The organism is Shewanella sp. 0m-8 (assembly GCF_052977265.1).
The window spans coordinates 1-57,671 of sequence record NZ_JBRIMB010000017.1; the positions used below are offsets into that span (position 1 = coordinate 1).

A 57,671-nucleotide genomic window follows, 5' to 3' on the forward strand; every position below is an offset into this window, starting at 1 on the left:
CCCCAGAACAGTAAAACCAAGGCCTCAACGGTATGCCAAAAATAAAAATGCCGTTCACCTTAAGTGAACGGCATTACCTCATTATGAGACGTTTTATATGACTAACTTGATATGAAAGCTTATATGAAGAGCTCAGTGGGTTTAGCGCTTAACCTAGGACTAAATAGTCTAATATCAGTGCAGTAAACAACACAAAACCCGCCCAGTTATTATTTAAAAAGGCAGTAAAGCAAGGTCCACGTTCGCGGCCATAAATCAATTTTTGTTGATAAACACCAAAACCAATGAAGGCCAAAATACCTAGGCCGTAAATCTCACCCCGGCCAGCAAGCATGCCCGCAATAATAAAGCAGCTTAGTGCCGCAAACTGAAACGCTGCAATAATCTGCCTGTCGTAGCGGCCAAATAGAATCGCTGTAGACTTAATACCAACCTTCAAATCATCATCGCGGTCCACCATGGCGTACATGGTGTCATACGCCACAGTCCAGCACCAGTTAGCAGCAAATAGCCACCACGCTTCAATCGGTACCGCGCCAGTTTGGGCTGCATAGGCCATAGGAATAGACCAGCTCCACACTGTGCCGAGGAACATTTGCGGCATATTAGTGTAGCGTTTGGTAAAGGGGTAAATAATGGTAAGAATAATACCGACAATAGAAAGTTTGACCACCAGAGGATTGAGCATTAGCACTAAAGCGAAAGCAAGCAGTGCCATGACGACAAACAAGAGTAGCGCCTCTTTACTTGAGACTTCACCGCTCGCGAGCGGTCTGGCTTTAGTGCGCTCCACATGCGAGTCAAGATCCCTATCGGCATAGTCGTTGATGATACAGCCGCAGGCTCGCATCACCACCACGCCGATAACAAAAATAATAAAGACCTTAAGATCGGGCAAGCCACCAGCGGCAAACGTTAAGGCCATCAAACAGGGCCACAATAACAACAAGGTACCAATGGGACGGTCCATACGCGCGAGTCGCATATAAACGTCTAGTTTATCCCTTACATTCATGATTAGGCTCTCCTACAACGTCTTCGGCCTTAGTTTTGTAACCGCATTATGACTGAGCTGTAACAGTATTCAACCAGTATTGAGATAAATAAAATCAGTGCCGGTTTTATCGGCTAAAAATAAGGCTGAGCTTCACGCTCAGCCTTAGATTCAATGGTCGTTAATCGCGTAATATCCAAGCTGCTATCTATAACTGCTTAGCTGTATTACACCTTCTCTAAACGGGCGTAAGCGATCACTAACCACTTGCTGCCCACGTCGAAAAAGTTAACCTGAATACGTGCCTGCGCACCACTACCTTCATAATTGGTCACTGTGCCTTCACCAAATTTCGGGTGCATAACACGTTGACCTATCTTAAAACCTGAATCATTGAAGCTATCGTCTTGCTTGCTAAAGCGAGTGCTCACTGCAGGCGCTGACACTTGAGTGCGCATGCGGATCTCTTGCACATATTGCTCTGGGATCTCTTTAACAAAACGCGACGGTCTCGCAAAGCTTTCACGGCCATAGATACGTCTAGACTCAGCATAAGTGATATACAGCTTTTGCATGGCGCGGGTCATACCCACATAACAAAGGCGGCGCTCTTCATCGAGACGATCCCCCTCATCAATCGCCATTTGGCTTGGGAATAAACCTTCTTCAACCCCTGCCATAAATACCATTGGGAACTCAAGACCTTTGGCCGAGTGCAATGTCATCAATTGCACCGCATCGGTAAACTCGTCCGCCTGGCCTTCACCGGCTTCTAATGCCGCATGCGACAAGAAAGCATTAAGCTCACCCATATCTTCAATTTCTTCAGGCATCACAAAGCTGCGTGCAGCCGTGACCAATTCTTCTAAGTTCTCAACACGAGCGCGCGCCTTTTCACTCTTCTCCGCTTCATACATCGCCTTAAGACCCGATGTTTGAATAACATGGTCTGTCATGCGGTGCAAAGATTGCTCGTCGGTGTCCATTCGCATGGCGATAATCAAATCCATAAAGCCACGCACTGCATTCGCGGCGCGCCCAGCAAGGACTTTCTCTTCTAGTAAGCGAACACTCGCTTCCCACAAGGTCATCTCTTGTTGGCGTGCAGTCGTGCGAATAATGTCTAAGGTACGGTCGCCAATACCACGGGTTGGGGTATTCACCACACGTTCAAAGGCGGCATCATCATTTTTATTGTTGATAAGCCTTAAGTAACCCATGGCGTCTTTAATTTCTTGACGCTCGAAGAAGCGCAGGCCGCCATAAATACGATAGGCGATACCTTTGTGTAGCAAAGCTTCTTCCAATACACGTGACTGAGCGTTTGAACGATATAAAATGGCGCAATCTTCAAGCTTGCCGCCTTCATCTTGCCAGTCAGTAATGCGACCAACGATAAAGCGCGCTTCATCCATTTCATTAAACGCACAATACAGCCCTATCGGCTCGCCGTCTTTGTCGTCGGTCCACAGTTTTTTGCCCATGCGGTCTGGGTTATTGGCAATCAGCTCATTCGAAGCATTAAGGATATTGCCGCTTGAACGGTAATTTTGCTCTAATCGAATGGTTTGCGCTGCAGGGAAATCAGCTAAGAACTTATGTAAATTTTCAACCTGAGCGCCACGCCAGCCGTAAATAGACTGGTCATCATCACCAACGATCATCACGTTGGCAGTTGAACCTGCAAGCACGCGGATCCACGCATATTGAATGGCGTTGGTATCTTGGAACTCGTCCACCAATATGTGCTTAAATCTATCTTGGTAATGATCCAAAATATGCGGTTTGTTGAGCCATAACTCATGCGCTCTTAGCAGGATTTCAGCGAAATCTACCAGGCCAGCACGGTCACATGAGTCTTGATAGATTTGGTAGATCTTCAGTAAGTTTTGCTCAATCGGAAAACCGCCAGCATCGATATGCGATGGGCGTAGACCTAAGTCTTTCTTACCATTGATATAACCTTGAGCTTGTCTTGGCGGATACTGCTTCTCATCCAAGTTAAGGCTTTTTAGGATACGTTTGATTAGACGCAGTTGATCGTCTGAATCTAAGATCTGGAAGCTCTCAGGAAGATTAGCATCTTTATAATGGGTACGTAGCAATCTATGGGCTAAGCCGTGAAAGGTGCCGATCCACATACGGCCCACATTGCCACCAGCGACTTTTTCAACTCGCTCGCGCATCTCTTTCGCCGCTTTATTGGTAAAAGTTACCGCTAAAATGGCATAAGGGCTTTGCTGTTCAACCTGCATCAACCAGGCAATTCTATGGGTTAACACCCGCGTTTTGCCACTACCTGCACCCGCCAAAACTAGCATGCTAGATTGCGGTGCACCAACAGCTTCGCGCTGCTTGTCGTTTAGGCCGTCGAGTAAAGATGATACTTCCATTATTGCCTCCAAAAAATCAGGCGAGAAGTATAACAGAACCTAGGAACTCGGGGATAGAATTAGCGCGATTGCACTGGGTTAAAATCGAAGAGGGAATAGAGTTACCGAAGCGAAAATCCACCTCGGTAATGGGTCGGCCTAAGGTTAAGCTTTTTCAGCAGCAACCACTGAAATTTCAACTAACAGCGCTTCGCGCGCCATTTTAGCTTCAACACAGGCGCGTGCGGGTGCATGCCCTGCTGGAACCCATGCATCCCAAACTGCGTTCATTTGGGCAAAATACTGCATATCTTTAATATAGATAGTGGCAGATAAAATATGCTCTCTGTCGCTGCCCGCTTGCTCAAGTAAACTATCGACTTTTTCTAGCATGGTACGAGTCTGCTCCTCAATGCCCTGCTCAGCATCCTTAGCCACCTGGCCACATAAATAGATGGTACCGTTATGCTTTACGATACGGCTCATACGGGCTGCGGTTTCAATTCTTTCAATCGTCATTGTTAACTCTGTTACTCAATTAATTGGGTTATTAGCGTAATTCTAAATAATATCTCATTGATTAGCATCTGATTTATCTATGAAAAATTGTCAATACATCAGCGGGTATTTTGTTAGCATTGAGCTAATCTACCATTTATTGATTTAAGTCCTATACTTAGTTCAAAAAAGTAATCAACGGATTTGATTGCTGATTGTTTAAAGGACTAAATATGGTTTATCCAAAAACCCAGTTTTTCTTACTCTACCAAGACCATTGTGTCTTTTACTCTACTTTTTTAGAGCATCTTCGCTATACGACAGCCTTGTTAACTCATTTTCAATTGCAATTAAATCCTCAAAGCTGCTTGAGGATCTAAGGTATGCAACCAAATACAAAGCGCTCAATCATCTCTAAGAACCTATGCCTAGTCATGGTTATTTTCAACGCCAGCATAGGGTTATTTTGGTTATTAGATCTCTCTAGCCAACACTCAACATTATCAATGATGCTGCCGCTATTTTTACTGGCTAATATTATCGTTCTGAGCCTGCTGAGCTGGCAGTTACATCACCACTCGACTCGCCTCAATCAACGAGTAAAAGCCAGAGAAAACAACCATGTGCAAAGACACAAAACATCGCAGCCCACTCGCACTCGCAATGTGCCACTGGGTAACATAGAAGACAGCCTTAAACACGCCAATGAAAGCTTAACTGCGGCAGTGATTCAAACTCAAGCGATTGAGTCACGCCAAGCAGAGACTCAACTCTTCTCAACGATTTTAGATGCTATAGATGTTGCGATTTATGCCGTTGACAGCAAAGGTCAATGCATTTTTGCCAACCCACAATGTGCACGACTATTAGGCTATAACCACCCTGACCTCCTATTCAATTCAAATATCCAACAACTACTTTATCAACAAGATAACGCACAGGATTTTGAACTATCAATACAAGATCTTGAAGCTATCAAAAAAGATATTTTTTGGAAGGCTGATGGTACTCACTTCCCCGTCGAGTACAACTACAACCACTGACGCTACATAATCAAACCAATGGTGCCATCATCTCTTTTTATGACAATAGTGAACGCAAGAAAGCGGAAGAACTGATCCGTCGCCAGGCCCATTATGATGCCTTAACCGATCTGCCTAACCGCTTCTTGGCGTTAAAACGTCTTGAACAGTTAGTGAATGCCAGTGAAAGAAGCGGCAAAATGCTCGCTGTCATCTTCCTTGATTTGGATGATTTCAAAAAAATTAACGATTCACTGGGTCATGAAGCAGGAGATCAATTACTCATCACAGCCTCTAAGCGTCTATTAAAAACCACCAGAGCCGAAGATACTGTAGGCCGCTTAGGTGGCGATGAGTTTATTATTTTACTCGACGGCCTTTCGAGCGCGAACGATGCCCAACCTCTGGCGGAAAACCTCATCAGTGGTTTTAGAAAGCCATTTTATATCGACAATCGTCAACTCATTCTCACCGCGAGTATCGGTATCGCCATCTACCCTAACGATGGTGAAACCCCTTCTGAACTATTACGAAATGCCGATTCAGCCATGTACCATACTAAGAGTATTGGCCGTAACACTTACTCTTACTTCACCCATGCAATGAACAAGGAGGTCTCTCGCCGTCTGGCTATCGAAGAACAGATCCACGGTGCCTTAGAGCGTGGTGAGCTTAGAGTTCATTATCAGATCCAACTCGACATTAGAGATGGCAGCATTATGGGGGCAGAGGCACTGTTACGTTGGAGCAATCCGGCGTTGGGTAACGTATCTCCTGCGGAGTTTATTCCGATTGCCGAGCAAACCGGCATGATTGAGCCTATGGGGGAGTTTGCTCTACAGCAAGCATTAGAGACTGCACAAATTTGGCAGAAAAAATTTAATGACAAGTTTAGGGTCGCAATAAACCTTTCGCCTCGTCAATTTAGGAATCCAAAGCTGGTACAAACCATTATTGATAACGTTAATCAGTTCGGCATGAAACCTGAGGATCTTGAGTTGGAGATCACTGAGGGCGTACTACTCAGCGGTCATGCTTATACGCTAGGTGCATTAATGGAGTTAAGCCAAGCCGGTTTTTGTATCTCAATGGATGATTTTGGTACCGGCTACTCTTCTCTTAGTTATTTAAAAACTTACCCATTTACCATACTGAAAATCGATCGTAGCTTTATTAATGATATGAATAAAGACGATAAGAGTAATGACCTTATTATCGCCACGATTGAAATGGCTCACGCTTTAGGCATTAGAGTGATTGCTGAGGGAGTAGAGACTCAGGAGCAACTCGACGAGTTAAGCTTTATGATGTGCGATTACGCTCAAGGCTTCTTGATCAGTAAGCCTGTACCGCTAAAAGAGCTATTAAAAATTGGCTTTCGCTACAAAAAAGTACATCAAAAAAACGCATTAAAAAATGAATCTGAAACCTTAAAAGTTATTTAACTGAACCGAAAAAATGACTAATCTTTACACCTAGAATTTGCAGCTGTTTACCGCTAATCACAATAGCTTTATAGACAAAAAAGCATAAAAAAATACTAGACCCATTTCTGAATCTAGTATTTTTATTAAGTATCAATATGTTACTTTTTGCTTTCTTCTAAACCAATACTATTCATCCAGTGATCAAAGTCCATCATATTACCCGGTAAAATGACCTTACTCTGACCAGTACTGACTCCATCAAGCTGCTTTAAGTATTGCGCACCTAACTGCATACGCACCACATTCTTACCACCAGGCGCTGCAATTACCATTGCCATACGCTCAATCGACTCCGCTGTTGCACGTGCAATGGTTAAGATCTCTTCGCCCTTACCTTCTGCCTCGTTAATACGGCGCTGCATCTCACCTTCTGAGTGATTAATGGTTTCCGTTTTAATACCTTCAGAGCGGTTGATCTTACTCTGCTTATCACCTTCACTCTTGGCCAATAATGCACGACGCTCACGCTCAGCATTTACCTGCATCTCCATCGCATTTTTAACCGTTTCTGGTGGCGTGATATTTTTAATTTCATAACGATGCACTCGTATGCCCCACATGGCACCAGCTTGATCTAGCACTTCAACCACTTTTGCACTAATCACGTCACGCTCTTCAAAAGTGCGGTCTAAATCTAGGGTTCCAATCACGCTGCGCGTCGTCGTTTGCGCCAATTGAATCGCCGCATATCGGTAATCTGTCACACCATAACTGGCTTTAACGGGGTCAACGACCGAGATATAGATAACACCATCGACTTCCACATTCACTTCATCACAAGAAAAGCACTCTTGCGGTGGTACATCAATCGTCTCTTCTTTTAGATCGTGTATGTAAGATACTTTGTCGACAAAGGGGATTAAGGCGTGAAAGCCCGCATCTAAGGTGGAATGATATTTACCTAAACGCTCAACAATATAAGCTGATTTTGTTGGTACTAAACGGATCGATTGAAATAACTTAATCACAAAAATAGCAAAGATTAAGCCCCAAATAGCCATAACAATTAAATCGGTATCAATTCCTGCAATCATTAGCGTGCTCCTTTTACTGAATTGGCAGCCACGGCACTAGTGACCTGTTCCATGCCTTCGAAAAAACCTTCAATCTTAGCCAGCTCTGCCGGGACCACCGACACATCAGCTTCAGCTAAAATCTTACCGACTTGGGCAATAAACTGCTCTTTTAGCTGCATATTCATCGCTTCATTACCGCCATCTTTAGCAAGAGCCGCAGACACAAGTTCCATACCTTCCGCTTTTGCTCTGGCAACAATCGCGATCTCTTGTGCGGTACCTTTTGCTTCATTAATCCGGCGCTGTTTTTCCCCCTCAGACAAGTTAATCGCCTGTTGGCGCTCACCTTCAGATAAATTAATCATCGCTGCCTTTTCGGCATTTGCTAAGGTGATTTCAGCGCGCTTACTGCGCTCTGCTTCCATCTGTTTTTCTAAAGTATGAATAACTTTACGAGATGGAGTGATATTCTTAATTTCATAACGCAGCACCTTGATCCCCCAAGGATCTGAGGCCTTATCGATCTCACGTACAATCGATTCATTAAGGCTATCTCTCTCCGAGAATGTCTGACTAAGGCTCAACTTACCTATCTCTGATCGCATGGTCGTTTGGGCAAGGTTCACCGCAGCGCGGCGATAATCTTCAATACCGTAGCTGGCAAGCTTACCGTCCATCACTTTGAGGTAGACTAAGCCATCGACTTCTAACTGAGTATTATCTTTTGAAATACAACTTTGTGGCGGCACATCAAGTACTTGCTCACGGATTTCATGTTTATAAGCCACCCGGTCAAAAAACGGGATCAAGAAATGAAATCCTGGCTGCAGCACTGTACGAAACTTTCCTAAACGCTCAATCACATTGACCTCACGCATAGGCACAATTAACAGCAACTTATAGAGGATAAAAAAAACAAATAGAACAAAGAGTGTAAATGCAAACATAAATAGATTCCTTCCTTAAAGCGATTACTTTTCTTTTACGAAGTGCTCATTGTCAGCCTCTATAGGCTCAACCACTAACGCAATATTATCTCGACAGATAATCCTAACCTGTGAGCCGGCGGCAATCTCGCTACCATCTCCCAAAGCTGACCATTCGCTGCCCTGAAATTCAATCCGCCCCATTTGTTGAGCCGGACCAATTGTTTGTTTGACGATAGCGAGCTGATTATAAATTTCCAACTCTTCGTCTGTGTTGTCAATGTGAGCGTCTCCGCCAACCAACTTCTGTGTGATCTGGCGAAATGCCAGTAAGAGAACCATAGATGCGATAAACCAAAGCGTTAAACTTTGTACTATACCTTCGACTAAACCTATAGCCAAAGCACTTGCTACAACCAAACAAGCCGCGCCTAAAAGAATCACAATACCACCTGGTAAAATGATCTCTGCCAGCATAAGAATAATGCCGATACATGCCCAGATAAAGATGGGATTTGAAAACTCCATATTTCCCCCTGAAATGAAAGAGTCAAGCAATGACTATATCAGTTGCGCATCATTTGTGCGACATAATATGTCAGTATTCAGTATTCCATAAATGTAACTAAAGCTGTCAGCCCTCAGCTATCGCAACCCTATCACGGCCTTTATCAAGAGTAAAAAGTTGTCCGGCAGTTATAGCGCGTTTGTTTTAATACACAATAATGACACGATTTAAAAACTACTAATTAGCATTTATTCAAGGCATTATCGTGAGACGATGACCATAAGCTCGAAAAATAATGACAAACCATTTGAACATTGTTCGCACAACCCCTATATTCCCCGCCAATGAAACACATGTTTAGTTTATTTCAAATTAGCTGCACCCTAGATCTCATAAAAATAAGAAGGTTTTACGATGAACAACAAACTACTTTGTTTAGCTTTATTGGTTAGCCCTACGGCGATGGCTGATAATATGGTTAACTGGTGGGACGCCAGCGTCACTGCGCTTTATGGCGAAAATTATGATTTAGCGCCATCTGAGAAGCAAACGACCCTCACATTTGAAACCGCTGGTGATTGGAAATACGGTGACTGGTTTGCCTTCCAAGATGTGACTTACTTTAATGGCTCTAATGCCAATAAAGACAACACCACCTATGGTGAGATCTCGACTCGTTTTAGTGCCGGCAAGATATTAGGCAAAACAGTTGGTTTCGGTCCAGTTACCGATCTATCACTGGCGCTAACGCTTGAAGAAGGCGAAGGCCCAGTTAAGAGCTTCTTATACGGTGTGGGTATGGATATCAAGATCCCTTACTTCAACTACTTTCAACTTAACACCTACCGTCGACACGCTATGAGTAGTGACAACATCAGTGACGGTTGGCAGTTATCACCCGCTTTTAGAATGGACTTCCCTGTTGGTAACTCCAACATCGTATTTGACGGTTTCTTTGACTGGGTATTTGCTGCTGACGAAGGTGCTTACGAGACAAACTTTCACTTCAATCCGCAACTAAAATATGACTTAGGCGCTGTTGTATTAGGCGAGCATAAGCAGAACAAGCTATTTGTGGGTATCGAATACGATTACTGGAAAAACAAGTACGGTGTCGATGGTATCGTTCAAAATACATTTTCAGTGATTGCTAAGTATCACTTCTAATCTTTGCTATTAATGCGACGGTTTAGAACACAAAAAAAGGCGCATATAGCGCCTTTTTTATTGCATGTGTGTCAACTTATGCAAGCAACTTCTTCGCTGCTGCAACCACGATTGATACCGCGCTTACTTCGGTTTTCTTCATTGTCGCTTCATCAGGGATCTCTTGCTGAGTACGGTTAACAATCACCCCAGCAACACATGCCGCACGCCAACCTTGTGATGCACACATGGTAAATAGCGTTGAAGACTCCATTTCATAGTTTAATACACCCAAGTCTTGCCACTCTTGCATAGAGCCCTTGAACTGGCGAGTGACGCGACCCGAAACAGTGTCGTAACGTTCTTGACCTGGATAGAAGGTATCTGACGATGCAGTAATACCAATATGAGGCTCAAGACCCGCTTCACGACTCGCTGCAACCATAGCGGTTGTACATTCGAAGTTTGCTACCGCAGGGTATTCCATTGGCGCAAAATGTAAGCTTGCACCATCTAAACGTACTGATGCTTGAGTCACAATCACATCACCCACATTTACATGCGGCTGAATTGCACCTGTGGTACCCACACGTAGGAAAGTACGCACACCAAGTTGAGCCAATTCTTCTACTGCAATAGAAGTTGATGGACCACCAATACCAGTAGAACACACCACTACTGCCTTACCATCGATATATGCCAGGTAGCTGGTATATTCACGGTGGCTCGCTAAAAATGTCGCATTCTCCATCAACTCTGCAATACGCTTAACACGCTCTGGATCGCCTGGCACGATCGCTAAACTAGCACCATCTAACATCTCTTTAGTCAGGCCTAAATGAAATACATCAGACATCGTGAAAACCCCTTTCATTTTTGAATTTATAAATCTTATTAATTCGACTTTAACCTAGTCTTGACGCCAAAAAGGTTAAGTAGATCACACTTTACCCGCCAAGAGTAAATGATATGTCGTAATCTAGTTACTAAATCAATCAAAGAATAGAGCTAGAATATAGCAGCTCTCACCTATTCTGCCAGTGATAGGACAGCGCAAATGACGTGCGAATAATGCAGGCATATCAAGTGGATGTTATATGAAATAAAGCAATATTAGCAACAACTTAGATAGTTAGCACCGTCTCAACATTACTGATTAAACGACCGTTTTTTTCACTATAACTATCTTGTATTACAGTGGGATTATCGACTAAAAACAGTTGTAGATTTAGATAAACAAATCAATCGTTCATTACTTGATCAATGTCACATTTAACGACTAAAAATCGCGCTAGTTTAAAGTTGAACCAAACGAAAAATCGCCATAAAACCAGCAAGAAGGACGCCTGCATGTTTCCAGAATACAGAGAACTTATCAGTCAGTTAAAAACATCTGACGCGCATTTTCAGAAGAAGTTTAACAAGCACAACCAGCTCGATGAGGAAATAAAGAACCTGGAGCAGCACAGTGCAAGCGACTACACCCCTGAAGTGCATGAGCTCAAACTACAGAAGTTACATTTAAAAGAAGAGATCTACGATATCTTGAAGGAACGTTCGGCTTAACCGAAATACAAACATTAAAAAGGGCGCTTAGCGCCCTTTTTTACATCAAATGCGTAGGCGACTACTTCAACCCAGCCTGCAGTGCTTCAGTTGTCTCATAAAATGTAATATTAGTGATCTGATTATTAGTCAACTCTATCAGGGTCGCTTGGTCTTTTATCGCTGGCAATGGCTTGGTTTGCTCACCTTCATTGTCTAGCGCCACTCTATAAGGAAATTTCTTAAACTGAGGTAGAGCAACAAAACGAGCGATCAGTGACGGCATGCCACTAATATCTGCCACATAAACTAATGCAGTATCTTTGACTAGCTCAGGTTCAGCTTCCAATGCTTCTTGAATTAAGGTGCCGCCATCCATACTACGACTGAACAATACACGCGTTGTTGTGCTATCAACTTGATATTGAGCCTCGTGTTGATCTTGTAACTTGATGTCTGTGATTTGATCACCAACTTTATACTCATTGGCCCAAACTGACGTGGCTAACATGCTACATAAAACGAAAATAACAGCTCTCATAATTGAACTCGGCAAATTAGAATTAGCAGAAAGAGTAACCTATTCTATACAGAGCAACAGTAAACTTAACAGCAAAGCATGATCCTCTTCACGCAAAGCCTACTGACATTCAAAACCAAATGTTTCTCTGGCTATACATGTATAAATTATAAGTTACAAAACAGTTTTATTTCAGTGAGTTAATTATTTCGCAAAATTGGTATAAGCTAATCAAAAAATAAGTTGTCATAAAGGATAGTTAACATGAATGAGCAAGGCCTAGATCAAGAGATCGCGCAGTTGCAAAATGCTTACTCTGCAATTACTGAATTTCTGGTGCAATATAGCTTCAGTATTCTTGGTGCCATCATTATCTTTTTAATCGGGATCTGGATCGCCGCTAAAACAGCTAACCTTGTTACGCGCATTTTTGAAAAGCACGATATTGATATCACTCTCAGCAATTTTGCCAGTAACTTTGTCCGCATCTTAGTCATCGCCATGGTCGGTATTATTGCCTTAGGCAAACTAGGGATAAGCGTAACCCCTATGGTCGCCGCAATAGGCGCCGCATCTCTTGGTGCAGGTCTTGCGCTACAGGGCATGCTTTCAAATTATGCAGCTGGTATCACCATTATTGTCACCCGGCCTTTTATTGTCGGTAACACCATCGAAATTAAAGGGGTCGGTGGACTTGTTAAAGATATCCATTTAGGCATGACAGTGCTAACCAATGAAGAAGGTGAAGAGATTAATATCCCCAATAAACATATTGTCGGTGAGATCTTACATAACTCTTTTGCAAATAAGCTGGTCGAAACAAAGTTCAATATCAGTTATCAATCTGATCCTGAGCAGGTCATTGCTCTGCTTGCTAAGGTATTAAGCGACAGCTCCAAGGTCTATCAGGGTGATAAGGCGCAAATCGGCGTTAATGACTTTAATAGTATTGGTATCGAGATAGGCATTCGCTATTGGGTACCAACCCAAAGCTATTACCAGGACAAATACCAAACCAATGCCGCTCTCTTTAAAGCCCTCAAGCAAGCCAATATAGAGATCCCCTGCCCAGTTAGACAAATTCATATTCAAGAACCCTAAGCTAAACTTCAGCATAGCGGCTCCCCCTGAGCCGCTATGTATTGGTATTTTTCATCATCTAATCTACTTATAACAAAAGCCAGCCACAAACCATTTTTAGGCTATTAAGAGTCATATCAGCCACAAGTCATAAGTAAAACAAATAATCGTTATTCGTTTTGCTGTATCGCTCTGATTTAACGAATACTGCAGAATGCCGCCATTGAAAGATGCACAGATAAAGTATATTAAAATTCAATGGAGACAATATGATGAACAAAACAGTGCTCGCATTAGCATTATTAAGTACATGCGGATATGCCAACGCGGCAGACGTGGATAATACTTGGTACATTGGCGCTGGCGCAGGCCAAAGCAACTATGAGTCAGTAGACGCGATAAGCCATCTAGGCGACGACAGCGACTTAGCCTGGAATGCCCTAGTCGGTTATCAACTAAACAAATACCTGGCCTTTGAAGCTGGCTGGCAAGATCTGGGGACTGATGATGACACTCACCAATGGGGTGGTTTAGACGGTAGCCAATCGATAGATGTTGATGGCTTTACTTTAGGCCTTGTTGGTACATTGCCACTGTCTGAAAAATGGTTCTTAACCGGTGAAGCGGGTGCTTTCCAGTATCATTTATCTCACCAAATAAACGCTAACCAATACGTTAGCGCAACCGATACGGCTCCTTACTTTGGCGCTGGCGTGGGCTATAACATCACAGACTCATTGGCGATTTCAGCTAAATACCGTCGTTTCGCTAACATTGATGAAACGGCATGGAACACGGCAAACATGGATGCGCAAACTGTTGGCCTACAGTTAACTTACCGCTTTGGTGTTAAGCCTGCTGCAACAACCGCAGCGATCTTACCCGCTGTTATCGAAAAGCAAACTAAGCCAATGCCTAGACCTGAGCCAGTACCAGCACCTGAATATGAAGTCGTCACAGAACAAAGCAGTGTCGCGGTGCTATTTGGTTTCGACTCAGCAGAACTCAATAGCGAAGCGAAGGCAAAATTGGATGACGTGATCCAGCTTTCTAAGCAAACCGTTCAAGATGTTATTTTACTCAATGGCCAATCTGATAACCAAGGTAATAGCCAATACAATCTTAAGCTGTCAGAAAAGCGTGTACAGCAGGTAGAAGCATACTTAACTTCTCACGGTGTTGATGTAGAGCGTATTGATACTGATGCCATCGGTGATCAAGATGCCCATGCTGATTCACGTAAAGGTCGTGCATTAGAGCGCCGCGTTATTGTAACGTTAACCAGCCAAGAAACCGTTATTGTCTCTTAAGTCATCCGTTAGAAATCGTATCATTAATATGGACCCGACTGAGCAAGGACTGCGACATGGTACTCAAGGATCCCTTTAGGCTGATAAGGCGAAGGGGCGTAAGGCTCACGTTAACCAAGGCGGTTAATGTGCATGCTTACCAAGGACACTACTGGACAAATTACGCTTATTTAAGGGTAAACATGGACAGACATGAGCCAAGGATGGCTTTGATGGTCTCCAAATTGATTCATGTCATCATCGCCTATTCAAGCTGAGATTTATCATTTATAGTCAGATTGTTAATAGGGACTAGGTAACATAATGCTTACTCAGCTTAATCTTGAACGTCTTAAAAATTGCGACCTCAATTTATTACTTGCCCTTGCTGTCTTGCTAAAAGAGGCTCATGTTTCTAATGCCGCTAAACATCTAGGCCTTTCCCAGTCAGCGATGAGTCAAATACTCAAACGCTTACGATTAATGTTTGCCGACCCATTACTGCTAAAGAGCAACAATGGCATGACACTAACCAACAAAGCGCAAGCCATTGCTTTGGAGTTAACCCCCTTACTAGACAAAACAGCTCGATTATTAGAAGCCGAACATTTCAACCCCAAAACGGCTCAAGGGCGCATCCGATTCATTATGAACGATATTACCGCCCAGCTGATTATTGCGCCATTAATTGAGCTCATGAGTGAACAGGCTCCCGGTATTGAACTAGAATATATTTCTCAAAATGCCAACGGATTTCAACTACTCAGACGTGGGCAAGCTGATGTCGTTATTGGCTTTTACGATAATGTCTCCACTCCAATTGTTAGCACTGCAATAGGTCGAGCACCTTGGCAAATGGTCACCCACAAAACGACCAATCAGAAAAACCTTCACTCAGACAAAGATGCAATTAAGCTATTACGCTATCAATTTCAAGAGCATAACCAATTACACTCCATTGAAGCGCTAGAGGACCTAAATGCACTCGATGCCGCTTATACCTTAACGACAAATTCATTAAGTGCCCTGCTTTATGCCCTACAAACAAATAATACCGTCACCTTACTGCCGCATTTTGCTATGAGAATTTTGCCTGAAGATGAGACTAAAAATTTCGACTGGTTAGGTTCACCGATTAATCTTGAGCTAAAAGTCTGCTGGGATCGCCATCAAAGAGCCCCTGAATTACAACAATGGTTTAGACGTCAGATCATCGCACTATGCCATAAACATCTACTTGTAGAAAAAGCCTTATGAACCCAACAGATTTAAAAATTATTCAGCAATGCGACTTAAACTTATTACTCAGTTTAGCCATTTTGATTGAAGAGCAAAGCGTCTCTAAAAGTGCTGAAAGGCTAGATATATCTCAGCCAGCGATGAGTCAAAATTTAAAAAAACTTCGCGCCGTTTTTGATGACCCACTATTTGTAAAACAGGGACAAGGCATTAAGGCTACCAGTAAAGCATTACGCCTCTATAGTTCACTCACAGAATGGCTGCAACTGAGTGAGCGGCTCATCTCTCAGAGCGCGTTCGATCCAATGAAAAGTCATGGGGTGATCCGTATTGCGTTTATGGACGACCTCACCCAGACAATGATCCCGATACTGCTAGATAAAATACTCATGTCAGCGCCTAATGTAGAGCTCGAATTTGTCCATAAACCCAAGGATGTTTTTTCCTTGCTAGAGTCCGGTGAGATTGATATCGCAGCAGCGGGCACAGATACGCCTCCAGCCAATATCCATGGGCGCCATATCAGTAGTGATAATTACTGTGCCGCCTATAGTCGACATCATCCTTTAGCTAAAATTAAGCAACCGACATTAGCGCAAATTTTTGCATATGATACCGCCGAGTATTCAGCTTCAAACTCAGTTGAAGCTGAGATAACTCAACTGGCATTACATAACCAGTTGCAGCGTAAAATCACCCTTATTAGTGGCTCGTTTCAAGTATTGCTACAAGGCTTGCTAGCAGGAAAACATGTCGGTTTTGTATCGCAGCGAACGCTGGCATCAGAAAAGTGGCAATCGAGATTAGAAGCGGTAGTGCTTAAAGAGCTGCCTCAACTAGACAGCACCCTTTACTGGCATGCCAGAGTTCACAAAGACCCGTTAATCCAGTGGTTTAAAGACCAGTGCTTAGATGTCGCGAACACATTAAAACAGCAAAGCAACATAAACTAGGTTGGCAATACCAAGAGTATTAAATCCTTACAGCCCTCTTTGCCACTCTTGCCGTAACTGAATTCGCTCAGGAGTATTCATTGCGGCCGCAACTTGCTCCACCAATGCCTCTTTATCTTTGCCCAGCACACCTTTTAACACCAGGTAATTAGAAGCATGGTCTGACCGAAATACGGTCTTCTCTAGCTCAAGATGGCTCAATAGCGTATGCATCTCCTCAAACAATTGAGACTGGTTGGGTAACCGAAACTCGCCATCAAAAGCCGCGTCCATCCTCTGTGTGCCTAAAGGCAATGTCACCACTAAGGTCGACAGATATTCTGGTTGTGCTGCGTTCATCAACTTGGCCGAATTCTCGGCGTGCTGCCTTGATAATTCAACACCACCTAAGCCATTTAAAATCATCACTGACGCTTTGATCCCCGCGGCTTTAATTTTCTGTAATGCCGCTAAGGAAGATGCAAAGGTTTCACCTTTATTGATCCTAGCCAGCACTTCATCATCACCACTCTCGCAGCCAATATAAAGCAAACTTAACCCAAGCTCTCTTAACCGTTGCAACTGTTCAGGGGTCTTATTATTGATATTACGAGGCAAACAGTAGCTGCTTATTCGAGTCACATTCGGGAGATATTGTTTTATCAACAAACAGATGCTTTCGAGGCGTGCGAAGGGCAGCGTCATCGCATCACCATCGGCTAAGAAAACCCGAGAGATATGTGCTGATGAGTTAGCTACGGCAATAAGATCTTGCTCTATCTTGTCAGCCTTTTGCGCCCTAAAACGCTTCTGCGGCTCAGTGTACATATCGCAAAAACTACATTGATTCCAACTACAGCCATTGGTCACCTGTAAGATCAGCGACTTCCATTCTGATGGTGGACGAAATACAGGTTCAATATAGCTAAGCACTGCTAACTCCTTAATACGTTTGTTGTATAGATTTAAAAAGTTGACCAATTTTCACTAAAAAAAACAACTATTTTCTGAATAACCCCATGCCTAACTGCTTAAAAAACGGTTATATTAGACAGCCGTTGTATAATTAATATCTAGTGATATAAACACGCTAACTTATAGAGAGATATTATGCTAATTGCATTACATTCTAAAGAAAAGCGAGGGACTGCACTTGCTCATGATACTCATTGGGATACCATGAGCGCAGAGCAAAAGATTGCTCTGTATGATCTACATAAATTTGGCTTCAGGTTACTTTTTGTCCGTCATCTGTCTGCTGGGCCACTCGCGTTTATTATGCAAAACAAAACGCTTGCAGTGATCAATAAAAATGGTGATGTCGACTACAAGCCAGAAGTAACGCTAAGAGCTTAAACCTGCTGCTCAATGATCAATAAAAAAGCGCACCTATGTGCGCTTTTCTGCATTTGAAATTAGTGTTTAAGCGTTAACAACATATCCAAATGTGGGATCCCATCTTCTAAATACATCTCAGAGACCGGCTCAAAACCTAAGTGTTGGTAAAAGCCTTTTAAGTGCTCTTGGCCGCCAAGCTGAATATTATGCTCAGGCCACTTCTTGCTCGAAATCGCAATCGCTTTTTGCATCAATGTATGCGCAATACCACCACCACGAGCAGCCTCAGCCACAATCACTCGACCAATACTCGCATCTGGATAACTCACGCCAGGCGCGAGCACTCGAGCATAGGCTTGAATAATGCCTTGCTCATTAACTCCTAAAAGATGCTGAGTCTGACTCAGGCGATCTTTATTATCGAGTTCAGGATAAGGGCAGTTTTGCTCTACCACAAATACGTCAACTCTGAGTTTTAACAAATCATACAATTCATTCAATGAAAGCTCAGAAAAAGATAAAGATTTCCAAAGCATAGGAAGCACTCCTAAACAACGCAATAGAGCAGCAGTCTAGCACTTCATCAGGATAAAAACAGAAATTAAAAAGGGCTCTGTATAAGAGCCCAAAAAAGATATGGGTTAGCTAATTGCAGGGAGCGCTAACCCTTACTTTTTATTCTTTGCGGTCAAATACGTGGTATTTTTCAATACCGTATGAACGACCTTCAGCATGGCAAGTTGCACAAGACTCTGACGTACCTTGGCTGTACCAGTCACCCTTAGTATCTACCGGAATATTGATTTCACCACCATTTGCCTTCATATGGTTCAGCGCCTGATCACTATCATGACAAGCATAGCAATTTGCCGTTACTGGACTTGATGCGACACCGGAAGTACCGCCGTTGAACGCTTTAGACAACATGTACTGGTTTGGCACCGCGTTAAGATCAATCCCCTCGGCATGACACGCCACACAGTTTTCAGCATTTAGCTTAGTGGCTGAGTTTGGCTCACCCGTTATCGCAGAGCTACCTTCGCCCCAATGCATACTGTGGACCATAGGACCAAAGCCTGGTGCTGAATTCTTAGAGCTACGGTCTTGACCATTGTTATGACACGCCACACAACCTAAGCCACCGTCGGCATAGCTGCCGTTTTTATGGTAGTTAGTTTCGTTGTTATGACAAGTGCTACAGCTATCAATCGTAACGCTATGGCGACGCTCATATAACGTACCCGACATCATGTCAGAATAACCATGAAGTGTGACGCCATCATAACTAGCATCTGAGCCAAAGTTAAAGGTGATACGTGAGCTGGCCATTAATTCAGGGAATGTTGCATCCAAGCTAGCAAAACAGATCGACGCAGTCCCGTTAGCATCGTACGTTGTAGTGCTCGTTCTCGCTGCGCGGCCAACAATTGATGCATTATCATAGCCGTGTAAATAAGCCCCTAAATAAGAGACAGTGCCATCAGCCTGCAACGTTTCTAGATTTAGCTGTTCTTCACCTTTAAATAAAGCGATATCAGTACAATAGCCACCATCAGCAGCCATATAAGGCGCTGAAACTGTTGCAGCATGCTCATCACGTACCAGAGCTTTTTCCGCAACTTTCTTATGGAATAAACGCACATCATCAGACTCACTAAAGCCACTATACGTCATCGCAACGGCCGCCGTGCCGACACCAGCAGCATCGTGACAGTCGGTACAAGTACTCATGCTATTAACCTTAGTTATAGGCTCAGCATGACAGGTATAACAATTGGCTGGTTCGAAATCTTTTTCAAATTTCTGGTGATTGATATGACCAATCTTTTGCATTGAGTTACGCGCATAACCACCGTCATCACGCACCACATTGCCGTGGCACACCATACAACCCGCGACTAAGTCAGTTTCACCGTCAGTGTTAATTGCGGTGTAGCTTGGATGCTTTAAGTTAGATGCGGCGTAATCGACGTGACAACCATGACAGGTTGCCGTTGATGTGGTGTGTAGGCCTTCTGACTTATCAACCACGATATAATTTGACTTAGCAATATTCTCACCGCCACCAACAGCGATACGAATGATGCCTTCTGTACCAGCGTTGACTGCTGGCATAGGCGCTAAAAACTCATAACGGCCATCTTCAGTCATGGTCAAGCTCGCACCTTCGGTAGCCTCATTAGCGCTGCCACCTACGATTGTCCCCTCAAAATCGGGGCGACTCCGTGCGATGCCTTTATCGGTCAAAGCCGCCACTTCAGCGCTCACTTTTTCAAGCCCACTTACCAGTAAGCCTTCTTCGTTGGTCACTTCAAACTCAAAGCGTACAGCGCCCTCTTCAAGCGTATAGCCAAGCATTGCAACATTAGTGGCTTCAGTAACCTCGACAACCGGTGGTAGAGGACTGGTGCCATCTTCACCATCATTACCGTCTTTACCATCGCTACAGGCAGCTAGACCGAAAGCGGTGGCAACGATTAACGCCACACTGCATTTATTAAATTTTTTCATCATCACTCCATAATTTTTATTAAGTCGTGATCTTTTACTCCCCCGCAAATACCTTATTAGTAGTAACAGCTTATTTTTGTGACTAATTTCTCAACAACCTATTTATTACGAGGTAGAGTTCACATAAATAAACACACATAAATAATACGCTAATTATTTAATGTTCAATTAATTACACCACAACAAGCACTTAAAAACAAAACACAGTTAAAACAATAACTAACAAATCAAAATCGGTATAAAACTTGATGAAAAAATAACAGGCAGAAGTAATGGATTTAATAATTAATTAATCGAGTGGCATACTGTAAAGCAACGTTCAAATAATAATGATAAACATTTAAAATAATAGATTGTCAGTTTAAGTTAAATAACCGATTAACATCGCGCAATACAAACGCAATTAAAATAAAAATACAATGCAAGCACAATACAAAAACTTAAACACAACCCTGACAACAGCTGTAATCGAAGCCTCACATTAACTGGGCATATTTACCGGCATCAATAACACTCAAAAGGGAGGGGGACAGTGAGAAAAAAATGAACAGACCGCATACTAGCCATGTTCATAAAGTAACGTATAAACGCACTTACCGCCCCACGAATGAGTGCCCGAAAGAACAAAGCAAACAACAGGAAACACTAGGCCGGTGGTCTTTAGTACTCTTAGTTACTGCTATTAAACAAAATTAATCGCTGCGTTTAGCATTTTTAAAGGCCTGCGGCTGATTTATTTCGATAAAGCTGCTAACATTGCTGGCAATTTTTTAAGCTTAGTGAGAAAGATCAAGATGGGCAGAGCATACCAAAACAAGAAAGAATCCATGGCGAAAACCGCTGGGCAAAAAACCAGAATCTATTCTCGATACGGGAAAGAGCTGTACGTTTGCGCCAAGAATGGTGGTTTCGATCCTGACGGCAACCTTGCGCTTCGCACCATGATTGCCAAAGCAAAGAAAGACCAAGTACCTGCACACGTTATTGAGCGTGCTATTGAAAAAGCCCGTGGCGGCGGTGGTGAAGATTATGAAACTGCACGCTATGAAGGTTTTGGTCCTGGCGGTTGCATGGTTATTGCCGACTGCTTAACTGATAACGTTAAGCGTACTTTCACTGAAGTTCGCCAAGCATTCGTTAAAAATGATGCTAAGCTCGGCGGCCCTGGTACTGTTGGTCATATGTTCGATCATCAAGCGGTATTCGTATTCGCCGGTGATGACGAAGATGCCATCCTTGAAATGCTAATGATGGCTGACGTTGATGTATCTGACGTAGAGTTAGAAGATGGCATGATCAGCGTATACGCGCCGCATACAGAATTCTTCAAAGTGAAAACAGCATTAGCTGCTGAGCTACCAGAAGACACTGACTATGTTATGGAAGAAATTACTTTCTTACCACAGACAATGACTGCTATTACTGATGCAGAAGAGATTGAGCAGTTCGAAAAGTTCCTTGCTGCCCTTGAAGATTGTGATGACGTACAGAACGTCTACCACAATGCAGAATTACCGAACTAGTTCAGGTTAGCTAAATACGCTTCAATGCTCACTCGCTAATGATGATTGACATAAAATAAGCAAAAGAAAAGGCACTCTATGAGTGCCTTTTTTATTGCCAGAATCAACGCTGACTGCTTACTTCTTACTTCTTAAGCAAAAAGCGTAACATCACGCCTTGCTGGCTGATATCTAACACTTCATAGCCGTGGTTCTTGGCGTCGTTAGGAATATTGTTGATTGACTGCGAGCAGTCGGTAATCACTTCTAACACTTCACCCGACTTGAGTGACGCCATAGCTTCAAGAGTAGCAACGGCTGGGTAAGGACAAGGCTCACCATAAATTTCTAAATTGTAATCAGGTACGATAGATGCTGGCATAATATGCTCCTCAGCAAAGGGGCGGCTCAAGTCAGCTTGCGCCGCATATAAAGTAAATCAATTCATTCCTTGAGAGTTGATAGCTAATAGTTACTCGCTCTCAATAACGACAGGTAACTGCTGCCCTACCAACTCCTATCAAGGCTTGTTAGCTTTGAATCGTTGGTGCTACTGGCACTGCTGCTACTGGCGCAGAGGCTAGCTCTGCAAGCTTTGCTGCAACGGCTTGTTGCTGACGCTTTTGCTTTTTAAAGAAGTGTTGTTCCCACATTAAAATCAGCACAAACGACAAGCCCAAAAGCAAGTAAGTCACACCTAAGCCACCTAATGGACCAAATACATCGAGCAGGTTCACTTTATCCCAACTCGTTGCTAACGGAGCCGCTAAGCTATCCCAGTAATAAGCCAGAATCGTTGCGCCAATAATATTACCAATACCGACCCACCAAAAGTGCACTTGGCCTTCAAGTGCTCGGTACATCCAACCGGTTTCACAACCGCCCGCGATCACAATACCAATACCAAACAGCAAGCCACCAATGACCGCATTCGGGCCGGCCCATAATGTTTTAGGTGTCATGCCTAGCTGCACGTAGCTATAGATGCCAATAACACTCACCGCCATGCCTAAAATAATCGCCTTAGCCATATGAGTACGACCGGTGATCCACATGTCTCTAAATGCTGAGGTAAAGCAGATCTGCGCACGCTCAATCAATAGACCAAACATCATGCCCATAAACATGGCAATACTAAGCTTAGTCGAGCTTTGCATCACATAAAGCGACAAGCCAATCATGGCCGCAAATACCAGCCAACCTAGGCGAAAACGGTTTTGTACTTGATTCGGATTTGGCTTAGCAATTTTCTTCAAACTGCCCGACTTTAGCCTGGCGGTTGATCGGAAAAACGGTAGCAAAGTGATCTTAGCGCCAATATAGGTGCCCGCAGCAGCCGCAAAAGCAAAGATCCAGGCATGCAAAGTAAACTGCGGAATACCCGTAAAGAAGGCAGCCAAATTACAGCCCATCGCCAAACGCGCACCAAAGCCTGCGATCATACCGCCCACTAATGCCTGCGCAATACGCTTTTTAGAGCTAGGCATACGCAGCTTTAGGTTATTTGCCCACAGCACCGCAGCCATACAACCGCCAAACATACCAATAATCATCACACCGCCAACGCGATCAAGTGGTGTGCCTTGTAAGCCGATGATTTGAAAGTATTGCCATGACTCTGGCTCAGCACCAAACCACTGCAATATATGCCCACCCCAGCGAGTAAACTCACCGGTAACCGCCCAAAGTGAGCCTGTTAGGCCAAAAAAGTAAGTCGACAATATACCCGCTGCAATAACGGCGGCAAAAGGCGACCAGAATTTAATAAAAAACTGATTTTTAAACGTTAACCACATATTTAAAATTTACCAACTAACATGAAGATGAAATAAAACACTTAATTTAAGCACTTGATCCAAAAGCTTAAATTAAGCACTTAAAATCAGCCTTAAATCCTTTATCTAACTAATAAAACCAAGTTATTAATTAAGCAACTAAATTTAAGGCTAAAATTTGAAACACGCACTGAACACTAAACGCTGAGTAAAAAGCTTAACTAGATCACAGCTAAGTTATTATTTTCAACATTACTTAGTGTTTTATCACATAAATACAACCTTTCAGGATGGGTATATATTGTCACTCTATTTTCACGACAAAACCCAACCAAAGTAATATTCGATCTGTTTGCGATATCAATCGCTAACGAAGTTGCTGAAGAAATTGCAAATATAATACTAATATTTGCAATAGCTGCTTTTTGCACCATTTCAAAACTGGCTCGACTGGTTAATAACAACGCCGAATGACGAGTCAGAGGATCACAGCTGATATGACCGATTAATTTATCTAGCGCGACATGACGCCCCACATCTTCGAAGCAGCACATAATATCACCTTCTGCCGACAAGGTGGCAGCAGCATGTGTGGCACCGGTCAAATTAAATGCATTTTGATGCTTATGCAGATTAGATAATGCCAATTTTAAGCTGTTTAGGTTGAATTTTTCAGTGCCTGTGACTTTTACGGTCGGTTTCACCGTTTGTTCTATCTGCTCGACACCGCAAAGGCCGCACCCTGTGCGGCCGGCAAGACTGCGGCGATGCTGTTTTAACTGCATAAAGCAGCGCTGAGAAACCTCAATATGCACCAACACCCCAGTGGCAATGGCTTCAATCTCAATCGAACGGATATCACGTACGCTTTCAATAATTGATTCTGACAAGCTAAAGCCAATGGCGAACTCTTTTAATGCCGTTGGACAGGCCATCATTACGACATGAGAAATACCATTATAAATCAGCGCGACTCTGACCTCTTTCGCTACCGTTTCGATTAATGACTGCTCTCTATCATTACGAAAACATGTTACTGCTGTCTGCTCGGTAATATTATTTAAGCCACACACAAGTTCCGTCATATATCTGTTCCATTTCTTCTGCTAAATAATGTCCCATCTAGCGATCTGAATATCGATAAATGGATAGAGGTAAATAGGACTCACACTTAGTCAATATATAAGTCGATTAATATCGTTTAAAATTTATAGCCCCACCGTCACAGCACTCTATGTGCCTGGTAAATAATGTCCCACTCATCATGTTAAATATCGATAAATGCAATGTAGACTCACAATTAATAAAGTTAGCCTGCCACTGATATTGTCTAGCTAAAAACAATTACTTATTATTCTCCGCAAGTGATACGGAAGAACGTCGTTTCCGGTGAAACGTCTGGATTTCAAATCCAGGTGGGGCTGCCAGCAGTCCCGGGTAGGTTCAACTCCTATGTTCTTCCGCCAAATCACTTGCGATAAAAATACTGCTATCGCGTATCACTCTCGAATTATCTTTCTTCTTGCGCCACGTTAATCCACTACGGTCATAAAACTCTAAAAGCTGAATACTGGCTTTGCGGCCTAATTTGATAATCGAATTGAAATCGGCAGTTTTTAGCTCACCAGCCATATCGATCTGTTTGCGGATCACATCGGCATAGAAATACAGACTTTCGGTGAGCATAAAGCGGTCTTTAATAATCGCCGACAGATACCCTAACTGGATGAGCTTACGGCACAGCGTGCGAACGACAGTCAGCTCAAGATTTAACGCTTGAGCTAAGTCTGATGACCATAACGGGCTGTTGGCACTAAGCAGTTGCTGCTTTATCTGCGACCACAGCTGCTGATCAGCATCCGACAGTGCTAGGTTATGCCGTGGCAGATGCAATAAGCCGCGCGTGCTTTGTAGTTGCTTTTGTTCTCTGAGGCTATCGGTTAGTTTCAACAATACAGGCAGTGGATATTGGTTATGAGTCATGCGCTGTAGGCGATTAATACTCAAACCTAATAGCTCAGGCGATTGCTGATGATAATTAGCGATAAGTGCCAGTAGTTGCGCTTCAATCTGCTGAAGCAATCCGCTCGATAACAGATAACCACCGAGACTAATCACCTGCTCATCAGCCAAACAAGGTGTTTGTTCAGTCAACTGATTCGCCCACATAAAAGCGGACTTTGCTACGCAGTGGTGGTTTATTTGCACCTGCAAACTCGCCGTTAGCGAGCCGCACAGCTTAAGGCTTTCTAAATAAGCTAAACGCTCAACGCTACGCTTGGCAAGGGTTGGCGGGTTAATATCTAACACCCGCAGCGCACCTAAGGTGGTTTTAGCGGCGCTGTCGCGCACTATAATGCGATCTTGCTCGACACAACCTAGTGGCTGCTCACATTGCAGCTCAACCAAGGCACTGCCGTCTGCCAGGTTTTGCAGTAAGCCTAAGCGCGCGGTAGTGTGGCGATTACCAAGATGCACTTGCACGCTTTGCCAGTGCTTAAATGGCAAGCAAGACTCAAATACGCCACAAATCACTTTTGGCGCTTCATTAGCAGCAACACTAGGTGCTAACGCGGTAAGCCAGTCGCCGCGCTCTGCGCCGCGGTGTTGATCTACGCCGGTAAGGTTCAGTGCTACTCGCTGACAATGCTGCGCGCTATCGCTCACCAGCCCTTGGCTATGTAAGGTTCTCACTTTTACCGGCTTTCGCTGGCCAGATAAATACAGGCTTTGCCCCTGGCTAACTTGGCCACTAATCACAGTACCGGTGACCACAAGACCTGCACCTTTTACGCTAAAGGCTCTGTCGATTGCCATACGAAAACAGGCTTGCTCTCGAGTCTGTTTTAGCTTTGCCATTTGTATTTCAGCAAGCTGGGTAATCGCATCGCTTAAATCACTAATACCAAAGCCAGTTTGCGCCGATACTACATAGATATCACTTTGTCTTTGATGTGTTGCCAGTAGCTCACTGACCTCAAGCTTGACCATCTCGGCCCGTTCACTATCAACTTTATCCTGCTTGGTGAGTACCACGATTAAGTGTTCAAGATTAAGCAGTTGTAAAATGGCTAAATGCTCGTGAGTTTGTGGCATCACCCCATCATCACAAGCGATGATCAGCAGCGCATGCTTAGCGCAGCTCACTCCGGCGAGCATGGTATTGATAAACTTGCTGTGGCCCGGCACATCAACAAACGCCAGGCGCTCACCACCTGCGAGATCCATAAAGGCATAACCCAGTTCGATAGTCATGCCGCGCTGTTTTTCTTCTGGTAAGCGGTCGGCATCAGTGCCAGTTAGCGCTTGAATGAGGCTAGTTTTGCCGTGATCCACATGACCTGCAGTAACAATAATCATGACGCTGTCTCCACGCTAGCTGCAGACGTTTGACTAGGCTCTTGCGCTGCGGCGAGCTCTCGCTCACCGACGATCTTTTGCTCAAAGCTGAGTAGGCTTGTTGTCAGGACGTCAATAAGCTGGCTGTCACTATCAGTGCCACGCAAATCTAGCCACAATTGATTGGCCGTAATACGACCGATAATAGGGGTACTTGTGGCTTTAAATAGCTTATCCAGTTGCAACACACTTAGTGTGCTGTATTTTTTTGCTGTCGCAGGATTAACAGAGAAACACAGTGCGATGGACTCCAGTAGAACGTCTGGCTGCGAACCGCTGCCCACTTGGGTTTGGCAAGATTTGATTGTCACATCAAACAAGCTGATATTGACGTTACCAGCTAACTGCTGCTGAAGCTTTTGTGCAAGCCGTTCAAGTTCAACCAAAGGACGAGACAGTTTTCTAAAGATAGGTAACTGGGTATCTAGCGCTTCGGGATTGCGGTACTGCATCAAGGTCGCCTCGAGTGCAGCCAAGGTCATTTTATCGCAGCGCAGTGCACGCTTTAATGGATGCGCTTGCAGCTTAGCGATTAGCTCTACGTCGCCAACGACTAAGCCAGCTTGCGGGCCACCCAGCAGCTTATCGCCAGAAAAACTCACTAGATTGACGCCATCTTTTAGCATCTGCTGCGGCATTGGCTCTTTTGATAAACCAAAGCGCGATAGATCTGTCAGTGCGCCGCTGCCAAGATCGGAAATTAATGCGATGCCGCGTTCTTTACACAGTGCAGCTAATTCAGCTTCTTCGGTAACTTTAGTAAAACCACTAATATGATAATTACTGGTGTGCACCTTCATAATTGCCGCGGTGTTTTCAGTAATCGCGGCGGCGTAATCTTTAAGATGAGTGCGGTTCGTGCAGCCCACTTCCACCAGCTTGCAACCCGCCTGCGTCATAATATCAGGGATACGAAACGCGCCGCCAATTTCCACCAGCTCACCGCGCGATACAATCACCTCTTTACCGGCGGCGGTCGCGGCCAACATCAATAAAACCGCGGCAGCGTTGTTATTAACGATACAGCAACTGTCTGCGCCCGTTAGCTCATGGATAAGTGCTGATATTGCGCTGTCACGATGGCCGCGCTTACCTTGGCCCATATCAAATTCAAGTGGCACCGGGCTGCGCATCACTTGGGTGACCGCGTTAATCGCTGCTTCACACATCTGCGAGCGGCCAAGGTTAGTGTGCAATATGGTGCCAGTTAGGTTAATCACAGGGGTCATGCTTTGGCGCTGCGCGCGAGTAATACGACAAACGAGCTCTTCGGCAATCAGGCTTACGTCCAAACACCAGCTTGGCAAGCTTTGCTGCAGTGCAATTTGCTGCCGCGCATCTTTAAGCATTTGTGCCAGCAAGGACTTAATCCAGGGTTTGCCCTGCTGATCGATAAAACCTATCACTTGAGGTATCAGTAGCAAGCTGTCCATTGCGGGCAAACAACGGTATAGGGCTTATAGCTTGAGTCATAGGTCTTCGTCTGATTGTCTGTTTATAGAAATGAGTTAATTGAACTAGCCAAATAAAAGAGCCGCACCGAAATGCGGCTCTTGATTGGCTTATGTGGTACTAGTGGATGTCGCCAACCTTTTGCTGTTGATGTGGCTGAGGCTCTTCATCAAGCAGAGGCTTTTCACTTGGCTGAAGCTCTTTATCAAGCTGAGGCTCTTGCTCATGAGCCAGCAGCAACGGGTTTACCGTGGTTACACTGTATCCTTGCTCAACCAAGTGGCTATCCATCACTAAGGTCGCCAAGTCGTCGGCTGCTACTTCTAATCTTGGGTTGATGTCAGTAAAGAACATCTTGGTATAACCCTTACAGGTGTCGCAGCTTTCTACCCGAATAGCGGCATTAGTTTCGGTTTCAGCCCACAAGAACACGCCCTTGCTTTCGCCGCATGCAGTGCACTCGGCGCGCACTTCATGCCACTGTGTTTCACACAAGCTACAATGTAAGTAGCGAAGGCCAACACGCGGCTCTTCCTTGATAACGCTCCCCACAGGGTGGCTGCCACACACTGGGCATAAGCGTTTATGTGCCTCTGCCTCATCAGCCAAAGCCTGTGCAACATCAACCGCCCAATGTGACCAGTACACTGACAGCGCCGCCCAGATAAATAGGCTGTACTGTGCAGGGACTTGTGCAAAGTGTCCGCCAAGCATCGACTCGGCGTAACCTTGCAATACCTCCCCTTCAGCCTTAGCGAGTTCCTTTAGCACCCCATGTAACTCAGTACTGACTTTGGGCATTAGCTCACTAATTAGCTCCAGCAATACCGACTGCCAATAATTTCCCCACTCAAAGTGCTGCTGCGCCATCGGTTGGCTTTGGCTGAGATCTAGCGTTGGCTTAGGACCAAAGCAGCTACTTGCCGCATCACCGTAAAGTGCCGCTACCTTTTGCTGTGCCTCAACTAACTGCTCGAGTAAGCCAAAGTATTCTGTTAATCCAGATCCTTCAGCTAGCTCTGCAAGTCGCTTGGCTCTAAATTGATAAACGGCCTGTGGATCTGCTGCGATCACGGTTTTAATATCCAGTGACTGTCCAGGGATCTTGTCAGCGTCGAGTATTGCTGTGCTCATAATTAGTGTTTTTCCTGCTTATTAGTCTTTAATTCAGGATCGTTTAGCATGTTAGGGTGATGCTTCTTGCACCAAGCCCGCGACACATAGCCGTACAACATGCCAGCAACTGATCCTTCCACCCACGTCGCCATCCAAAAATGCACAATCACAAAGATCAACATGATCAGTGCAGATACTGCATGAATCAAAATGGCCCACTCAATGGCGCTTGATTCAAAATAAGGGGCAAAGTAAGGCTGCCACATCATGATGCCGGTAATCGTCAATGCGATTGAGGTCACCACAAAGGTACGAAACAGCACTTTTTGACCCGGGTTGTAATGGCCGATAGCGGGGATCTTGTCCTCGTTTTCGAACATCACATCCTTGATGGCTAACATCCATTTCAGGTCATTCTTTTCCCACTTGTTATGATGGTAATAGCGAACTAGCATCACCATTAACGGCAGACACATCATCAAGCCGGCAATGGGGTGAACAAAGCGCGCCATTTGCGGCGTACCTGCAATCGACCCCAACCATTGAAATGATGGGAAGAAGAAAGCAAAGCCGGTTAGGAATGTCACCAAACCTGTTGCAACCACAAACCAGTGACAGATGCGGTCGAACAACTTATGACGCAAAATCATATTCTGCTTATGCATGAGCGTTACTCCTTATCTGACTTATCTGAGTGAGTGTGGTCAAACTGTGCGGGCTCGTCCTCTTCAACGAGGTTACGGCCCACAGTGATACGGTGAAGGCAGGCCACTGCCACGGTCGCGATGATCCCCGCCGCACCCAATGGCTTAACCACGTCTTGCCATAACTTAACTGGCACACTCGTTTTTGGATCGGCTGGTAGGCCGTAATTCTGCGGTTGATTGATATCATGCAGAATCATCATCATGCCTGTACCACCCACACCTTCTGGGTTATATAAGCCGGCATTAACGAAGCCGCGCTTATGCAGTTCTTTAATCCGCAAATCAGCAATAAATAGCATGTCTTCACGGGTACCGTATTTCAGCGCGCCAGTGATACAAGACTTCACACAGGCAGGCTCTTGGCCCACTTGTAGACGGTCTGAACACATGGTGCACTTGTAGGCTTTTTGATCCACTGGGTCGAGTCTTGGTACATCGAACGGACAAGCCACTACGCAGTAACCACAACCGATACACTTATCAGAATCAAAATCGACAATGCCGTTAGCATGCTGAACAATGGCACCTTTAGTTGAACAAGCCGTTAAACATGCGGGGTCATCACAGTGCATACAGGCGCTATGAGTGAAGTTCCAACGTAGCTTATTGTCCTGTTCAATTTCGTTATACTTCATCAGTGTCCAACACTCTGAAGACAAGTCCATTGGGTTCTGGTAAGAACCTTGGAAGCTACCCACAGGTGCTCTAAGGTCGTTCCATTCAGAACACGAAACCTGACACGCTTTACAACCGTTACACTTAGTGGCGTCGAATAACTTTGCCACTTTGCTTAACTTACGTCGTACCTGCGCTGCAGGGGTGAGCTCTGATGTACCAGAGCTTAAAATAATATCTTGAGCAGACATGATTAAACTCCCTCAGCCTTAGCTATATCCACAAGGAATGCTTTAAATTCAGGCACCTGTGTATTCGCATCGCCCACTTCAGTGGTCAGTACATTACAGCTATAACTTCGGCGCGTAAGACCGTTATGACCGCCATGACGCGGTAAGCCAACCGTATGTACCATCTGGCCGTGAACCTTAAGTGGTTGTAGACGCTTAGTGACTAACGCTTTAGTTAACAAACTGCCACGCTTAGAGCTCACCTTGACCCAATCACCATTAGCAATGCCTTTCTTCTCTGCAAGAATTTCATCGAGTTCAACGAAAGTTTCAGGCATAGAGATAGCCGCTAAACGACAGTGGATCGTCCAAAAGTTAAAGTGTTCTGTTAATGAGTACGTGGTGCACACATAAGGGAACTCCGTATGCGAACCTAAAGTCTCGGCCACGCCCGGCAGCATCCGCACCGCAGGGTTGCTGATCACATTCGGGTGCAATGGGTTAGTACCGATAGGCGACTCCATTGGCTCGTAATGCTCAGGGAATGGTCCTTCGGCTAATAATTTTAACGCGAAGAAACGCCCCACCCCTTCTGGCTGCATAATAAATGGATGCGCCGACTCTTTTGGCGGTAACTTCATGTTGAAGTCGCCTTGGTCGATGCCATGCCATTTACCATTAGTCCACTCAACGATGACGCGCTTTGGATCCCAAGGCTTACCATCAACGTCACACGATGCGCGGTTATAAAGCACACGACGGTTTGACGGCCACGAGAACGCCCAGCCCGGCGTAATCCCTTTACCAGAGGTATCTGAGTTGTCACGGCGCGCCATCATGTTGCCGGCTTCAGTCCAGCAACCTGAGTAGATCCAGCAGCCACAAGCCGTACTACCGTCATCTTTTAACTGGCTAAAGCTATCGAGCTGTTTGCCTGTTTTAAGGTCGATACCGTTAAGCTCTTTGGCCACTTCTTCGCCATGTGGGAAGTGTGGATTATGGTAACCCCAGTTAACGGCTTCAATCGGCTCAGGCAGTACACCGCCTTCAGCTTTATAAAGCTCACGTAGCTTCATTAAAATGCCAGATAAAATCTCGGCATCTGGCTTAGATTCGCCTGGTGGGTTTGCGCCCTTCCAATGCCACTGCATCCAGCGACCGGAGTTCACGATACAACCTTCTTCTTCAGCAAAGAGTGTTGTCGGTAGACGGAACACTTCAGTTTGAATGTCGCTTGGCTGCACGTCGTTGAACTCACCTGCTTTTTGCCAGAATACCGAAGTCTCAGTCGCTAACGGATCCATCACCACCATGTACTTAAGCTTGCATAATGCCGCTAAGGTCTTGTTACGGTTCGGCATAGAGTTAATCGCGTTAACCCCTTGAATGAAGTAACCGTTAACTTGGCCGTGGTACATCATGTCGATGTGTTTAGTAAAGTCGTACTGAATATCCCACTTAGGTAACCAGTCATAGCCAAAGCTATTGGCCGCCGTGGCGTTCTCACCCCAGAAACTCTTCATCTGCGAGATAAAGAACTTTGGATAGTTAGACCAGTAGTTAGTTTGGCCAGGACGCAGCGCCTTAGGCGTATAGTTATCTAAGTATGTCGCTAAATCTGTATCGTTATCATTTGGCAGTTTCAAGTAACCAGGTAGGTTCTGGCATAGCAGCCCCATATCGGTTGCGCCCTGCACGTTTGAGTGACCACGCAGTGCGTTAACACCACCACCCAATACGCCGATATTACCCAGTAGCAACTGCACTAATGCCATAGAACGGATGTTCTACGCGCCTTTAGTGTGATGGGTCCAGCCCAACGCATACATAAAGGTCGCCGCCTTGTCATGAACGTGCGTGCTACCAATTAAGGCACACACTTTTTCATAATCTTCAACTGGCGTGCCGGTAATATTGCTTACGGTTTCAAAGTCGTAACGGTCAATGTGATGCTTTAATAAGTTCCACACGCAACGTGGGTGCTCATATGTTTCATCGACTTTGGCATAACCATCTTCATCTAATTCGTAGTACCAAGAATCCTTGTCGTAAGTGCGACTCTTGTCATCAAAACCACTAAATAGGCCTTCATTGAATTCGAAATCTTCGCGAATAATGTAGCTAGCGTTGGTGTACGCTTTGACATACTCGTAGTTAACTTGTTTAGTCTCAATGAGGTATCGACTTAGACCTAAAAGGAATGCGATATCAGTACCACTACGAAGTGGTGCATAGCAGTCAGCTAATGCTGCACTGCGATTAAAGCGTGGATCCACAACCACCAATTTGGCGTTATTGTGTTCCATAGCTTCTGTAACCCAACCGAAACCGACAGGATGTGCTTCAGCGGCATTACCGCCCATGATCACCACGACATTAGCGTTCTTAATATCGATCCAGTGGTTGGTCATGGCACCGCGCCCAAATGTTGGAGCAAGACTTGCTACCGTTGGGGAGTGTCAGTTACGCGCAATAGTATCGATGGCCACTAGGCCAAGAGAACGAGCAAACTTGTGAGTAATAAAACCACCTTCATTTGGCTGTGCAGATGAAGTCATCATGCCGGTACTCAACCAACGGTTTACTGTGGTGCCATCGCTATTTTTTTCAATAAAGTTTTCATCGCGGTCGTCTTTCATCAAGCGCGCGATACGGCTAAATGCCTCATTCCAACTAATGCGTTTCCACTCGTTAGAGCCTGGCTCACGCACTTCAGGAAAATGGTTACGGTTAGGGCTATTTACATAGTCGACTAGACCGGCACCTTTAGGACACAATGCGCCGCGGTTAACCGGATGGTCAGCGTCGCCTTCAATGTGGAAAATCGCTTTTTCAGCGTTTTTACCGTTGCTACCATGGCTGTACATCAACAAGCCACAACCCACTGAGCAATAACAGCAGTTATTGCGGGTTTCTTTTGCTTTCATCAACTTATACTCACGAGGCGCAGCCATCGCAGTGCCGGGCATTAATCCCAGCGCTGATATTGCCGATGTGGTCGCTCCGCAGGCACACAGTTTAAAAAACTGTCGTCTGTCCATATCACCCTCACACAATTAGTATTTTCTACTCAGGCCAATAATCTCATCTCGGCGCTGTAGTTTGTTTTTTGTCATTTATCTGTCCTGCTAAGCTGCGCTTGCTTTAGCTAGCGGTAACCTAAACAGAGACTCTTTAATGCAAATTGATTATCCCCAAAGTCAGCTATACGGACAATTAATAACACACGACAAAGATCACAATAAAAAGCCAACAGAATAAAACCGATAAAAATAGAAAGAAAAAAGAATTAAATCTCACTCAAACGAAAGTGAGGAGGAGAATACGGAATAAAACACCATGCAGCCAGCAATATAAAGAAATGGACAACTTGACGCATCAAACAGAGACACTATGTCTCACCCGTAAGTAATGGTAATGATTAAATTAGGTACTTGAAAAATACATGCTTTCACACGCAATCAACCCTACAGCAAGCTTAGCGTCAAGAAATGAGGCTTTTTGGAAACATAAAGTTTAAAAATTGTTTATTTGGCCATTAATGACCACACGGGAGAACGGGACAATATGGCGCAAGAGTCATGCCCCTTTCATGAATACAGGCAAGCAAATATCTTAAAAATAGGCTGATTTGCCGTTGCAGTGTTTGAGACCCTAGATAAATAATATGAGCGAAGCACGCCTAATCGTACTTAAATTGAGTGGGTTGGCGCCCTTGCTATCGCGGTCATCGCTCAAAATGGAAGCGATTTAGCCTTGCTGTCCGCCATTGTCAGGTAATAACCAAGAGGTGAAATTAACGCAAGTTACAGGAGTTTTTTTTACCAAAGAGTCGATATCGATATTTAGCCAGCAGATTGTAACTGCCTTCGCGAATGGGTTTAGGAAAAAAGCGAAGGTACCTCAGTAATACAGCCATGCCAGTGAGCGAGTTAGCGATTTCAATCACCGCGTCACTGCGTAAATAATAGCGCCCCTGCTTAATAAGAATCACGCTGTCTAGTGCAAGGTGACTAAGTTGATACTGAGCTAACAGTGCTTGACCTTGTATTGATTGTAAAGCCACAAAATTAAAGTGTTCCTCAGGATCATGGCGCCGAACAAACTGTACTGCGCCATCACATAAATTACAGACCCCATCAAAGATAATTGTCGCCTTTACTTCAGCCATAATGTGCCTAGCAACTAAAATAAGCTGTGGCTAAGCACAACGCTGCACTGACTAGGCATCTCTCCCCCCCTCCATCATAGTGATACCTTATTAACGATTAGCTAAGCTTGCCTTTTCGAGTCCAACTAAATAACTGGCGATATCCATCACCTGCTCGGCCGAATTTGCCGACTCATTGAGAATGATATAACGGCCATTAACCAAGATAGTGGGTGTGCCTTGAATTTCTGCCGATGACATCAGCTGCATAGCATGCTTAAGCTTTGACACGATATCAGCCGAATAGAGCTTGCCGATAAACTCTTGCTCCGATAATCCATAACCATTTAAAAAATCAGCTAACTTAGCTTGCTGCTCAGCAAGGCTTTTCACTTCCCGCAGTCCAATGATTTGATTAAACAGTGCAGCATGCACCTGCTGCTTATTTTGCATCTGCTCGGCAATAAAGAAGACTTTTGCATGTAACTTCATCGCTTCATTCCACACCGCTGGCGATTGCACTAAAGTGACACCATCGGCCATACTTTCTTCCCAATCATGCAGGGGTTTTTCGAACAATTCACAGTGAGGGCAGCCATACCAAAAAAATTCGGTTACCGAGATATTATCGCTGCTTGCAGGAATAGGGGTCGCCAATTCGCGGTAGTGCACACCTTCAACATAGTGACCGTCACTATCTAGGCTTGATGGCTCTGAGCAAGCAACAAGGGTCATACTGAGCAGCAGTATGGTGAGGATTTTGTTCATGGCAGTTCCTTTTATTCATGTGGCTCATTATCTCGAAAACTGTAACCAAACTTTAGCTTATTACAACAGCTTAGTACGACCTAAAAACAAAAAGGCACTCTAATGAGTGCCTTTACCTTATCAAACAATTCCCTGCAAAGATTGTTTATAGCAATTTATGAGCAGCAGTCTCGGCGCCACCAGTTTTTAGGTAGCTTATCTAACAATACCTTAGCCATCAGTATCGCGAGTACCACACCCGAGGTATAGACGATACCAGCCGGCAATAGCTCATGCTGCTCACCAATTTGTGGCATTACCACAAAACCGAACGTCTCAACTAAATAGTTAACTAAAATACCCGACACTAAGGCGACGCCTAGGACTCCGCCCAAATAGCCATAAAGCGCACGCTTTCCTAACTCTTTTGTGACCACGCCTAAAGTAGCAATATTGGTTGCAGGGCCTGCCAACATAAACACCAACACAGCACCAGGTGAAACCCCCGCTAAGAGCAATCCTGCCGCGATAGGGGTTGAGGCCGTGGCGCAGATATACATAGGCACAGAAATAAGCACCATCACTAGCATGGCAAGAATGCCGTCGCCCCACTTTGCCATAAAGTCAGCAGGCACGTAGGTTTGCACCAGTGCCGCAAAGAACAAACCAATCAACAACCAAACCGTGGTGTCTCGAACTAGATCTGTCGCGGCGTAATGCAGACCTTTACCAATACGGCCAATAACAGAGGTGCCCTTTAATTCAGTGGCAACATCTCTGGTCGATTCACAGCAGCTCTCGACTTCAGCACTAGCCTGTTCATGGCTAGAAGTGTCCGTTTTTTTACTGCTACAACATGATGATGTAGCTTCCACTACTGGGGCTTTTTTACTTGAGCAGCACGAGCCTTTCTCAGCTTTCGCTTCAATTTTTGGCTCAGCTTTTTTGCTACTACAGCATGAAGCTACTGGCGCAACTTGCGCCTCAGCTTTTTTACTGCTGCAGCATGAGCTTACTTGCTCTGCTTTGGCACCAGTTTGTTTAGCTTCGTCACTAATATTAGCATTAGCAACAGGTTTACCATCATCGTCATCACGGCCCACCAATAAGCCTGCAACGATAGCACTAATCACCGCCGCAATAGGTCTGACTATCGCCATAAATGGACCCAGTAATACATAAGACACGGTGACTGAATCCACGCCAGTTTCAGGCGTTGATACTAAGAATGAAGTGGTTGCGGCTTTCGATGCACCGCTACGACGTAGACCAACGGCTGCGGGAATAACACCACAAGAACACAAGGGTAGAGGCGCGCCCAATACCGCTGCTTTTACCACAGTTTTAAAACCGTGGCCGCCAAGCTGCTTTTGCATCCAGGCCATAGGAACGAACATTTTCAACATGCCCGCTAGCACTAAGCCTAATAATAGCCATGGCGCAGATTCTAGAAACAACTCAATAAAGTTTTCAAATAACATAACGACTTCTCACGTGTATTCTGAGTATTTTATTTATTAGTACAGTGCTTAGTGAACCCACGTTCACCATGACTATGCTGATTATTTTCACAGCGAATGCTGTCGGTATTCGATTCTAATGCTTCGAGTATTGAGCAATGTTCAGCGCTTTCAGGGCCACCACAACAGGCTTGCGACAATCGTTGTAGCGACAATTGAAAATGGTTTAACTCGGCAATTTTCGCTTCAACATTAGCCAGTTTGTCATCCACTAATCCCTTCACATCGGCGCAAGCCCAATTGGACTTATCTAACTCAATCGAGAGCAGTTCGGTGATCTCGGCTAACGTAAACCCCACCGCTTTGGCGCGTAAAATAAAGCGTAATCGCTCAGCATCGGCTTCGGTATAGATCCGGTAACCAGAGTCGGTGCGCGATGATGGCGACAAAAGACCATGTTTTTCATAAAAACGTAAGGTATCTGTTTTGACTTCGCACAATTGTGCAAGCTCACCAATTCGATACATGCCTAGCTCCAGTTCCGTTTTAAATTTAATCTCAACATCAAAAGATAAAAAGCAAAAATAGCCCGCTTAAACCTTTTGATTTTGTCGAGTATAAACCTTGGAGTTGTATCCAAGGTCAAGACTTATTCTGCGCTTTAAAAAACACTAAAGCTTGTTCTGCTGAACGTATTGTGAAATCGCGCAGAAAAAAACACTGTCGAGTGTAAATTTACGTTAAAATATGCGCGCCGTGACGAGGGGTAAAAAATATTGAGGGACTTTTGGAAAGCAGTGTAGGCCACAAAGGCGCGAGACTGTTCTGTTTTCCGAAAGATCCTTAAAAATAACTACTGGACCCTGTACCTACAATGAATAATGCCAGACCTATTCGTCGCGCGCTGTTAAGCGTTTCAGATAAAACCGGAATCTTAGAGTTTGCACAAGCGCTGCATGCTCAAGGTGTTGAGCTACTTTCTACAGGTGGCACCGCACGCCTGTTGGCTGATAATGGTGTGCCAGTCATTGAAGTATCTGACTATACTGGTCACCCAGAGATCATGGATGGCCGCGTTAAAACCCTGCACCCTAAAGTGCATGGCGGCATTTTAGCGCGTCGCGGTATCGACGAAATCGTAATGGAACAAAACAACATCAAGCCAATCGATTTGGTTGCGGTTAACTTGTACCCATTTGCAGCGACTGTTGCGGCAGAAGGCTGCACCTTAGCTGACGCTATCGAGAACATCGATATTGGCGGCCCAACCATGGTTCGCTCTACAGCTAAAAACCACAAAGACACTACCATTATCGTTAACGCTAACGACTACGGCCGCGTGATTGCCGAGATGCAAGCGAACGAAGGTAGCACCACACTTGAAACTCGTTTTGACCTAGCGATTGCCGCGTTTGAGCATACTGCCGCGTACGATGGCATGATAGCTAACTACTTCGGTACTAAAGTGCCTGCGCACAGCAAAGATGAGTGTCACGAAGATTCTAAGTTCCCACGCACCTACAACACCCAGTTAGTAAAAAAGCAGGACCTGCGCTATGGCGAAAACAGCCATCAAACAGCCGCTTTCTACGTTGATACTAATCTCGATGAAGCCTCTGTTGCCACTGCAGTTCAACTGCAAGGTAAAGCACTTTCATACAACAACATCGCCGATACAGACTCCGCACTTGAGTGCGTAAAAGAGTTCGATGAGCCAGCATGTGTGATTGTTAAGCACGCTAACCCTTGTGGCGTTGCTATTGGTGAAAATCTACTAGAAGCCTACAACCGTGCATTCCAAACTGACCCAACCTCAGCCTTTGGTGGCATCATCGCCTTTAACGGCGAGCTAGATGCAGCAACAGCAAGTGCGATTGTTGAGCGTCAATTTGTCGAAGTCATCATTGCGCCTAAAGTCAGCCAGGCTGCACGTGACGTTATTGCAGCTAAAGCTAATGTGCGTTTACTTGAGTGTGGACAGTGGACAAGCAAAACCACCAGTCTAGACTATAAGCGCGTTAATGGCGGCTTACTGCTGCAAGACCGTGACCAAGGCATGGTAGATTTGGATGACGTTAAAGTCGTTTCTAAACGTCAGCCAACCGCTAGCGAAATGAAAGACTTAATGTTCTGCTGGAAAGTGGCTAAGTTTGTAAAATCAAACGCGATTGTCTACGCAAAAAACAGCATGACTATCGGTGTCGGAGCTGGCCAAATGAGCCGCGTATACAGTGCTAAAGTTGCTGGTATCAAAGCCGCTGACGAAGGCCTAGAAGTGCAAAACTCAGTAATGGCATCAGATGCATTTTTCCCATTCCGTGATGGTATTGATGCTGCAGCAGAAGCTGGCATCAGCTGTATCATCCAGCCAGGCGGCTCAATCCGCGATGAAGAGATTATTGCAGCAGCTGACGAGCACGGCATGGCAATGGTATTTACCGGTATGCGTCACTTCCGTCATTAATTTATATGAAGTTCTAGGTCCTAGGTTTTAGGTCCTAGGTTCTAGGTTTTAGAACCTTTATCTAAAGTTTCTAAAAATTGATTTTTAAGGTTTAGCGCAAAGTCATCGGTTATTGAACAAAGAAAGCACGCGCAACGTATGCCAATACGTGAGCATGCTTGATGCCGTTCAAGGACCGATGAAGAAGCGATTAAGGATTAAAAAATGAAAGTATTGATTATTGGTGGCGGCGGTCGCGAACATGCATTGGCATGGAAGGCTGCACAATCGACGCAAGTTGAAACGGTATTTGTAGCGCCGGGTAATGCAGGTACTGCATTAGAGCCAAAGCTTGAAAACGTAGCGATTAATGTTGAAGAGATCTCGGCATTAGTTGCCTTCGCCACAGAGCAAAAAGTAGCTATCACAATAGTGGGCCCAGAAGTGCCATTAGCACTTGGTGTGGTTGATGCCTTCAATGAAGCAGGCTTGCCAATCTTCGGCCCAACCAAAGGGGCGGCGCAGCTAGAATCGTCTAAAGCCTTCACTAAAGACTTCTTGGCTCGCCACAATATTCCTACAGCGGCCTACTCAAACTTTACTGAGATAAAACCAGCTAAAGCCTATGTTAAGCAAGTAACAGCCCTGACTGGTTTCCCGATTGTCATTAAGGCTGATGGCCTAGCGGCGGGTAAAGGCGTTATCATTGCGGCAGATCAAAGCGAAGCTGATGCAGCAATCGAAGATATGCTAGCGGGTAACAAGTTTGGCGAAGCGGGCTCACGGGTTGTGGTTGAAGAGTTCTTAAAAGGCGAAGAAGCCAGCTTCATCGTGATGGTGGATGGTAAGAACATTCTTGCTATGGCCAGCAGCCAAGACCATAAAGCACGTGACAATGGTGACCATGGGCCAAACACTGGCGGCATGGGGGCATATTCACCAGCCCCCGTTGTGACTCAAGCGGTTCACGATTGGACTATCGAGAATGTAATTCGCCCAACCGTTGATGGCATGGCGGATGAAGGTAATGTTTACACTGGTTTCTTATACGCAGGCCTGATGATTTCTCCAGATGGCAGCGCAAAAGTACTTGAGTACAACTGCCGCTTTGGCGATCCAGAAACCCAACCGATTATGATGCGTTTGAAATCTGACTTAGTTGAGCTTTGTTTAGCATCAACTCGCGGCGAGCTTGATCAAGTCACTGCCGAGTTTGATTCACGCGCAGCTGTGGGTGTGGTGATGGCGGCAGGTGGCTATCCAGACGCTTACCGCAAGCATGACGTGATTGAAGGGCTAACCTTAGGTAACAATAATGCAAAAGTTTTCCATGCAGGAACTAGTATGGAAAATGGTCACGTAGTCACTAACGGCGGCCGCGTATTGTGTGCTACCGCACTGGGCAACACGGTTACCGAAGCACAGCAAGATGCTTACAACTTAGTTGAGTCTATCCATTGGGATGACGTTTACTTCCGCACAGATATTGCTTACCGCGCAATAGCTCGTGAAAATAGCGAAAGCTAAGTAACTCTATTCTCTTGTAGAATAGACATTGCTTACCGAGTAATGGCCCGTGAAAATAGCGAAAGCTAAGTAACTCTATTCTCTTGTAGAGCAGACATTGCTTACCGAGTAATGGCCCGTGAAAATAGCGAAAGCTAAGTAACTCTATTCTCCTGTAGAACAGACATTGCTTACCGAGTAATAGCCCGTAAAAATGGCGAAGGCTAATTAGCCATCTCGTTTACAGCTATTCAAAGCCCTGTTAATACAGGGCTTTTTTCATGGACTACCAAAATGGAGATGACGGTTATTCTCGCCTACTAAGCTAACGCTAGAGTCAATATCTAAGGCTAAACAGATATCAAGCCTCAGTCACTTGCCCTGCCACTCTGAATTTGTATGTCACTCATCGGCCTAAAATATAAGAAAGTGAAAAGTGGGATCTAGGCCCGCTTACATTAAAATGCACACCAACTGCATAAACAAACCTTTCGATTACAAATGTATCGACAACTTTTTCATATTGTTCATAACCTAAGCTAAAACATTGTTTTTATATGCAACTTTTACCCCGCATAAAAAAACTTACAACCATCAAAAAGCAAACTGACAGCACAAAATAACAGTTAACCAACCAATTGCAGCATATTACTCACACATGTATACTCGCGCTTCAATTTTAAGCTGGAAGCACTATGAAGTACCTAAATCTGTTGTTACTTTTCTTACTTACTGCCTGTGGAGGTGGTGAGTCAGATTCAACAGAACCGCTACCACAGAAAGAAACTCATCCACCTATTACAGCCATTGATATTACAAGAACATTTTCACATCATGGCGCTATCACTCCTGATATCGTAGGAGCATTCGGAAATATCAGTTATCAACTCGTTGATAGCGCCCCAGATGATGTGTTACAGATCTCAGCAGATAAGCGTAGTCTGATAATCCTCAATGCAGGCAGTACTGAAGTCATTGCCAATGATCCTGGTAACGCGCAATACTTACCAGCAAGCACTCGCTTCAATGTCACTATCGGCAAAGCCCCTCGACCACCTCTAGTGACTAACAATCTAAGCTTTCCTTACCAAGCAGCTGCAAGTCATCAAGTCAACGTAAATGGTGCTCTTGGCGAACTCGAGTATGCGCTAAGCGCTGATCAAAGCGATCAAGTTATACTGATTGAACCTGCTGGTGAATTGCTGATTTGGGGCAGTGGCAGCGTATTGGTCGATGTCACTGACAGCGGTGGACGTAACTATCAAGCGGATACCCAACAATTTAAAGTGACCATTGAATCCGCGGCTACTGAATTTGCGCAATTTTCAGATGTCATTGATAAACCTTTCCTATTGGGAGCAAAACTACTTCCGGTATACCGCGGCTCTCCAACTGAAAACATTCATTACTCTCTAGTAGATGCTACAAATAACCATGTGGTGCAAATAGATGAAGCAAGTGGTGAAATGAGTATTATTGGCGCTGGTGCAGCTGAGATCAAAGTCATCCAACATGCTCCACAATATCACCAAACCGTTGCAACTCAGCGTTTTAAAGTGCAAATCAATCCAGCGAAGAACCTTGAACTACAAGTTGCAGATATCTCTGCGGCCTATAATGCTGATGCTCAAAAAACCATTAAAGTGACAGGCGCTAAGGGTAAACAATCTTTTTCCCTCTCAGAAAATGCAAATCCCGATATCATCAATATTATTGATGCTGAAAAAGGGACTTTTAGTTTTATTGGGGTAGGTAAAACACAGGTGACGATTAACGACGCTGGCAACCAAAACTACCTAGCTGAAAGTCGCGAAATTAATGTTGAAGTCACACGTATCAATAGCAACTCTCTAAACAGTTTAGATATCCAGAGCCGTTACCAACAGAATCAAACTATTCAACCTCAAGTCATAGGCGGTCATGGTCAGTTAGCTTATGCCTTAAGCGATAGTAGCCCACAAGATGTTATCTCTATCGATGTAAATACGGGATCAATGACAGTATTTAAGCCTGGAACTGTTGAAGTTATCATCACAGATGATGGCGGAGAGTTCTGGGCTAACCAGCAGCAGAATTTTACAGTTACTGTCGACAAGCAAACTAATAGCGATCTTATTCTAGCGAATACCCGAGTCGACTATGCAGCCAATGCGACTTTTACTCCACAGGTGATCAATCACAAAGGCAGTGTGAGCTTTAGCATAGATAATGGAAGCGATGGAGTCTTTAAGCAAAATGCCGATACTGGAGCCATTACCATAGTGGGAGCTGGTCGCGGGTGGATAACAGCTATCGATTCGGGCGATGAGTATTTTGCTCCCGCCACAGAACGTTTTTATGTAGATGTCTCGCCACTCAATGGCACATTATCAATTTCATCCGTGCGAGTTCCATATTCAACAGGAAATACATTTGATATACCAATTTCTGGTGGTATTGGCCAACTAGAGTGGCAACTTAAGTATGGAGAAAGTGATGTCATCACGATAAACGAACTAGCACGAACCTTCACAATTAATAATGCAGGCTCTGCAACTTTCATTGTGACCGACAAAGGAGATGCTGGGCATGTCTCACAAAAAGCAGAGTTCAATGTCATCATCGATAAAGCTGATGAAAATACTGACCTAGCACTTGCAACTGCGTTTATGAGTAAACCCTTTGCTATCGATGCCACCATCCCTGCTCCTGTTATATCAGGTCGAGCTCTAAATAGTCATATCAGCTATTACACCGCCTCTCAAAACAGTCATATTGTCAGCGTAGATCCGACAACTGGTGTGCTCGCAGTAAATGGAGCCGGTCTTGCTCAAATTAGCGTAATAGAGCAAAGCCGAAACTTTGAACGCACTATTCGTCAGTTCAATGTCAATATTGAAAAAGCCAAGCATCCAGGCCTAGAGCTTGAGAACAATATTATAAATGTAGTGTTCTACCCTGATCGCCGAGTTAAAGCACCCGCTGTCGCAAGCCAATTTGGTAAATTAAGCTATGCTTTTGCCACACCAGTATCGCCAGAGCTTGTAGAGCTCGCACCCAACGGTGAAATCACGATACACAGCTACCCAAAATCGCTAGAAAATGACTATTTTGATGTCAATGTAACTGACGATGGCGGCCAAAATTACCAGCCTACTTCCGCTACCTATAAAGTTTTTATTTCTCCAATAGAAGCAGGCTTAGGTGAAGAAGCAAGTATCAGCTTTGATGGAAGTGATAAACAAATTATCTCTCCTATTGATATCGCGGCCAATGAGGTTTCTTACTTCACCGTTTTTGGTGGCAGAGGCGAGTTAACAAACCATACTCTCGGAGATCAAGGTGGTGGCTACTCAACGATGATAGCTCAAGTCTGCAAAGATCCGGTTAACTACAAAGGTTGCACCTTGATCACTTTAAGGCTGCAAAAGACCAGCCATTGCAGTGACGGAAGCCAAATTGCTTACCCTATTAATTCTAAGGCGATTTATACCTGCCCAGGGCTAACACAACCCACCAGCTCAGAAGTCACGATAAGCCTCAATAAAGATGATGCTTTCAATGCTTGGTTTACCCAATCTGGACGTTATCAGATGGGCTCTCCAATCGTGCTCGTACATTTTGCTAAGCCCTACCGAAGCGGTGGTGTTATTGAAGCTGGTGATATTCAATCTAGGGCCTGGTGGTTAATCAATCTTGATCTCACTAATAACTAATAACCTACTACTAAGCCCAGTTTCACTGGGCTCTTTTTTGCACAATATGGCTTCGATGGTTATAGAGCGGTATAGATGAGAAACCTAACTAATTCTGTAACGTCTTTTAGGCGTTATGCTGTAACTTAAGTAACATCCTAATCCGCGTAAACCAATCTAAGGTTTTGTGACATAGGTTACATAAAGTCAGTATCTGTTAGCGCACTCTATGGGCAATAACAGATCAAATCGTAAACAATAACATCAGTTCAAACCAACTCAATATAGATTGGTATCGATTTTACTAAAACTTAAACTTAAATATCAGGGGTTAACAATGGCATATTCAATTGGCGATCTTATCTATCAAGGCGAAACATCAGGTGTTCATAACTGGGACACGCTATCAGGCTCATCTTTTTACTGGCACCCAGACTGGCTGCATATTGCTGAAGAGATGACGGGGCACAGCGCCACGGCTCACATTGAGACCAGTAACGAGAAAGCGACTAAAGCTGAAGCGGCGGCTGCAATTGTAAAACACCTCAATAAATAACCTTTCGTATACTGCGCCGCACACTAGCGACCAGACTCTATCGCCCTTCGTGCAATTTTATCAATTAGCTCTGGGGCGATAATTTTAAAGAAACGACCTATTTTTCCTCTAAACGAGGTGATTAGCTGACGCTTTCTGTTTGCTATCGCCGGTATCATCAGCTGCGCGCACTTCTGTGCAGTCATGATTTTAGCCTCCTGCATCGGTGTTTTACCTAAAGGCTGCCCTTTGGCATCGAGTGCACGCTTATGGGTTTGGCTTACCACAAAATCTGGGCAAATCACGGTTACTGCAACATCATTATCATTTAGCTCAATTCTTAGCGAATCAAAAAAACCAATAACAGCGTGCTTTGAAGCCGCATACCCCGAACGCGCAGGCACACCGGTCATCCCCGTTAACGAGGCAACGGCCACTATCTGTCCTTGGGTTTGCTTTAAATAGGGAATTGCTGCGTGGGTGAGATAAACCGGACCCAGATAGTTTACCTGCATGATCTGCGATATAACGCTCAAGTCTTGCAGCTCATCAAAACGTGACCACATGGTCATTCCCGCGTTGTTGACTAAGATATCTAGCTTGCCAAAATGAGCGATACAGGCTTTGATTAAACCTGAGCATTGGCTTTGTTCTGAAAGGTCTGCCACATGCACCAATGGGGGTTGGCCGAGTTCTGCCACTTCCTCGGCTAACGAGTTCAGTCGCTCAAGATTACGGGCACAGAGCACCAGTTTACAGCCATAAGGAGCAAGTTCTATGGCTAATGCTCGCCCTATACCTTCCGATGCCCCGGTGATGATAATAACTTTGTCATTAAAGATTTGCATATATCACCTAACACTCGAGAGTTTATATTTAAGTGTTAAAGCTCACACATAATTACCCCAATCGCAAATAACTCTTTTAAACCATCACTCTTTTAAAGTGATCGCGATTTTAAACCATCAGTTTTTCTGGGGCGGGTTCTGTTTGATAGGACTCTAATGCTTGAGGTCGGCCAATACCGTAACCTTGGGCATAGTTAATCCCAATGATTTCGAGTTGATCGATAATCTCTTGGTTTTCCACAAATTCTGCGATCGTTTCGATTCCCATCACTCGGCAGACATCGTTAATCGATTTTACAATGGCGTAGTCTTTGGCATTGCTGACTAAGTTTTTTACAAAGCAGCCGTCTATCTTAACGTAGTCGACAGGCATCTCTTTGAGGTAACCATAGGATGCAAACCCGCTACCAAAATCATCCAGTGCAAAAGCAAAGCCACGCTTTCGCAGATCTAACAACATCTTCATCGCACGACTACGATTTTGGATAGCACTTGTTTCGGTGATCTCAAAGCAAATACAACTGCTCGGGATCCCAAAACGCTTTTGTTGCTTAAGGATAAAGTCGACCATGCCTTCAGCGCCAAGGCTATTACCTGACAAATTAATCGATAGGCAGTGATCATCCCAAAGCGGTTCATTTAAAGATAACCACAGAAAAGTCTTTCTGATGACCTCTTTATCGACATCAACAATTAACTTAAAGCGCTCTGCAGCAGCAATAAATTGTGCAGGAGGCAAAACTCTCCCGCCCGGCTCTTGGATCCGCAGTAATACCTCAAGACGCTGTCTACGACTGTGAGAGGAAAGACATTTTATCTTTTGATAGTAAAGAACCAGTTCATTGTGCTCAATCGCCTGTACAATTCTAACCGCCCACTTAGATGCATTACGTTGATAGCTTAAGTCTTTGTCGCGGCTGTCATAAAAGTGCACTTGGTTACTACCCTTGCATTTAGCAGCATGGCAGGCGATATCGGCATCTTTTAGTAGCTCTAAAAGATCCGTTTGTTGATCAAAGCGTGACAAGGCTACGCCAGCACTCACACCAACGCGGTAGTGCGTATCGTTATGTGTCACCTCTTGGCTACCCACGCTGACAATGATCTTCTTAATCAACTTAGCCACTTCAAGGGCCGAGCAGTCTTTAATCACTAAGCCAAATTCATCGCCACCTAAACGCCCTAATAATTCACCTTTGAATAAGCAAGAGCCAATAGCTTTAGCAACGTTATCAAGCATTTTATCGCCAACGCTATGACCGCATGACTCATTGATAAGCTTAAATTGTTCCAGATCCAGACATACCACTGCCAGTGTTTTGGACGATTGCACATAACGAATAAATTGCTGCTCAAATGCACCACGATTAAGCAGCCCTGTCATAGAGTCAAAATGAACTCTGCGCTGCAATCGCTGTTTGAGTAGCGCTTCATCGGTGGTATCTCGTAGCACAATCACTGCGCCAATAATACGGCCAGAGTAGTCTGATAAATTGCTGAATTTGCCACTCATTAGCTTAGGTGTATCAATGTCTAGTCTAAGCTGCGTGGACTCCACACGTAGACTGCCGCCTTGCATAAAAGCAACTAAGGTATCGCTCAAGCCTTTATGACCTGCTAACAATTCATCCAGGCTTTTGCCTCGCGCCTGCTCATTACTCACTTTTAGCAAGCGTTCGCCATAAGGGTTGAGATAACTCACTCTGGTATCAATATCGATCAAAATGACCGCTTCAGCAATTGACTCTAAGGTGATCTTAGATTGCCTTTCTTGTTGATATACCCGAGATAATAGTTGGTTAATGTCGCTTGATATCTGGCTAAACTCGCCATGGCCGTCACTGCTTATCAGTGCCCTTTCCCTTGAAGTAAAGTCGATAGCGTTAAGTTGTTTAGCAAAGCGCTCAAAGGGCTTAAATACCCCTAACCTAAGCCAAAAGAATACACCTAATAACAAGATGATAGATAAACCCAATAGGCTCAATGTGAACAAGCTATATTGCAATACCACGCGAGATAAAAAGTGATTAGAGAAGGTAATTGTAAGATGCGCTGGCGATTGAGCTAGTAGGCTTGGCATACTCAATTCGGCGGTCACTGTATTGGCGGTCACTGTATCATCTGTTAGTAGCAGCCCGGCTTGTGCGCTTCCCGGTGCCAATTTAATCTGGGTAACAAAATCGCTCAAGTCTAAATTTGCTAAATATGCATCTGTTAGCTTACGGCTCAAAAGTAAACGCTGAGAACCCGACGCCGCCTGCAAGCTTATAAAATAACCCTGCCTATGTTGTGCGTCATAGTAGAGTCCTGTGTTTTCCTGCGGGTTCGCAAGTAGTTCAGCAGGTAGATTTAATCTGGCTTTGTTAGCGCCATCATCCAAGTCAACATACCCGTCTACTACCGGGGATAACTGCAGGTCGCTAAATTGTGCCAGCTTTGGCCATGCAGAAGCTGCCGAATTAACGGCTGAGGCTGACAGCATCGGCTGAGCCTCTAGTGCTCGCTGCAGCACCTCAAGGTCACTTTTTATTTGCGACTCAATACTCTTAAGCTCTGCTTCAATAACATCACGGCGAATCGAATCGACTTCGTTATGTAGCCATGTCACTCCAGCTAAGCTGGCAGCAACGAGGAGCGGGATACTCATCCCAAAAATGATTAAAACAACTTTCTTGCTAATTTGCATTTAAAGACAACTTCTCTAATTCAAAACCCACCAGCAACTCTGGCCACGACTTGGTTTGCGCTAGCAAAGTACCCGATTTATATCATAGATAATACCTACCTTAGATGCAGTCGTTGATAAAAACACCAACCAAGGACAACTCTTAAACAAATCCATGAATAAGCCTGTAAATTCATGGCAAATTCCCCCTGATTATCGCATAAAACCAATTGTTATACTTTTGTGATAATTGAGAGATATTCAGGTGACATCCCTTTGCCACACTGAACCATACATTGCAAAGGAGAGTTATCATGAAGCTTAACCAGATCACTAAAATGCTTATTCTAAGTACCGCTATTAGCCTACCCGTGTCAGCGGCTGAGTTAGAGATTAGCATCACTAATTTAACCCACGGCAATCATTTCACCCCGCTGCTCATCGCAGCCCATGATATGGACAGCCACCTTTTCCAAGCCGGAGAAATGGCAACTCCTGCCTTACAAAAAATGGCTGAGGGCGGTGATATTGCCGACTTAGATGCCGCCGTAAAAGGTGCAGGCGGTATTACGCTGACCAATCCGGCTGGCGGACTATTAGCCCCTAGCACTAAAGTCGACAGCATTATGCTCGATTCAGGTGATATGACTCACCTATCGATTACCGCTATGGTCCTGCCAACAAACGACGCTTTCGTCGGCTTAGATGCCTGGAAAATCCCAACCGAAGCCGGCAGCTATACCTTTACCCTTAATGCCTATGACGCTGGCACAGAAGCCAACGACGAAGTCGTTAATGGTGGTGGCATGTCTGGTACTCCAGGGATCCCCGCGGCACCTGGTGGTGATGGCGGCATGAACGCAACCGGTGTAATGGGTATGAGCAGTAACGATAAGGTGCATATTCACCCAGGCGTGCTTGGCGATACCGACCTACAGGGCGGCATGAGTGACCTTGATAGCCGCGTACACCGCTGGTTAAATCCGGTAGCTCGAGTGACTGTTGTGGTTAAATAGGAGAATACCTGATGAATAATCCTAACAAGAACCTTAAATACAACGGGCTTATACTGTTGAGCGCTGGTGCATTATTACTAGGCGGCTGCTCTGACAATAATAATGACATCCCTGAACCCATTACTCCCCCCGCAGTTACACCGACAATGCAGAGCTACAGCATTGCAGTGACCAACTTAACCGCAAACCAGCCCATGTCGCCAATTGCGGTCGTTAGCCATCAAGTTGACACAGTGCTATGGAGTAGCGGACAAAGCGCTAGCGTCGCTTTAGAAACATTAGCAGAATCCGGAGATCCCAGTGGCTTAACCGATGAAGCTGTGGTCACTGAGCTGACAAGTGGTGCTGGCATATTATTACCTGGGGCCAGTGAGAAGATCTCTATTAGTCTTAATGCCGATATGATTGCGGACCTGTCAGTAGTGACCATGCTCGTTAACACTAACGATGCCTTTGCAGGTTTTACCGGTTATGACTTAACAGCCTTAGCTGTTAATGAGTCTATCAGCTTTAGAGTGATTGCCTACGATGCTGGTACTGAAGCGAATACTGAAGCTAAAGGCACTATCCCAGGCCCTGCTGATGGTGGCGAAGGTTTTAATGCCACACGTGATGACTCCAACAAAGTTCACGCTCACCCTGGAGTCATTAGCAGTGATGACGGCCTTGCAGACTCCGTCCTTTCAGCCTCACATCGCTTTGATAACCCAGTAATGCTAATCCGCGTGAATCGCACAGAGTAAACGACTTATAAAAGTGACCAATAATAGTGCGAAATAAAAGCTTCCATCGGCGGGTCTTGTTGTTAAGCAACTGCCTTTGGGAGCGAAGCATGAATGGATCAATCAACAACAATGAGCATCAAACATCGAAGCGAATACTACTCCTCGAAGATGAGCAAGACTTAGCAAAACTCGTCATGCTCAACCTTAAAAGCATGAATCATGATGTGATCCATTGCACCACGCTGCAACAAGCACAACGTCATATAGAGCAAACTAACGTTGACCTTATTGTCATGGATAGAATGCTACCCGATGGCGATGCAATCACCCTATGCCAACAGTTCCGTGAGGCCGGAAACGACCTACCTTGCATGATGTTAACCGCTAAAGACTCTGAAGCCGATATCGTGCTCGGGCTCGAGTCAGGTGCAGATGATTATTTGATAAAACCTTTTAGTGTGCTCGAGCTCAGAGCCCGAGTTAAAGCCCTGCTAAGGCGCTCAAGACAACTGGAACAACAGCAAAACTCAGTTGAATTTGATGGCATCACCATTAACTGTAATACCCGAGAAGTGATTGCTTTTAATGAAGTGCTGGAGCTGACTGCTCGAGAGTTCGACCTCTTGCTGTACCTTGCTCAGCATCCCAAGCAGGTGTTCAGCAGAATGCAATTATTAGAAGCCGTATGGGGTTACTCATATTCAGGTTATGAGCACACGGTGAATAGTCATGTGAATCGCTTACGCTCTAAGCTTGCGCGTAATAGCCACACCTCTAAATTGGTTAAAACGGTCTGGGGGGTTGGCTACAAATTTACTCCACCCACAATACAAGCAGCATCTTAACCTTACCTTAGTCCTAAATAACTCACCTTAGAGGGCAAGCAATGAAAAGCTTATTTAGCCGAATCTTACTCGCGGCTACTTTAGTCATACTCATATTACTTGTCGCACTGTGGCAATGGCAGCAGTTTAGCCAAGAATTTAGCCGCAACCAAATTCAACAATCGCTGCACCGCGAGCTTGCTGAGCATATGGCGCATATCAACCCCCTACTTTCTAAAGGAGTGACCTCCGACGCTGCATTAAAAGAGGCCTTTCATGACTTTATGCTGCTAGGCCCTAGCTTTGAAATATACACCTTAGACAATCAAGGTCAGGTCATCGCTTATGATGCGAGTGAAGAAAAGATTAAGCAGCAGCGAGTTGATACAAAACTCATAAACACCTTCATTGACGGTAATAAACTGCCTTTACTCGGTACCGACCCGCGCTCAATCAACAAAGATAAAATCTTTTCCGCAGCTAAACTCATTGACCCTCAAGGCAAACAAACTGGCTATCTATACGTGATTATTGGGGGGGAGGACTTTGATAGCTGGCAATCAATTGTTGGCGAGCATCAATCGACACAGTTTTGGGCGGCCGCCATTGTGATCACCTTCGCTTTTGCCATCTTACTCTTTATATTGTTATTAAAGATTTTTACCCAACCATTAAGCCGTTTAGAACATGATCTGAACTTGCTGGCCAAGCACAAGCTCAATGATGGCCTCACTTTACCAGGCCAATACTCAGGCAGCAGTGAAATCAATCGCCTCAGTCAGCATATCAATACGTTATTGTCAGCATTAAGTGAGCAGCACCAAGCGATTCATCGCCAACAAGAAGAGCGTCATGCTTTTATGTTGCATCTGTCTCATGACTTAAAAACACCGCTAACCTCACTACAGGGTTATATCGACACCTGGTTATTACTGCCTGAACATGAGCGCAGTAGCGACCTAATTGAGATCGCAGCTCGCTCAGGCCAGCACCTGCAGCAATTACTGGGGCAATTACTTGAGCTAACCGCGCTTGAAAATGGTCAGGTAACACCAAAGTTTCAAGCTTGCTTGCTAAGCAATCTATTGCAGGAGTTACAGCAAACCTTTGCCCCTAGAGCAAAATCGAAATCGATTGAGCTAGACTTTGTCGATAAACAGCAGCTAACGATAAGTACCGATCCACAGCTGCTACAAAGGGTGCTTAATAATCTAATAGATAATGCTATTCGTTATACTCCAGAGCGAGGAAAAATAAGCATTGCGACCATGACTGCCGATAACGATAAAGTGTGGCTACAAGTCAGTGATAACGGCTCAGGAATGCATAAGCATGAGCTGCTAGCCCTGAAGCAATTAAACCAAAGGACGCTCGATATAACAGGTGAGCAAAGTGCTCTACCGCAATTAGGCATAGGCCTTGCGATAGTCAGGCAGCTATTAACCTTGCTCGGCTGTGGTATAGAAATTGACAGTACACCGGGTAAAGGTAGCCAATTTAGATTGGAGTTAAAGCCTGTTAAGACGGTGAGTGGGGCACCAAGTAATGATAAAGCTGAGAGTTCATCTCAAAATCCGCTAACAACAGAAACAATAAAGGCCCAGTAAACTGAGCCCTTATTTATACCAACCAATGGTCAATTAATTCGCGTGTGGGCGAGCTAATTACTTGTGGTATTTACCTGATAACTCATGCACTGAGTTAATGAACGAACCTGCACGCTCTGGATCAACATGCTGGTGAATACCGTGGCCCAAGTTAAATACATGGCCAGTGCCTTCACCGTAAGAAGAAAGGATTTGATCCACTTCTTGATGGATGCGCTCAGGTGTTCCGTAAAGTACTGATGGGTCCATGTTACCTTGTAGCGCAACTTTATGACCAACACGGCGACGTGCATCACCGATATCAACAGTCCAATCTAGACCTAGTGCGTCACAGCCAGTTTCAGCCATTGACTCAAGCCATAGTCCGCCACCTTTAGTAAATAGCGTAACCGGTACTTGGCGACCGTCTGCATGGCGAGTTAAGCCATCAACGATTTTTTGCATGTAGCGTAGTGAGAATTCACGGTATGCATGGTGAGAAAGTGCACCACCCCATGAATCGAAAATCATAAGAGACTGCGCGCCGTTTGAAACTTGAGCGTTCAAGTACAAAGTAACAGAGTCTGCTAGCTTATCTAAAAGCATATGCAAAGTTGCTGGCTCTTCGTAAGCCATCTTCTTAATCTTTTCAAACGCCTTGCTAGAACCGCCTTCAACCATGTAAGTCGCTAGCGTCCAAGGTGAGCCAGAGAAACCGATTAATGGCACTTCACCTTTAAGCTCACGACGAATGGTGCTAACAGCACGCATTACATAACCAAGCTCATCTTCTGGGTCTGGAATGCAAAGCTTTTTGATTGAATCGATAGTATCTGTAGGGCGTTCGAAACGTGGACCTTCGCCTGTTTCGAAGTAAAGACCTAAGCCCATAGCATCGGGTACAGTCAAAATGTCAGAGAACAGGATTGCAGCATCTAAATCGTAGCGACGTAATGGCTGAAGAGTGACTTCACAAGCCAGGTCTTGGTTCTTACAAAGAGACATGAAGTCGCCAGCTTCTGCGCGGGTGGCTTTATATTCTGGAAGATAACGACCTGCTTGACGCATCATCCAGACAGGAGTTCTGTCGACAGGCTGTTTTAATAACGCACGTAAATAACGATCATTCTTTAATTCTGCCATTTGGCTTGATTCCTAAACTTATAGTGATATCCGCTTGGGGCAGTAGTTTAGCATTTACGTTAATAAAGTAACCTGAATCCGTAAAATAATGTGACAAGCAACGCGACATTTTCCGTCAATTCTGAGGTAGTTAACATTATTGCCTTCTTTATCGGTAAAATATTAAGGCTATAAATCACAGTTCACAGCTTTGACTAGAAACGTGAAATAGATTCACAACTCAGCTTAACCTAAGCTGTATGACTCCCAATGTGGCAGAAAAAAGTTGCACCAAGGTGCTAGCTTTGGTATAAAAAGTCTGCGCTAGCAAGAACAATCAAGAAGCTCGTCGCATCGAGCCCGCAAAAACTTTACTCGCCCAGCGATAGATTTCTATCGCTGGGCATTTTATTTTATAACGCCCCATTCACAATTCATACGCTGGTATGTCCATTTCATAAATCCTTCAAAAATGGTTGATCAAAACCACATTTGTCCCCTACATTAGAGATACAGAGATGGATTTTTAACGGGGAAGATCATGCTAAGAAAGCTAGAGAAAGCCGAACAAAAATGGGGCGGCTCAAATACTCTTATAGATCAATGGTTAAATAATCGGCGCAACCTGCTTATTAACTATTGTCAGATTGCTGGGATCCCGCCGTATGAGGAAACTGAAAAATCACTCCCTGCCTTTGCGTCTGTAAAGCTGTTTTGTGACCAATTAATGGATTATGTGTCTGAAGGGCACTTTGAGATCTATAACCAAGTTGTGACCGCCTGTGAGAAAAATGGCAGCTCAAGCCAAGCGCTTGCTCAACAACTGGTACCCAAGATTAGTGAAACCACTGACACAGCTTTAGACTTCAATGACAAATATACCGAAGCCGATGATGAGCAAGTGCTATTTCATTTAGATAAAGACCTGTCATCTTTAGGTCACGCAATGGAAACACGTTTTGAGCTTGAAGATAAGCTGCTCGAAGTGCTGCACGCTAAGCATTCTTAAGACTCAAAGAAGGTTCTAGGTGCTAGGTTCTAGGTTCTAGGTTCTAGGTTCTAGGTTCTAGCATAATAAAAATGAATCAACAAAAAGGCCAGCTGATTAGCTGGCCTTTTTAGTGCTTCAATCTAGCTTAAACTGCTGATTGGAAAATCACTTCATCAGCTTTTGCTGTGTACGACGCAATTTGATCAAAGTTCAGGTAACGATAAGTGTCAGCTGCAGTTGCATCTAACTCTTTAGCGTATGTCTGATACTCATCTGGTGATGGTAAACGACCAAGTAGTGCAGCAACTGCCGCTAGTTCTGCAGATGCTAAGTAAACATTAGCCCCTGTACCTAGACGGTTCGGGAAGTTACGTGTAGAAGTTGAAACTACCGTAGCACCTTCAGCAACACGTGCTTGGTTACCCATACACAGTGAACAACCTGGGATCTCAATACGTGCACCAACACGGCCGAAGATTGCGTAGTAGCCCTCTTCTGTTAGCTGGTCGCGGTCCATCTTAGTTGGCGGCGCAATCCACAAACGTGTTGGCAAAGTGGTAGCAAACTTATCAAGCATCTTACCCGTTGCACGGAAATGACCGATGTTCGTCATACAAGAACCAACGAACACTTCGTCAATCTTAGTATCAACCACTGAAGATAATAGCACTGCATCATCTGGATCGTTTGGCGCACAAAGAATCGGTTCTTTGATTTCGTTCAAATCGATTTCGATAATTTCGGCGTATTGTGCATCGCTGTCTGCCTGCATGAGCTCCGGGTTAGCCAACCACTCTTGCATCGCTGTGATCCGGCGCTCGATAGTACGACGATCACCGTAACCCTCGCTAATCATCCACTTTAACATCACGATGTTTGAGTTAAGGTATTCAATGATTGGCTCTTTATCAAGCTTAATGGTACAGCCTGCAGCACTACGCTCTGCAGATGCATCTGAAAGCTCAAATGCTTGCTCAACTTTAAGCTGCTCAAGACCTTCAATCTCAAGGACGCGACCAGAGAAAGCATTGATCTTGCCTTTCTTCTCAACAGTCAACAGACCCATTTCAATCGCTTTATGCGGGATAGCATGTACCAAATCACGTAGCGTGATACCAGGCTGCATCTCACCTTTAAAGCGAACCAAGATTGATTCTGGCATATCAAGCGGCATCACACCGGTTGCAGCAGCGAATGCCACAAGACCTGAACCGGCAGGGAATGAAATACCAATAGGGAAACGAGTATGTGAGTCACCACCTGTACCTACGGTATCAGGTAGTAGCATACGGTTTAACCAAGAGTGAATAACACCGTCACCAGGACGCAGCGCAACACCGCCGCGATTCATAATAAAATCTGGCAGTGTGTGGTGAGTGTTCACATCAATAGGCTTAGGATAAGCCGCTGTGTGACAGAAAGACTGCATAGTCAAATCAGCGCTAAAACCAAGACATGCAAGATCTTTAAGCTCATCACGTGTCATAGGGCCAGTAGTATCTTGCGAGCCTACAGAGCTCATCTTTGGCTCACAGTATTGGCCTGGACGAATACCGCTAACACCACACGCTTTACCAACCATCTTCTGTGCAAGGGTATAACCCTTACCAGTGTCTGCCACATCTTGTGGACGTACAAACTCAGCAGATGCTTCAAGGTTTAATGTTTCACGAGCACGGTCTGTTAGACCACGACCGATGATAAGTGGGATACGACCACCTGCACGAACCTCATCCAACAACACGTCAGTCTTTAGCGAGAACTCAGAGATAACTTCATCAGTGCCATGACGCTTAACGATGCCTTCATATGGATAGATATCGATAACATCGCCCATTTCCATCTTGCTCACATCTAGCTCAATAGGTAGTGCACCAGCATCTTCCATGGTGTTGAAGAAGATTGGCGCAATCTTGCCACCTAAACAGAAACCACCAGCGCGCTTATTAGGCACATTAGGGATATCATCACCCATAAACCACAATACAGAGTTAGTCGCTGACTTACGTGAAGAGCCTGTACCCACTACGTCACCAACGTATACAAGTGGGAAACCTTTAGTTTTTAATGATTCAATCTCTTTGATTGGACCAACAGCGCCAGCTTCATCTGGCACAATGCCGTCACGCGCATTCTTAAGCATCGCAAGTGCGTGCAATG

General features: G+C 44.7%; 46 protein-coding genes, 1 tRNA gene and 1 pseudogene (1 of these 48 running past the window's edge). 20 read left to right on the forward strand and 28 right to left on the reverse strand.

What is annotated here, in order from left to right:
• Positions 1–148: 148 nt before the first annotated feature.
• The 3 genes from ubiA to ACVBIO_RS10360 all read right to left on the reverse strand — a co-directional run bounded on the left by ubiA (position 149) and on the right by ACVBIO_RS10360 (position 3,885).
• Positions 149–1,015, reverse strand: coding sequence for a 4-hydroxybenzoate octaprenyltransferase (ubiA, locus tag ACVBIO_RS10350; protein ID WP_447160835.1), 867 nt, complete (start codon positions 1,013–1,015; stop codon positions 149–151).
• Between the two features lie 206 nt (positions 1,016–1,221).
• Positions 1,222–3,387: a DNA helicase II gene (gene uvrD / locus ACVBIO_RS10355; protein WP_447172535.1), complete on the reverse strand. Its 2,166-nt coding sequence runs from the start codon at positions 3,385–3,387 to the stop codon at positions 1,222–1,224.
• A gap of 144 nt (positions 3,388–3,531) precedes the next feature.
• Positions 3,532–3,885 carry a RidA family protein gene (locus ACVBIO_RS10360; protein ID WP_447160833.1) on the reverse strand — a complete coding sequence of 118 codons (354 nt, stop codon included), beginning with the start codon at positions 3,883–3,885 and terminating at the stop codon, positions 3,532–3,534.
• A gap of 362 nt (positions 3,886–4,247) precedes the next feature.
• Between ACVBIO_RS10360 and ACVBIO_RS10365 the strand changes: the two genes are divergently transcribed.
• Together ACVBIO_RS10365 and ACVBIO_RS10370 are read left to right on the forward strand one after the other, a co-directional pair.
• The gene (locus ACVBIO_RS10365) at positions 4,248–4,907 is read left to right on the forward strand and encodes a PAS domain S-box protein (RefSeq protein ID WP_447172536.1); all 660 of its coding nucleotides are present in this window, start codon (positions 4,248–4,250) and stop codon (positions 4,905–4,907) included.
• Between the two features lie 125 nt (positions 4,908–5,032).
• Complete coding sequence (locus ACVBIO_RS10370) at positions 5,033–6,331, forward strand: putative bifunctional diguanylate cyclase/phosphodiesterase (protein ID WP_447172537.1); 1,299 nt, start codon at positions 5,033–5,035, stop codon at positions 6,329–6,331.
• Positions 6,332–6,471: 140 nt separating this feature from the next.
• Here ACVBIO_RS10370 and ACVBIO_RS10375 read toward each other — a convergent pair whose 3' ends face one another.
• Genes ACVBIO_RS10375 through ACVBIO_RS10385 form a run of 3 tightly spaced genes read right to left on the reverse strand, consistent with a single transcriptional unit; the run spans position 6,472 to position 8,843 of the window.
• The gene (locus ACVBIO_RS10375) at positions 6,472–7,407 is read right to left on the reverse strand and encodes an SPFH domain-containing protein (RefSeq protein WP_447160831.1); all 936 of its coding nucleotides are present in this window, start codon (positions 7,405–7,407) and stop codon (positions 6,472–6,474) included.
• Positions 7,407–8,336 carry an SPFH domain-containing protein gene (locus ACVBIO_RS10380; protein ID WP_447160830.1) on the reverse strand — a complete coding sequence of 310 codons (930 nt, stop codon included), beginning with the start codon at positions 8,334–8,336 and terminating at the stop codon, positions 7,407–7,409. The genes ACVBIO_RS10375 and ACVBIO_RS10380 overlap by 1 nt, the downstream gene beginning before the upstream one ends.
• 24 nt (positions 8,337–8,360) lie before the next feature.
• On the reverse strand, positions 8,361–8,843 hold the full coding sequence (locus tag ACVBIO_RS10385; protein ID WP_447160829.1) for an NfeD family protein: 483 nt from the start codon (positions 8,841–8,843) through the stop codon (positions 8,361–8,363).
• A gap of 394 nt (positions 8,844–9,237) precedes the next feature.
• Here ACVBIO_RS10385 and ACVBIO_RS10390 point away from each other — a divergent pair, with 394 nt between their 5' ends.
• Positions 9,238–9,990: an outer membrane protein OmpK gene (locus tag ACVBIO_RS10390; RefSeq protein ID WP_447163872.1), complete on the forward strand. Its 753-nt coding sequence runs from the start codon at positions 9,238–9,240 to the stop codon at positions 9,988–9,990.
• 76 nt (positions 9,991–10,066) lie between these two features.
• Here ACVBIO_RS10390 and udp read toward each other — a convergent pair whose 3' ends face one another.
• Complete coding sequence (gene udp / locus ACVBIO_RS10395; RefSeq protein ID WP_447160827.1) at positions 10,067–10,825, reverse strand: uridine phosphorylase; 759 nt, start codon at positions 10,823–10,825, stop codon at positions 10,067–10,069.
• Between the two features lie 494 nt (positions 10,826–11,319).
• Between udp and ACVBIO_RS10400 the strand changes: the two genes are divergently transcribed.
• Positions 11,320–11,535 carry a YdcH family protein gene (locus ACVBIO_RS10400; RefSeq protein ID WP_447160826.1) on the forward strand — a complete coding sequence of 72 codons (216 nt, stop codon included), beginning with the start codon at positions 11,320–11,322 and terminating at the stop codon, positions 11,533–11,535.
• Positions 11,536–11,596: 61 nt separating this feature from the next.
• Here the strand turns inward: ACVBIO_RS10400 and ACVBIO_RS10405 are convergent, their stop codons facing one another.
• Positions 11,597–12,055 carry a hypothetical protein gene (locus ACVBIO_RS10405; RefSeq protein WP_447160825.1) on the reverse strand — a complete coding sequence of 153 codons (459 nt, stop codon included), beginning with the start codon at positions 12,053–12,055 and terminating at the stop codon, positions 11,597–11,599.
• Between the two features lie 243 nt (positions 12,056–12,298).
• Between ACVBIO_RS10405 and ACVBIO_RS10410 the strand changes: the two genes are divergently transcribed.
• From ACVBIO_RS10410 to ACVBIO_RS10425, 4 genes are all read left to right on the forward strand, one after another.
• Complete coding sequence (locus ACVBIO_RS10410) at positions 12,299–13,135, forward strand: mechanosensitive ion channel family protein (protein WP_447160824.1); 837 nt, start codon at positions 12,299–12,301, stop codon at positions 13,133–13,135.
• Positions 13,136–13,383: 248 nt separating this feature from the next.
• On the forward strand, positions 13,384–14,424 hold the full coding sequence (locus tag ACVBIO_RS10415; RefSeq protein ID WP_447160823.1) for an outer membrane beta-barrel protein: 1,041 nt from the start codon (positions 13,384–13,386) through the stop codon (positions 14,422–14,424).
• Positions 14,425–14,727: 303 nt separating this feature from the next.
• Complete coding sequence (locus ACVBIO_RS10420; RefSeq protein WP_447172538.1) at positions 14,728–15,660, forward strand: LysR family transcriptional regulator; 933 nt, start codon at positions 14,728–14,730, stop codon at positions 15,658–15,660.
• On the forward strand, positions 15,657–16,595 hold the full coding sequence (locus ACVBIO_RS10425; protein WP_447172539.1) for a LysR substrate-binding domain-containing protein: 939 nt from the start codon (positions 15,657–15,659) through the stop codon (positions 16,593–16,595). Before ACVBIO_RS10420 ends, ACVBIO_RS10425 begins: the two co-directional genes overlap by 4 nt.
• A 27-nt stretch (positions 16,596–16,622) precedes the next feature.
• Here the strand turns inward: ACVBIO_RS10425 and ACVBIO_RS10430 are convergent, their stop codons facing one another.
• Complete coding sequence (locus tag ACVBIO_RS10430) at positions 16,623–17,507, reverse strand: radical SAM protein (RefSeq protein WP_447172540.1); 885 nt, start codon at positions 17,505–17,507, stop codon at positions 16,623–16,625.
• 177 nt (positions 17,508–17,684) lie between these two features.
• On the opposite strand from ACVBIO_RS10430, the gene ACVBIO_RS10435 reads away from it, so the two are divergent.
• Positions 17,685–17,930, forward strand: a complete 246-nt coding sequence (locus tag ACVBIO_RS10435; RefSeq protein WP_447172541.1) for a hypothetical protein — start codon at positions 17,685–17,687, stop codon at positions 17,928–17,930.
• A 59-nt stretch (positions 17,931–17,989) separates the two neighbouring features.
• On the opposite strand, the gene ACVBIO_RS10440 is transcribed toward ACVBIO_RS10435, so the two are convergent.
• Positions 17,990–18,448: a GNAT family N-acetyltransferase gene (locus ACVBIO_RS10440; protein ID WP_447160818.1), complete on the reverse strand. Its 459-nt coding sequence runs from the start codon at positions 18,446–18,448 to the stop codon at positions 17,990–17,992.
• Positions 18,449–18,587: 139 nt separating this feature from the next.
• On the reverse strand, positions 18,588–20,423 hold the full coding sequence (locus ACVBIO_RS10445; RefSeq protein ID WP_447172542.1) for a multiheme c-type cytochrome: 1,836 nt from the start codon (positions 20,421–20,423) through the stop codon (positions 18,588–18,590).
• Positions 20,424–21,217: 794 nt separating this feature from the next.
• Between ACVBIO_RS10445 and ACVBIO_RS10450 the strand changes: the two genes are divergently transcribed.
• On the forward strand, positions 21,218–21,946 hold the full coding sequence (locus ACVBIO_RS10450; RefSeq protein WP_447160816.1) for a YebC/PmpR family DNA-binding transcriptional regulator: 729 nt from the start codon (positions 21,218–21,220) through the stop codon (positions 21,944–21,946).
• 124 nt (positions 21,947–22,070) lie between these two features.
• Here the strand turns inward: ACVBIO_RS10450 and yedF are convergent, their stop codons facing one another.
• From yedF to fdhD, 3 genes are all read right to left on the reverse strand, one after another.
• Entirely contained in the window at positions 22,071–22,307 is a 237-nt protein-coding gene (gene yedF / locus ACVBIO_RS10455; protein ID WP_447160815.1) for a sulfurtransferase-like selenium metabolism protein YedF, read from the reverse strand.
• Positions 22,308–22,455: 148 nt separating this feature from the next.
• Positions 22,456–23,721: a selenium metabolism membrane protein YedE/FdhT gene (yedE, locus tag ACVBIO_RS10460; protein WP_447172543.1), complete on the reverse strand. Its 1,266-nt coding sequence runs from the start codon at positions 23,719–23,721 to the stop codon at positions 22,456–22,458.
• A 200-nt stretch (positions 23,722–23,921) separates the two neighbouring features.
• Positions 23,922–24,785 carry a formate dehydrogenase accessory sulfurtransferase FdhD gene (fdhD, locus tag ACVBIO_RS10465; protein WP_447163865.1) on the reverse strand — a complete coding sequence of 288 codons (864 nt, stop codon included), beginning with the start codon at positions 24,783–24,785 and terminating at the stop codon, positions 23,922–23,924.
• A 286-nt stretch (positions 24,786–25,071) separates the two neighbouring features.
• Here fdhD and ACVBIO_RS10470 point away from each other — a divergent pair.
• Positions 25,072–25,166 (forward strand) — tRNA-Sec (locus ACVBIO_RS10470).
• Here the strand turns inward: ACVBIO_RS10470 and selB are convergent.
• The 10 genes and pseudogenes from selB to zntR all read right to left on the reverse strand — a co-directional run bounded on the left by selB (position 25,144) and on the right by zntR (position 38,103).
• Positions 25,144–27,060 (reverse strand): selenocysteine-specific translation elongation factor, encoded by a 1,917-nt coding sequence (gene selB, locus ACVBIO_RS10475; RefSeq protein ID WP_447172544.1) that lies wholly within the window; start codon positions 27,058–27,060, stop codon positions 25,144–25,146. The two genes, ACVBIO_RS10470 and selB, sit on opposite strands and share 23 nt — an antisense overlap.
• Positions 27,057–28,541 carry an L-seryl-tRNA(Sec) selenium transferase gene (gene selA / locus ACVBIO_RS10480; protein ID WP_447172545.1) on the reverse strand — a complete coding sequence of 495 codons (1,485 nt, stop codon included), beginning with the start codon at positions 28,539–28,541 and terminating at the stop codon, positions 27,057–27,059. Before selA ends, selB begins: the two co-directional genes overlap by 4 nt.
• Before the next feature lie 130 nt (positions 28,542–28,671).
• The gene (fdhE, locus tag ACVBIO_RS10485; protein ID WP_447172546.1) at positions 28,672–29,685 is read right to left on the reverse strand and encodes a formate dehydrogenase accessory protein FdhE; all 1,014 of its coding nucleotides are present in this window, start codon (positions 29,683–29,685) and stop codon (positions 28,672–28,674) included.
• A gap of 2 nt (positions 29,686–29,687) precedes the next feature.
• The gene (locus ACVBIO_RS10490; protein ID WP_447163861.1) at positions 29,688–30,332 is read right to left on the reverse strand and encodes a formate dehydrogenase subunit gamma; all 645 of its coding nucleotides are present in this window, start codon (positions 30,330–30,332) and stop codon (positions 29,688–29,690) included.
• Positions 30,333–30,337: 5 nt separating this feature from the next.
• Positions 30,338–31,240 (reverse strand): formate dehydrogenase subunit beta, encoded by a 903-nt coding sequence (gene fdxH / locus ACVBIO_RS10495; protein ID WP_447172547.1) that lies wholly within the window; start codon positions 31,238–31,240, stop codon positions 30,338–30,340.
• Positions 31,241–31,242: 2 nt separating this feature from the next.
• Positions 31,243–34,260: pseudogene (gene fdnG / locus ACVBIO_RS10500) on the reverse strand (formate dehydrogenase-N subunit alpha).
• A gap of 755 nt (positions 34,261–35,015) precedes the next feature.
• Positions 35,016–35,390, reverse strand: coding sequence for a thiol-disulfide oxidoreductase DCC family protein (locus ACVBIO_RS10505; protein WP_447160806.1), 375 nt, complete (start codon positions 35,388–35,390; stop codon positions 35,016–35,018).
• A gap of 90 nt (positions 35,391–35,480) precedes the next feature.
• Positions 35,481–36,137 (reverse strand): thiol:disulfide interchange protein DsbA/DsbL, encoded by a 657-nt coding sequence (locus tag ACVBIO_RS10510; protein ID WP_447160805.1) that lies wholly within the window; start codon positions 36,135–36,137, stop codon positions 35,481–35,483.
• Between the two features lie 155 nt (positions 36,138–36,292).
• Positions 36,293–37,597: an SO_0444 family Cu/Zn efflux transporter gene (locus ACVBIO_RS10515; protein ID WP_447172548.1), complete on the reverse strand. Its 1,305-nt coding sequence runs from the start codon at positions 37,595–37,597 to the stop codon at positions 36,293–36,295.
• Between the two features lie 29 nt (positions 37,598–37,626).
• Entirely contained in the window at positions 37,627–38,103 is a 477-nt protein-coding gene (zntR, locus tag ACVBIO_RS10520; RefSeq protein ID WP_447160803.1) for a Zn(2+)-responsive transcriptional regulator, read from the reverse strand.
• Between the two features lie 347 nt (positions 38,104–38,450).
• On the opposite strand from zntR, the gene purH reads away from it, so the two are divergent.
• The 4 genes from purH (at position 38,451) to ACVBIO_RS10540 (ending at position 45,755) form a co-directional block, all read left to right on the forward strand.
• Positions 38,451–40,040, forward strand: a complete 1,590-nt coding sequence (gene purH / locus ACVBIO_RS10525) for a bifunctional phosphoribosylaminoimidazolecarboxamide formyltransferase/IMP cyclohydrolase (protein ID WP_447160802.1) — start codon at positions 38,451–38,453, stop codon at positions 40,038–40,040.
• Positions 40,041–40,244: 204 nt separating this feature from the next.
• Complete coding sequence (gene purD / locus ACVBIO_RS10530) at positions 40,245–41,546, forward strand: phosphoribosylamine--glycine ligase (protein ID WP_447163856.1); 1,302 nt, start codon at positions 40,245–40,247, stop codon at positions 41,544–41,546.
• A gap of 674 nt (positions 41,547–42,220) precedes the next feature.
• Positions 42,221–45,220 (forward strand): hypothetical protein, encoded by a 3,000-nt coding sequence (locus ACVBIO_RS10535; protein WP_447172549.1) that lies wholly within the window; start codon positions 42,221–42,223, stop codon positions 45,218–45,220.
• A gap of 316 nt (positions 45,221–45,536) precedes the next feature.
• Positions 45,537–45,755: a hypothetical protein gene (locus tag ACVBIO_RS10540; RefSeq protein WP_447160799.1), complete on the forward strand. Its 219-nt coding sequence runs from the start codon at positions 45,537–45,539 to the stop codon at positions 45,753–45,755.
• A 23-nt stretch (positions 45,756–45,778) separates the two neighbouring features.
• Here ACVBIO_RS10540 and ACVBIO_RS10545 read toward each other — a convergent pair whose 3' ends face one another.
• Both ACVBIO_RS10545 and ACVBIO_RS10550 read right to left on the reverse strand, forming a co-directional pair.
• The gene (locus ACVBIO_RS10545) at positions 45,779–46,582 is read right to left on the reverse strand and encodes an SDR family oxidoreductase (protein WP_447163854.1); all 804 of its coding nucleotides are present in this window, start codon (positions 46,580–46,582) and stop codon (positions 45,779–45,781) included.
• A 109-nt stretch (positions 46,583–46,691) separates the two neighbouring features.
• Entirely contained in the window at positions 46,692–49,229 is a 2,538-nt protein-coding gene (locus ACVBIO_RS10550) for a putative bifunctional diguanylate cyclase/phosphodiesterase (RefSeq protein WP_447172550.1), read from the reverse strand.
• A 332-nt stretch (positions 49,230–49,561) separates the two neighbouring features.
• Here ACVBIO_RS10550 and ACVBIO_RS10555 point away from each other — a divergent pair, with 332 nt between their 5' ends.
• From ACVBIO_RS10555 to ACVBIO_RS10570, 4 genes are all read left to right on the forward strand, one after another.
• Positions 49,562–50,263 (forward strand): spondin domain-containing protein, encoded by a 702-nt coding sequence (locus ACVBIO_RS10555; protein ID WP_447163852.1) that lies wholly within the window; start codon positions 49,562–49,564, stop codon positions 50,261–50,263.
• Positions 50,264–50,274: 11 nt separating this feature from the next.
• Complete coding sequence (locus tag ACVBIO_RS10560) at positions 50,275–51,006, forward strand: spondin domain-containing protein (protein ID WP_447172551.1); 732 nt, start codon at positions 50,275–50,277, stop codon at positions 51,004–51,006.
• Between the two features lie 89 nt (positions 51,007–51,095).
• Complete coding sequence (locus ACVBIO_RS10565; RefSeq protein ID WP_447163850.1) at positions 51,096–51,833, forward strand: response regulator transcription factor; 738 nt, start codon at positions 51,096–51,098, stop codon at positions 51,831–51,833.
• Positions 51,834–51,874: 41 nt separating this feature from the next.
• Positions 51,875–53,419 carry a sensor histidine kinase gene (locus tag ACVBIO_RS10570; protein WP_447172552.1) on the forward strand — a complete coding sequence of 515 codons (1,545 nt, stop codon included), beginning with the start codon at positions 51,875–51,877 and terminating at the stop codon, positions 53,417–53,419.
• 57 nt (positions 53,420–53,476) lie between these two features.
• Here ACVBIO_RS10570 and hemE read toward each other — a convergent pair whose 3' ends face one another.
• Complete coding sequence (gene hemE, locus ACVBIO_RS10575; protein ID WP_447172553.1) at positions 53,477–54,541, reverse strand: uroporphyrinogen decarboxylase; 1,065 nt, start codon at positions 54,539–54,541, stop codon at positions 53,477–53,479.
• Positions 54,542–55,061: 520 nt separating this feature from the next.
• Between hemE and rsd the strand changes: the two genes are divergently transcribed.
• On the forward strand, positions 55,062–55,529 hold the full coding sequence (gene rsd, locus ACVBIO_RS10580; RefSeq protein ID WP_447172554.1) for a sigma D regulator: 468 nt from the start codon (positions 55,062–55,064) through the stop codon (positions 55,527–55,529).
• Positions 55,530–55,656: 127 nt separating this feature from the next.
• Here the strand turns inward: rsd and acnB are convergent, their stop codons facing one another.
• Positions 55,657–57,671: the 3' portion of a bifunctional aconitate hydratase 2/2-methylisocitrate dehydratase gene (acnB, locus tag ACVBIO_RS10585; protein ID WP_447160790.1), read on the reverse strand. The gene runs 583 nt beyond the window's last position; 2,015 of the gene's 2,598 nt are visible here — the last part of the coding sequence; the start codon falls outside the window, past its right edge; the stop codon is at positions 55,657–55,659.

Coding starts and splice junctions, on each gene's coding strand:
- ACVBIO_RS10560 (WP_447172551.1), top strand. CDS start 50,275: ATGAATAATCCTAACAAGAACCTTAAATACAACGGGCTTATACTGTTG.
- ACVBIO_RS10555 (WP_447163852.1), top strand. CDS start 49,562: ATGAAGCTTAACCAGATCACTAAAATGCTTATTCTAAGTACCGCTATT.
- ACVBIO_RS10360 (WP_447160833.1), bottom strand. CDS start 3,885: ATGACGATTGAAAGAATTGAAACCGCAGCCCGTATGAGCCGTATCGTA.
- ACVBIO_RS10450 (WP_447160816.1), top strand. CDS start 21,218: ATGGGCAGAGCATACCAAAACAAGAAAGAATCCATGGCGAAAACCGCT.
- ACVBIO_RS10405 (WP_447160825.1), bottom strand. CDS start 12,055: ATGAGAGCTGTTATTTTCGTTTTATGTAGCATGTTAGCCACGTCAGTT.
- ACVBIO_RS10425 (WP_447172539.1), top strand. CDS start 15,657: ATGAACCCAACAGATTTAAAAATTATTCAGCAATGCGACTTAAACTTA.
- ACVBIO_RS10385 (WP_447160829.1), bottom strand. CDS start 8,843: ATGGAGTTTTCAAATCCCATCTTTATCTGGGCATGTATCGGCATTATT.
- ACVBIO_RS10535 (WP_447172549.1), top strand. CDS start 42,221: ATGAAGTACCTAAATCTGTTGTTACTTTTCTTACTTACTGCCTGTGGA.
- ACVBIO_RS10550 (WP_447172550.1), bottom strand. CDS start 49,229: ATGAGTATCCCGCTCCTCGTTGCTGCCAGCTTAGCTGGAGTGACATGG.
- ACVBIO_RS10400 (WP_447160826.1), top strand. CDS start 11,320: ATGTTTCCAGAATACAGAGAACTTATCAGTCAGTTAAAAACATCTGAC.
- ACVBIO_RS10540 (WP_447160799.1), top strand. CDS start 45,537: ATGGCATATTCAATTGGCGATCTTATCTATCAAGGCGAAACATCAGGT.
- hemE (WP_447172553.1), bottom strand. CDS start 54,541: ATGGCAGAATTAAAGAATGATCGTTATTTACGTGCGTTATTAAAACAG.
- ACVBIO_RS10505 (WP_447160806.1), bottom strand. CDS start 35,390: ATGGCTGAAGTAAAGGCGACAATTATCTTTGATGGGGTCTGTAATTTA.
- purH (WP_447160802.1), top strand. CDS start 38,451: ATGAATAATGCCAGACCTATTCGTCGCGCGCTGTTAAGCGTTTCAGAT.
- ACVBIO_RS10375 (WP_447160831.1), bottom strand. CDS start 7,407: ATGATTGCAGGAATTGATACCGATTTAATTGTTATGGCTATTTGGGGC.
- ACVBIO_RS10365 (WP_447172536.1), top strand. CDS start 4,248: ATGCAACCAAATACAAAGCGCTCAATCATCTCTAAGAACCTATGCCTA.
- ACVBIO_RS10570 (WP_447172552.1), top strand. CDS start 51,875: ATGAAAAGCTTATTTAGCCGAATCTTACTCGCGGCTACTTTAGTCATA.
- purD (WP_447163856.1), top strand. CDS start 40,245: ATGAAAGTATTGATTATTGGTGGCGGCGGTCGCGAACATGCATTGGCA.
- zntR (WP_447160803.1), bottom strand. CDS start 38,103: ATGTATCGAATTGGTGAGCTTGCACAATTGTGCGAAGTCAAAACAGAT.
- uvrD (WP_447172535.1), bottom strand. CDS start 3,387: ATGGAAGTATCATCTTTACTCGACGGCCTAAACGACAAGCAGCGCGAA.
- ACVBIO_RS10510 (WP_447160805.1), bottom strand. CDS start 36,137: ATGAACAAAATCCTCACCATACTGCTGCTCAGTATGACCCTTGTTGCT.
- yedF (WP_447160815.1), bottom strand. CDS start 22,307: ATGCCAGCATCTATCGTACCTGATTACAATTTAGAAATTTATGGTGAG.
- ACVBIO_RS10440 (WP_447160818.1), bottom strand. CDS start 18,448: ATGCTTTGGAAATCTTTATCTTTTTCTGAGCTTTCATTGAATGAATTG.
- ACVBIO_RS10390 (WP_447163872.1), top strand. CDS start 9,238: ATGAACAACAAACTACTTTGTTTAGCTTTATTGGTTAGCCCTACGGCG.
- yedE (WP_447172543.1), bottom strand. CDS start 23,721: ATGTGGTTAACGTTTAAAAATCAGTTTTTTATTAAATTCTGGTCGCCT.
- ACVBIO_RS10435 (WP_447172541.1), top strand. CDS start 17,685: ATGCTAATTGCATTACATTCTAAAGAAAAGCGAGGGACTGCACTTGCT.
- udp (WP_447160827.1), bottom strand. CDS start 10,825: ATGTCTGATGTATTTCATTTAGGCCTGACTAAAGAGATGTTAGATGGT.
- selB (WP_447172544.1), bottom strand. CDS start 27,060: ATGATTATTGTTACTGCAGGTCATGTGGATCACGGCAAAACTAGCCTC.
- ACVBIO_RS10380 (WP_447160830.1), bottom strand. CDS start 8,336: ATGTTTGCATTTACACTCTTTGTTCTATTTGTTTTTTTTATCCTCTAT.
- fdhD (WP_447163865.1), bottom strand. CDS start 24,785: ATGACGGAACTTGTGTGTGGCTTAAATAATATTACCGAGCAGACAGCA.
- fdhE (WP_447172546.1), bottom strand. CDS start 29,685: ATGAGCACAGCAATACTCGACGCTGACAAGATCCCTGGACAGTCACTG.
- ACVBIO_RS10410 (WP_447160824.1), top strand. CDS start 12,299: ATGAATGAGCAAGGCCTAGATCAAGAGATCGCGCAGTTGCAAAATGCT.
- fdxH (WP_447172547.1), bottom strand. CDS start 31,240: ATGTCTGCTCAAGATATTATTTTAAGCTCTGGTACATCAGAGCTCACC.
- rsd (WP_447172554.1), top strand. CDS start 55,062: ATGCTAAGAAAGCTAGAGAAAGCCGAACAAAAATGGGGCGGCTCAAAT.
- ACVBIO_RS10565 (WP_447163850.1), top strand. CDS start 51,096: ATGAATGGATCAATCAACAACAATGAGCATCAAACATCGAAGCGAATA.
- ACVBIO_RS10490 (WP_447163861.1), bottom strand. CDS start 30,332: ATGCATAAGCAGAATATGATTTTGCGTCATAAGTTGTTCGACCGCATC.
- ACVBIO_RS10445 (WP_447172542.1), bottom strand. CDS start 20,423: ATGAAAAAATTTAATAAATGCAGTGTGGCGTTAATCGTTGCCACCGCT.
- ubiA (WP_447160835.1), bottom strand. CDS start 1,015: ATGAATGTAAGGGATAAACTAGACGTTTATATGCGACTCGCGCGTATG.
- ACVBIO_RS10420 (WP_447172538.1), top strand. CDS start 14,728: ATGCTTACTCAGCTTAATCTTGAACGTCTTAAAAATTGCGACCTCAAT.
- ACVBIO_RS10545 (WP_447163854.1), bottom strand. CDS start 46,582: ATGCAAATCTTTAATGACAAAGTTATTATCATCACCGGGGCATCGGAA.
- ACVBIO_RS10515 (WP_447172548.1), bottom strand. CDS start 37,597: ATGTTATTTGAAAACTTTATTGAGTTGTTTCTAGAATCTGCGCCATGG.
- ACVBIO_RS10415 (WP_447160823.1), top strand. CDS start 13,384: ATGATGAACAAAACAGTGCTCGCATTAGCATTATTAAGTACATGCGGA.